Raw genomic sequence first — 51,237 nt, 5'->3', positions numbered from 1 at the left:
TACTTATAGCATTATCAATAGTTGCTTATAATTGCAAAATATTAGGATAGAATATGGGGGATATTAAATGTCCCCTTAATTAAAAATGAACAGGTATTAATTTAATTTAATTCAGAATTGCTGAGGATAAGATAGATTTTATTGTTTAAATTAATAAAGGGAAACGGAGAGATAATAATGAAGAGAAAGAATTTAAAAAGCTTAATTGCAATGGCATTAACTATATCAACAGTAGTTACATTAGCAGGACCAACTATAGCTCATGCTAATGAAATTTCTAAGGCAGAATATACAGCTATATTTGAACAAGATACAAGAGCTGTCTCATCATATGAAGAATTAAGAGAAAAATGGGTAGAACTATTAACAGGAAATTCATTATCAGGATTAAATGATCCAGATGCAATGAAAAATATTAAGTTAATGGATGAAAATGTTAAGCAATCCATTGAAAGTGCTGATATAGATATGGCAACTGACTATGTTTGGTCAGCTTTAGTTGATGGAACTTCAAAATCAGCGACTATCACAGCTCAATTTAAAAGAATAAAAGAAATAGCTGTTGCTTATAAGACAAAGGATTCGAGCTATTATAATAATGCTGAATTACTAAATGTAATATTAAAAGCTACAGAAAAGATGCATAATAAGCATTATAACAAAGATATTGCAAAGATGCCAAATAACTGGTGGGATTGGCAAATAGGAACTCCAAGAGAATTAGTAGATATTATTGTTTTAATTGATAAAGACTTTGGAGATCTAAAAGGAGAATTAATTGAAGCTGTTGATAGATTCATACCAGATGCAACTAAGAGACTTGGACAATCTGCATCATTTAAGGAAACTGGAGCAAATCTTTTAGATAAAGCTTTAATAGTTGCAATAAGAGGGATAGCTGATGGAAATGATGAAAGAGTATCCCATGCAGCAACAGTAGTACAAGAAGTATTTCCATATGTAACTAAAGGAGATGGATTTTATATAGATGGTTCTTTCCTTCAACATGGAGATATAGCTTACACAGGAAGTTATGGAGCAGTACTTTTAAATTCATTATCTAATTTATTATACATAGTTCAAGATACAGAACACAAAATAGATACAGCAGATTATTACAACTTGTTCAGATGGATGAAAGATTCATATGAACCAATAATGGCTATTGGTGGAAATGTAACTGACAACGTTAGGGGTAGAGCTATATCACGTAAATCTCAACAAGGGGATTCAAGAGGTAAGTTTATTATTTCTTCAATGTTAAGAATAGCGTCAATTGCTCCTAATGCAGAGGCAGAAAATTATATAAAGAGCATAACCAAAAGATGGATTAATGAGGGTTCATCATTAACAGAAAATTATTTTATTGGATTATCAGCAGGCGATGTTGCTAATATGAAAAATGTTTTAAATGATGCAACTATAATACAATCACCAGAAAGAAATTACTATAAACAATTCTATTATATGGATAGAGCTGTAAGCAATAGACCAGACTACAACTTTACAGTAAGTATGAGTTCATCTAGAATTGCTAACCATGAAGATATAAATGGAGAAAGTACTAGGGCTTGGTATACAGGACAAGGTATGACTCAAATATATACAAATGATTTACAACAATATAATGAGGATTTTTGGCCAACAGTTGACCCAATGAGATTACCAGGTGTAACAAGCGATGGACAAACTAGAAAGTTTACTGATAAGGGAAATTCTTCAGCTTGGGCTGGTGGAACAACAGTTGATGGAGTAAATGGTGTATCAGGTATGGAAATACTACCTTCATACAGAACTGCTGATGGAACAGCAACAGGAATGTCAGCTAGAAAATCATGGTTTATGTTTGAAAATGAGATAGTAGCTGTAGGTTCAAATATTTCTAGTACAGATAAGGATGTTGAAACTATTATTGATAATAGAAAAATTAAGGATTCAGCAGATAATACATTCTTAGTAGATGGAGCAGAATCTACTAAAAATGTTGGAGATGAAAATATAGTAGAAGCTAATTGGGCTCACTTAGAAGGAAATGTAGATAACAGTGATATTGGGTATATATTCCCTAATAAAACTGAAATTACAACTAAGAGAGAAACTAGAACTCATAAGTGGAGTGAAATAAATACAAAAGCAGAATTTACTGATACTGCTGACAATACTAGAAGCTATTTATCATTAGCTATAGATCATGGAAATGCACCAACAGCAGGAACTTATGAATATGTAATCTTACCAAATGCTACAGCAGAAGAAACAGCTGCTTATAGTGAAAATCAAAAGATAGAAATATTAGCTAATAACGAAAAGTTCCATGCAGTTTATCATAAGGAAGAGAAGATATATGCAATTAATGTATTTGAAGCTACTAAGATCTCTGATAATTTAGAAATTAGTGGACCAGCTTCTATTATGATTAAAGAATTAGAAGATGGTGGGTATAAGGTTTCTGTATCTAACCCAACTAAGCTTGAAGATAAAATAGACTTTATATTCACTGAAGATGGATTAGGAGACTTTAACGTAAGTGGAGAAGGAACAGAAGTTAAAAATATTATTTCTGTAGACACTTCTTCAAGAACTGGTGAAACATACGAATTTACATTATCACCAAAGAAAGTTGCAGTAGAAAGTGTTACTCTAGATAAGACGGAAATAGCCTTAAAAGTGGGGGAAAAGAGTAAGTTAACAGCAACTATTAATCCTGAAAATGCTACTGATAAAAATGTAGTGTGGACTTCAGAAAATGAAAGTATAGTCAAAGTTGATGAAGAAGGAAATATTGAAGCTTTATTAGAAGGAGAAACATTAATTAAAGCTACAGTAGATGGTAAAGAAGCTACTTGTCTAGTGAAAGTAGAAAAAGTATCAAATAATGAAATACCAGATGATAATGACAAAGATGATACAGACAATGGCAAGGACGATGAAAGCAATGACAAAGGCGATATAGATAATGATAATGCAGGAAATGACAAAGATGATGTAGATAATGATAAAGATGGTACAAGCGACAATGAGGACAATGTAAATAGTGATAAGGACAATTCTGGAAATAGTAGTACTGGAAATATAGCAGATGATAAAGAGAGTAGTGGTAAGACACCATATACAGGAGATACATCTTCAGTATTAGCTTTAGGATTAACTATGGTTGTATCAGCAGGCGGAGCATTTGCACTAAAAAAGAAGAAAAATAAATAATAAATTAAATGGCAGACTGTACTATTAAATACAGTCTGCTAAAGCCATTTAAAGATAGAAAAGGAGTTACATATGATAGCATATTTTTTAATAGCATTAGGAGCAACAATACTTGGAGCAATGGCTGGATTAGGTGGTGGAGTTATTATAAAGCCACTTTTAGATTTTTTAGGAGATTATAGTTTATCAACAATAGGCGTTTTATCTTCATTTACAGTCTTTTCTATGGCTGTAGTATCAATAATAAAACAAATTAGATATAAGGTGAAAATAGAAGTAAGAAAAACAGTATTTATTGGTATTGGTTCAATTATTGGAGGAGTCCTTGGAGACAAGGTAATTAATTTAATATTAAAGGTAGTAAGTGAATCTTTAGTAACAATAATACAAAATTCTATATTAGCAATACTTCTAATTTTTATTTATATCTATATGAATAATAAAGAAAAGTATAAAAGCTATAAAGTGAATAATTCTATTGCTTGTATATTAATAGGCCTTTTATTAGGAAGTATTGCTTCATTTTTAAGTATAGGTGGAGGACCTATAAATGTTTGTGTACTAGCATTATTTTTCTCTATGGATACAAAGGAAGCAGCGGTAAATTCAATTATTACAATCTTATTTTCTCAAGGATCAAAGCTAATTACAATAATTACAACACAAGGATTATCAGGATTTGACTTAACTATGTTACCTTATATGATAATAGGAGGAATAGTAGGAGGAATGATAGGATCTAAGCTAAATAAAAAGTTTAATTCAGCAGCTATTTTGAAAGTATTTAATATTGTAGTATTGGCTTTAATTTTATTAAATGTATATAATATAATCAGTATGATAATATGGTAATTATAGATATATAAGATAATTTATGGAGATAAGGGGGGGAGTCTATGAAGAAAGGGTTAATTGCAAACATAGTTAGAAAAGTTCTTATATGTATTTGTATGGCTATATTTCTGATTTCAGCGTATCAATTGTATAAAATATTTACTGAATATAATAAAAATAGTAGTGTGTATGAAGAAATTAAAGATGTAGTACCAACGATTAAGACTGAGAATTATATTACAAAAGAAGAATTTGAAAATCTTAAGTCTCAAAATGGTGATTTTAATTTCTGGATTAGAGTACCTGAGACAGAAATAGATTATCCTGTGGTACAAGGTATAGATAATGATGAGTATCTATATAAAAACTTTAAAGGTGAAAGCAATAAAGGCGGAAGCATATTCCTTGATGCAAGCAATAATATAGAGGAAGATAAAAACTTGGTGGTATATGGTCATAATATGAGAGATGGAAGTATGTTTGGAACCTTAAGAAGGTTAAAAAACCATGAATACTTTGATAAGAATAATAAAATATATATTTATTTAGAAGATAAGACTTTAGAGTATGAAATATTTTCAGTTTATACAGAAGACGCAACTCTTGAATCTTATAAAAATAAATTTAACAATGATGAAGATTATAGTAATTATATAAATGAAGCTTTAAGCAAATCATTTTTTAGTTTTGATGTTAAAGATATAGATAAAGGCAAAATAATAACATTAACAACATGTACTAATGTTACTGAAGAAGAAAGATTAATAGTGCACGGAAAACTGATTGGCAGTTAGTAATTAACAATTAATAATTAATAATTAATAATTAACAATTAAGGATGAAACTCAGCTTTGGCTGAGTTTTTGTATTTAAGTTTTAATTATAAGATTAGATAATATTAGGTAATGGAATTATAGTAATAAATCATTAAGGTTTCTTTTATGGATTATATTTACCTGTATTGGTATAATAATACTTAGATAGATAAAGTGATTCTTATCTTCAGGTGGAGTTTTCTTAAAAAGTAGAGAACCAAAATCTTGTATTTTGTGTGAATCACTTTCACAGAGTACAGGATGCCTACTCCATCTGAAGGTTAGAAAAACTAATCCAGGCGCGTAGCAGTGCTTAGCTCCCACTTATAGAAGGGGGGAGTGTTAGCAATGGTAGCGATCGGATAAAATAAGGAGGAGAAAGTATGAGCAATTTAGAAAAACTTAGAGAAGTAATGAAGTCAGAAAATATAGATTATTATATTATTCCAAGTAGTGATGCCCATCAAAGTGAGTATGTAGCTAATTATTTTAAGGGAAGAGAGTTTGTATCTGGATTTACAGGTTCAGCGGGTACTCTTTTAGTTGGCTTAAAGGAAGCTTATTTATGGACAGATGGAAGATATTTTATTCAAGCAGATAATGAATTAAAGGGTAGTGGAATTTCTCTTATGAAAATGAGAACTCCAGGATATCCAAGTATTGAAGAATGGCTTAAAAAGAATGTTAATTCAGGAGAAGTATTAGGCTTTGATGGAAGTGTTTTCTCTGTAGATCAATATGAAGGATATTTAAGAATAGCTAATGGAAATAATTTTACTATAAATATGAATAAAGATTTATTAAATAGTATTTGGAACACAAGAAGTGAGCTTCCTAAGAATAAAATCTTTATACATGATGTTAAATATGCAGGAAAATCTGCTAAAGAAAAGTTAGAAGAAGTAAGAAATCATATGAAGGAAGTATCAGCTGAAAATTATATACTTTCATCATTAGATGATATAGCTTGGTTATGTAACATAAGAGGGAATGATATTGACTTTAATCCAGTTGCACTTTCATATGTAATAATAAAACTAGATAGTGCAGTCCTTTATATAAATGGAGAAAAAGTAGATGCTGAAACTAAAGCTGCATTAAATAAAGAAGGATTTGAAATAGCGGAATATAGTGATGTGGAAAAGGATGTTAAGCTTATAAAAGGAAAAACTTTAATAGATTCAGGTAAGCTTAATGCTAAGTTATTTATAGCTTTAGATAAAGATGTTGAAGTTATAAAAGAAATGAATATCACTACAAAATTAAAAGCTATAAAAAACAGTACTGAAATAGCTAATTGGGAAGTTTCTCAAGTAAGAGATGGAGTAGCCATGGTTAAATTTATTAAATGGCTAAAGGAAAATATAGGAAAAGAAAAGATTACAGAAACATCTGCTAGTGATAAATTAACTGCAATTAGAGCTATGGGCGAAAATTATAAAGGTGATAGCTTTGGAACTATAGCAGGATACAAAGATCATGCAGCAATGATGCATTATAGTGCTACAAAGGCAAGTGAATATGAATTAAAAGCTGAAGGAATGTTCCTTGTAGATTCAGGTGCACAATACTTAGATGGAACTACTGATATAACAAGAACATTTATATTAGGACCAATTACAGAAGAAGAAAAAACAGATTATACATTAGTATTAAAAGGCCATATAGCATTATCTTCAGCTAAGTTTTTAAGAGGAGTTACAGGTGTTAACCTAGATATATTAGCAAGAAGACCTTTATGGAATTGTGGAATAGATTATAAATGTGGAACAGGTCATGGAGTTGGATTCTTCTTAAATGTTCATGAAGGGCCACAAGGAATTAGAGTTGAAGGTAATTCAACTGTATTAGAACCAGGAATGATATTAACTAATGAGCCAGGAGTATATAAAGAAGGTAAGCACGGAATAAGAACAGAAAATACACTATTGGTAGTTGAAGATGTAAAGTCAGAAGAGTTTGGTGAATTCTATAAATTTAGAACAATATCATATTGTCCTATAGACTTAAATGGTGTAAATGTAGAATTACTTTCTCCTGAAGAAAAGAAATGGCTAAATGATTATCATAAAACTGTTTTTGAAAAATTAAGTCCTTATTTAAATGAAGAAGAAGTAGAATTCTTAAGACATGAAACTAGAAGTATATAAGTAAAGTGAAAATATAAAATCATGGAGCTGTCGCAAAAACAGCTCCATTAATAATTAACTACTAACAATTATGCTTTATTTGAATTTGGTGGCGAAATAAATTTATTAACTAACAGTCCTATAAATATACCAAAAAGAGTTTCAATAGTTCTATTAGTAGCATAGAAAATTGGATCGGTAAAAGCATGAACTGTAGTTACAGCTAGGAATGCTATACAGGAAATATTTATAGCACCAGGTTTTTTAATTAAATTACAAATATATATAACTACAATTATTCCTATAGCGATAGTTATATAAACTAAAAGCTTTCTAATAGGATATATGTCAATTTCATATGTGAAAAATCTACATAGTATTAAGAAGGTTAGTCCGATAATAGCACCAAGTATAGTTCCAAGTCCTCTGTTTATAGCCATATTTATAGAATTAGAAACTGTATCTTGAACGCAAAAAACAGAAGTCATACAAGCAAAAAATGGCTCGTTTGGGAAAAGTAATAAGCATAAAAATACTGCGATGGCAGTCTTAATTGTTCTTAGTCCGATCTTGGGGAAGGTAATTTTCATAGAGTATCTCCTTATCTTTAGTTAGTTTGATTTATCTAATTTTTCTCTTTTGGAGGATGAATATACATATTAATAAGAATCGCTACAACCACTCCAAAGGCAGTTTCTATAGTTCTTCTAATAGAATACATAAGTGGATCATCATAACCATTTGATATAAGGATACCTATTAATACGATTGATGCAATTGAACATGCTGCAGGTTTTTTTATAACATTACATGAATAAATTATTAAAATAACTCCAATGGCAGTGACTAATGGAAGAATAGGTTTTAATGAGAAAAAGTCAATTGTAGTAAGGAAAATTAGTCCTAATATACCACCTAATAATGTTCCAATTAATCTGTTTCTACCTATTTTAAGAGAGTTTTCTACAGTATCTTGCATGCAGATTACAGCTGCTATTGGTGCAAAAAGTGAATTCTGCCAGAATAGAAGACAAATCAAAACAGCAAGTCCTGTTTTGATATTTCTAGAACCCATAGAAGGGAATTCAATATTTTTCACAGTATCAACTCCAATCTTTTTTTATACATTATATCATAGAATTTTAACAAGTTATCTTAAAAGTAGGTTGCTAATATATAATTAAGTGTATAAAATTATTTTACGAAGAAAAGCAATGAAAAAGTGAAAGGATAAGGGGCATATGAATTTTTGGATATATTTATTGATTGCAGAAGCAATACCATTAATACTATTTGTTTTAGGTGGATTATATGAAAGTAATTCAACTAAATATAAAGAGAATAAGATTAGTTATAAAAGTATTTATGCAGATAAAGATAAAACATCTTTTGAATATTGTAATAAAGTAGCAGCTAAGCTTTTTGGAGCAACAGGAACTTTACTATTTATAGTTAATGCTATAAGTTTATTCTTATTTGGAGAAGGAGCTATTACCTTTGTATTATTATTTAGTTTATTTATGGTAGTACTAACAAAGATGATGATAGATAGGCTTATTAAAAAGAAAATGGGAAAATAATTGACAGTAAATTTAATATAGAATATGATTATAATAACAATGATTAAAATGCAATGAAGAGAAGAGTAGTTGGGAATATTTTGTCTTTAGAGAGCTAGGGGAGGTGAAAGCTAGCGTCAAGATACCTGATGAAGATGGCCTTGGAGCATATTTCTTGAGCTTATGCTAGAGAAGTACGGGAGCAACCGTTATATTGCAAGGTGATTATTGTCACCTACTGAGATATTTATTGTGAAATAAATATAAACTAGAGTGGTAACGCGTATATTACGTCTCTATATAGGTCTTAATACCTATATAGAGACTTTTTTAATATATGGGAAAAATAAAATTACATAACCGCTTTTTATAATGAAAACTAATACTAGGGAGGAATAATGATATGTGTAAAAAACCATATTACATCACTACACCAATTTACTATCCATCAACTAAACTTCATATCGGAAATACTTATACAACAGTAGCAGCAGATGCTCTTGCTAGATATAAGAGATTAACAGGATATGATGTAATGTTTCTAACTGGAACAGATGAGCATGGACAAAAAATTCAAAGAATAGCTGAGGAGAAGGGAATAACTCCTAAAGAGCATGTAGATGAAATAGTATCAGGAATTAAAGATTTATGGAAAATGATGAATATTAGCTATGATAAGTTCATTAGAACTACTGATGATTATCATATGAAGGCTGTTCAAGATATATTTAAGAAATTATATGAAAAGGGAGATATATATAAATCTTCTTATGAAGGCTTATACTGTACACCTTGTGAATCTTTCTGGACAGAAACACAATTAGTTAATGGTAACTGTCCTGACTGTGGAAGACCAGTTGAAACTTCAAAGGAAGAAGCTTACTTCTTTAAAATGAGTAATTATGCTGATAAATTAATGGCTCATATAGAAGCTCATCCAGAATTTATTCAACCTGAATCAAGAAAAAATGAAATGGTTAATAACTTCTTAAAGCCAGGATTACAAGATTTATGTGTTTCAAGAACAAGCTTTGACTGGGGAATTCCAGTAACCTTCGATGAAGGACACGTAGTATATGTATGGATTGATGCATTATCAAACTATATTAGTGCTTTAGGATATGGAAGCGATAATGATGAATTATACAAAAAGTACTGGCCAGCAGATGTTCATTTAATAGGTAAGGATATTTTAAGATTCCACACTATTTATTGGCCAATTATGTTAATGGCCTTAGATTTACCATTACCTAAGCAAGTATTTGGACATGGATGGTTACTTGTTGATGGTGGTAAGATGTCTAAGTCTAAAGGTAATGTTGTTGATCCAGTAACATTAGTTGAAAGCTTTGGAGTAGATGCAGTTAGATATTACTTATTAAGAGAAATTCCATTTGGAGCAGATGGATTATTTAATAATAAAATCTTTATAAAGAAGATAAACTCTGATCTTTGTAATGACTTAGGAAACCTATTATCTAGAACTGTTGCTATGATTGAAAAGTACTTTGATGGAGTAATTCCAAACAATAATGTAAAAGAAGCTATTGATGATGAATTAATTAGCTTAGCTTTAGAAACTCCAAAGAAGGTAAATGATGCAATAGATCATTTAAGAATTCCAGAAGCTTTAGAATATATATTTGATTTAGTAGGAAGAGCTAATAAATATATAGATGAAACAACTCCATGGATATTAGCTAAGGATGAAGAAAAGAAAGAAAGACTTGGAACAGTTTTATATAACTTAGTAGAAAGTTTAAGATTTGCTTCAGTTTTACTATCTGCATTCTTACCAGATACAAGCAAGAAGATAAATGAGCAAATAAATACTGAAAACACTACTTTTGAATCATTAAATAGTTTTGATGGAACAGTAGTAGGAACTAAGGTTCAAAAGGGAGAAGCTTTATTCCCAAGAATAGATGTTGATAAAAGATTAGCAGAATTAGAAGCTTTAAGAGAAGCTCAACTAGCAGCTAATAAAAAGGAAGAGAAGAAAGAAATAACTCCAATTAAAGAAGAAATTACAATTGAAGATTTCGAAAAAATAGATTTAAGAGTAGTAAAAGTTTTAGCTTGTGAACCAGTTAAAAAAGCTAAAAAATTACTTAAGTTAAAGATAGATTTAAATGGAGAAGAAAGACAAGTAATTTCAGGAATAGCTCAATACTATAAACCAGAAGAATTAGTTGGTAAATATGTAGTTCTAGTAGCTAACTTAAAACCTGTTACATTAAGAGGAGAACTATCACAAGGAATGATACTTGCAGCATCAACAGATGATGATAGCTTATTAAAAGTAGTAAATCCGGGGGAACTACCAACAGGAAGCGTAGTTAGATAGAAAATAAAAATTAAAGAATGAAGAAATGAAAGAATTAAGGAATTAAAAAATTAAAGAATTGAGGGAATAATTCAGCTATAACTGAATTGTTAAGGATTTATAAGAAAACTCAGCTTTAAGCTGAGTTTTCTTATAATTATTCATTTTTTAATTCTTTCATTCTTCAAATTATTATAAGGGGGTTTTTTATGAACATTATAGTAGGTAATGCATGGCCTTATGCTAATGGACCATTACATTTAGGAAGAATAGCTGTTTGGCTTCCGGGGGATATTATTGCTAGATATCATAGGCTTATGGGAGATGAAGTTATATTTTTATCTGGGACAGACTGTCATGGTACTCCGGTAACTATGAGGGCTAAAGATGAAGGGATAACTCCATTAGAAGCTACAATTAAATATCATGCTGAATTTAAGAAATGCTTTGCTAGTCTTGGATTTTCTTTTGATATTTTTGAGAAGACCCATTCAGAATATCATGAGGAGAAGGTTAAGGAATTCATTTTAGAATTATATAACAAAGGTTATATATATGACAAAGTAATAGAACAAACTTATTGTGAAAATTGTAATGAATTTTTATCAGACAGATATGTAGAGGGAAAATGTCCTCATTGCAAGGAATTAGTTTCTGAGGATCAGTGTGAAAATTGTTCTGAATTAATAGACTATGAAGATCTTTTAGAAAAAAGATGTAAGCTATGTGGTAATGAAACTATTGAAAAAGAAACAAGGCATTTATTTTTCTCACTTTCTAACTTTGAAAATGATGTTAGAAGGCTTTTGATTAGACAAAAGGGTTGGAGAGAAAATGCTCAAAATATTGTAAAAAGATATTTAGATGAGGGACTAAGAGATAAAGCAGTTACTAGAGATTTTAACTGGGGGGTAGATGTTCCCTTAGAAGGCTATGAAGATAAAAAGATATTCGTATGGATTGAGGCTGTTATGGGATATTTGACAGCGAGTATGAAGGCTTTAGAAGGCAAAGATGAAGATTGGAAGGACTATTGGCAAGGAGAAGATTCAAGAGTTTACTTTGTTCATGGAAAAGATAATATACCTTTCCACACAGTGATATTCCCAGCTATATTAGCAGGACTAGGAGTGAAGAATCCTAATTTAAGAGTAATTTCAAGTGAATATTTAAAGCTAGAAGGTAAGAACTTCTCATCAGTTAAGAATTGGGCAATATGGGCAGATTATATTGTAGAAAATTATAATGTAGATGAGTTTAGATATTATTTAACATTAAACTCACCTGAAGTAAAAGATACAGACTTTACTTGGAGAGATTTTATTAATGTTTCTAATAGAGATTTAGTAAATAACTTTTCAAATTTCACAAAAAAAGTATTAACTGAAATTGAAGAAAATTATAAATCAAATGTACCAAAAGGAATAATATCAAAAGAACTTAAAGATGAAATTCTAAATTTATATTTCGATATCGGGGATTATATCGAAGAGGGACACTTTAAAAATGCTCTTATAGATATTATGAATTTTATAAAGAAAGCTAATAGAGAATATGATAATAAAGAAAAGAATACTTATGAAGCCTTGCAAGTTATAGTGAATTTAACTAATCTTTTAGAACCATTTATTCCAATGACTTGTGAAAAATTAAGAGTAGCTTTAAGTTTAGATGAGCCAATTTGGAGTTATATAGAGAAAAAAGAAGGCAAAATTTCTAACATAGATCCTTTATTTGAGAAGTTAGATAGGAAAAGAGCTTCTGATGAAATAAAGAGATTGAAAGATGAGAAAAATTAATTTTAAACAGGAAAAAACCCTAGATTAAGTTACTTTGGGGAAATACTTAATCTAGGGACCATTAGATGGTTTTAGGGGTAAATAATAATGCTTTAACTACTTTACAAATATATAATACCTCAATAATATGACAGTATTGTGACAAAATAATAAATAAAATGTTAATATTATATGGCTTTTTTATATAATTATTTTTTATTATATAAAAATTACATGTTTACAACTATATATAATAGTTGTATATTTATTTTGGTAGTACAATATTATCCAAAAATAACAATAATAAATATAATGAGGGAGATTTTTTCTATGGATAGTTTTTCTGTTTTAACTGGCCTGATTGGTGGATTAGGCTTATTTTTGTATGGAATGAAGTTAATGGGTGATGGTTTAGAGAATGCCGCTGGAGAAGGATTAAAATCAATATTAGAAAAGTTAACTAGTAACAAGTACATAGCTGTATTAGTAGGTGCAGCAGTTACTGCTATAATTCAAAGCTCAAGTGCCACAACTGTAATGGTTGTAAGCTTTGTTAATGCTGGATTAATGTCATTAATACAGGCTGCTGGTGTAATTATGGGAGCTAATATAGGAACTACTATAACAGCACAAATGGTATCTTTTAATTTAGATGCAATTGCTCCAATATTTATCGGAGTAGGAGCTATAGTTTTACTTGTTGCAAAGAAAAAGAAAGTTAGAGATATAGCAAGTATAGCTCTAGGATTTGGAATATTATTTTTAGGTATGGGAACTATGTCTACAGCAATGAAGCCAGTTGCAGAAGCTAGTTGGTTCCAACAGTTTGTATTAGTAGTAGCTAATAATAGTTTATTAGGATTACTTGCAGGTCTTGGTATGACGGCTGTAGTTCAAAGCTCATCAGCTACTACAGGTATATTAGTAGCTTTAGCAACTACTGGAGCTATAGATATGAAACTAGCATTTCCAGTAATATTAGGATGTAATATTGGGACATGTGTAACAGCAATACTAGCTTCATTAGGAGCAAATAGAACTGCTAAAAAAGCGGCTTTAATACACTTACTTTTTAATACTATAGGGGCAATACTTTTCTTCCCATTTATAGGACCATTTATAAGTTTAGTTGAAAAAACAGATGTAAATGTGGCTAGACAAGTAGCTAATGCGCATACTATTTTTAATGTAACTGTAACAGTTGTTTTACTTCCTTTATCTTTATTTTTAGTTAAGATAGTAAATAGAATACTTCCTGGAGATGGGGAAATAGAAAAAGAAGGTGCAATATATCTAGATAAGCAATTATTAGATACACCCGTAATAGCAAATGGACAAGTGTTAAAGGAAACATTAAGAATGGCTGAAAAGGCAAAGAAGAATGTTATTCTATCAATGAAGGCATTTACTGAAAATAGTCAAGAGTCAATTGATAAGGTCTATAAAAATGAAAAAATAATTAATGTTTTAGAAAGAGATATAACAGATTATTTAGTAGAGTTATCTCAGTTAGACCTTCCAGAAGATGATATAAAGTTATTTAGTTCGACTTATCATGTAATAAATGATATAGAAAGAATTGGTGATCATGCAGAAAATATAGCTGATTTAGCTATGGAAAAGATGAATAAGAATATACATCTTGGTGATGAAGCTAAGCAGGAGCTATCCTTAATTTTTGATAAGACAGTAAAATCTATAGAAATAGCTATAGATCATTATAAAAATAAGGGTCAATTAGATAATAAGGAAATTGAAATAGTTGAAGAAGAAATTGATTCACTAGAAAAGAAACTTAGAGAAAGTAATATAAGAAGATTAAATGAAAAAGCTTGTTCAGCGGATTCAAGCGTTATTTTCTTAGATATTGTAAGTAATTTAGAGAGAATAGGTGACCATGCTAATAATATAGCTAATCTAGGAAGTAAGTAACAAGGGGCTGTCGCACAAACAGCCCAAATTAAGAATTGAAAATTAGAAATGAAGAATTATTGATGTAATTCTTATAGAATTACTAGAATTAATTTTTTTTCATTAATTTTTCATTGTACGACAGCACCTCCTATTTATGCTATAATTATTAAATAATTAAATGTCAAGAGGTGATTAGCATAGCTACTATAAGAGATGTAAGCAAACTTGCAGGAGTATCAGTTGCTACAGTATCTAGAGTGATAAATAAAAAGGGATATGTAAGCAAGGAGACAGAGGAAAATATTATTAATGCAATGAAGATGTTAAATTATACTCCTAATGATGTTGCTAGGAGACTTGCTGGAAAAAAATCTAATACTATAGGACTAATTATTCCAGATATATTAAATCCATTCTTTCCAGAGGTAGCTAGGGCTGCAGAGGATGCAGCTAATAAACTTGGCTTTAATTTAATTCTATGTAATGCTGAGAATAATAGAGAGAAGGAAAGGCAATATTATGAAATGCTTATAAATAAGCAAGTTGATGGAATAATAATTGCATCATATACTGCAACACCTTCAGATCTTATAGCGTTAATGGAGAGAGGTATGCCTGTAGTTGCTATAGATAGAGAGTACACTGGATATAATATACCTTCTATTAGATCAGATGATAGAGACGGGGGAAGGCTTGCGGCTAGACATTTAATTGAATGTGGATGTAAGAATATAGCCCATGTTACAGGTCCCATATATATAGAATCCTTAAATGAAAGATTTATTGGATTTGAAGAAGAGCTTAAAGTTAATAATTTATATAAACCAGAATTAGTTAGAATTGATGAGTTTTCTTTAAAAGGTGGATATAATGCAACTAAAAAGTTATTAGAAGAGGGTAGAAATATAGATGGTATTTTTGCAGGGAATGATATATTAGCAATAGGTTGCTATAAGGCTTTAAATAATCTAGGGTATAAACTTTGTGATGATATAAAACTTATAGGTTACGATGGGTTAGAATCAAATATTAATTATTTAGATATATCATCAGTAGCGCAGCCTATGTATAGGTTTGGTGAGTTAGCTGTAGAGTTGCTTGTAAAGAAGATTGTAAATGAAGAAGATATTTCTATGGAGAAAGTGAAATTAGATTTAAAAATAGTAGAGAGAAAGTCCACCATAGGAAAATAGAATTTTGATGAACAATATAAAATGAATAGTTAGGAAGAAAATTTATTCTGAATTACTAAAATAGATTTAAATTGAAGGCGCCTATAAGGGCGTCTTTTTTCTTTATATAAGTTATATTTTAAATTAAGGTATCGATTATATCGATGCCTTGAAAATTTAATTTCATTTATTTATAGAATAAAAATATTCAGAAGTTTATAAAAATTATCTTGAAAACATTTACCGATGTATTGACTTTATAATAATCAGATGTTAAATTAAATATATAACCGGTTACATATTTAATAAGAATATATGGGTAATGTGCTATAAAATATAGAGAATTAGATTGATTTTGATTATAAAAACGGTTTTGATTGGAGGTAGTATGAAAAGGATTGTAGTAGTTGGAAGTTTAAATATGGATTTAGTAATGGAAGTAAAAAGAATTCCTAAAATAGGTGAAACCCTTAAGGGCGAAAGAATGAATTATCTTATAGGAGGTAAGGGATCAAATCAAGCAGTAGCTGCAAGGAGATTAGGCAATGAGGTAGCTATGATAGGATGTGTAGGGAAAGATACCTTCGGAGATAAAATTCTTAAACACCTAAAGGAAGAAGGAATAAATGTTAGTTCAGTAAAAAGTGATGACGCTACTTTTACGGGGATAGCTACAATACTTAAAACTGAAGTAGATAACTCAATAGTTGTAATTCCTGGAGCAAATGATTTCTGTAGTAGAGAACTAATTGATGAAAATATAGAATTAATAAAATCTGCAGATATATTAATAACTCAATTGGAAATACCTATGGAAACTGTAGAATATGCACTTAAGGTAGCAAAAGAAAATGGTGTTAAGACTATTTTAAATCCAGCACCAGCTAGGGAGATAAGCGATGAAGTATTAGAAAATGTTGATTTTATTACACCTAATGAGACTGAATTTGAAATAATATGTAGAAAAAATATAAAAGATAGTGAAACTCTAGAAAAGGAAATGGTAAATTGGCAAAATAAGTATAGAAGTACAAGGCTTATAGTTACTAGAGGTAAAGAAGGTTCTTCATATATAGAAGATAATTTAGTAAAAACTGTTAAAGCTATGAGTGTAAAAGTTACAGATACAACAGGAGCTGGAGATACTTTTAATGGAGCATTGGCACATGGAATAATTAATAATTATTCTATGGGAAATATAGTAAGATTTGCAGGTACTGCAGCTTCTTTAGCAGTAACTAAGCTTGGAGCTCAAACTGGAATGCCAACTTTAGATGAAGTTAATCACGTTTATACAAAGAGTGAAATGGAATAAGAAATAATTAAAAAAATAAGTAATACTATATAGTATATGGATTTACATAAATATTAAAAATAAATAATGTTTATTTAAAATTTTAAGGATAGGAGATTATATAATGAAGTTTTTTCTTGATACAGCAAATATAAATGACATTAAAGAGATATACGACCTAGGAATAATAAGTGGGGTTACAACTAATCCATCATTAATAGCTAAAGAAAAAAGAGACTTAAAGGAAACAATAAAAGAGATTTCTGATATTGTAGATGGACCAATAAGTGGAGAAGTTATTAGCTTGGATTATGAGGGAATGATAAAAGAAGGGAAGGAATTAGCTAGTATTCATAGTAATATTGTAGTTAAGATACCTATGACTAGAGATGGGTTAAAAGCGGTATCATATCTTTCAAAAAATAATATCAAGACTAATGTGACACTAATATTTTCATCTACTCAAGCATTATTAGCTGCAAGAGCAGGAGCAACTTATGTTTCTCCTTTCTTAGGAAGATTAGATGATATTGGATTTAATGGACTAAACCTTATAAAGGAAATAAAAGATATATTTAAAGCTCATGATATAAAGACAGAAATAATAGCTGCATCTATAAGGAACCCTATTCACATTGTAGAATCAGCAAAATTAGGAGCTGATATTGCAACTATACCACCTAATGTAGTAGATAATCTTATTAAACATCCATTAACAGATATAGGAATAGAAAAATTCGTAAAAGATTGGGAAGCTGCAAATAAGTAATAAAATGCGAATATAACCGCAAAGATAAATGGACGGTTCATAAGACAAATGGCTGCAAAAATAAGTTCTAAGGCTCGTAAAAGCTACTAATTTTTCGCCATATGCTTACTTCACCGTCCATTTATCTTTGATAGTAACACATCATTTAAAATGTTTTAAAGGATTATACTAATTTTTGTTGAAATTCAGCTCGTCTGAATTTCTTCCTTTAGTAGGCTTGTATCCACAAATTTAAATTATTCAAGGAGTTTTTAACATATTGTGCGTAAGACGACTTGGAGCATGCGACGGAGTCTGAGCATAATATATTAAAAACTACTACGCAATTTAATACTTCTAACTTAAAAATGTGTTTATAATTTATATTTTTGTACTATAATGGTTAATATAAATAAAAAAAGTTAAGTTTGGAGGTATAAAATTTGGAAAATAAGTATATAATATTTGATACACATGCCCATTACGATGATGATGCATTTGATGAAGATAGAGAAGAACTTTTAAAAGACCTTAAATTAAATGGTGTAGTTGGAATATTGAACTGTGCATCAAGTTACGAAAGTATAGAAAAAACATATAATTTAACTATAGAGAATGATTTTATTTATGGTGCATTAGGGATACACCCTGAAAATGCTTGTGAGTTCAATGAAGATGTGGAGAGAGAAATAGTTGAATTAATCAGCAAGAATAACAAAATAATTGCAGTAGGAGAAATAGGGTTAGATTACTATTGGGAAGAGAATCCCCCTAAAGAAGTGCAAAGAGAAGTATTTAGAAAACAAATGAAACTTGCAGAAGAACTAAAGCTTCCAGTTGTAATCCATGATAGGGATGCACATGCTGATACTTTAGACATAATTAAAGAGTTTCCTAAAGTTAAGGGGATAGTACACTGCTTTTCAGGTAGTTCTGAGTTTGCGAAGGAATGCATAAAACTTGGATATTATATAGGAATAGGTGGAGTAGTAACCTTTAAGAATGCTAAGAAGATAGTAGAAGTAGTTAAGGATATTCCTCTAGATAAGATTCTTGTCGAAACAGATGCGCCTTATATGGCACCAACGCCAAATAGAGGAAAAAGGAATAAATCAGATTATATTCAATATATAATAGAACAAATTGCTATTATAAAAGAATTAGACCCAAAAGAAGTAAATATAGCAGTAAATGATAATTTTAAGAGGTTGATGGAAAAAACTATATAAAGTAAAATTAAACAATGGTACTAGAATATTTTTACAATAAGGCCTTTGATAAGGTTAGAACGTATGATACGAATCTACTTTTATAGAGAACTGTAAGATTAAGAAACTGTAATATCGCTATTATTTATATTTATATTTTGAGTATGCATATAATTGCATTTTATAAGAACAGTTTTAATGTTGCAGGAGGTCAAGTTTGACAAAAGCGCCCGATTAAATTATAATGCAAAAGACGCTCTTGCCAAGGGAGGAAGTAGAAGATGGTAGGAAAATTAAAAGAATACCTGAAAAATAACTTTTCTAACAGTCCAAAGGCAAAAATACTGATGGTAGTAGTATTTGCTACTATTGTTTTATCAGTGACGTTCATAAATATGAAAAAGACAGTAACTATGAAGATAGACGGTAAGGAAGAGACATTCGTCACATATAAAAGGACTGTTAAAGATGTGTTGGATACCAAAGGGATTTCAGTAAACCCAAAGGATAAAGTTCAACCAGCTTTAAGTAGTAATGTATCTGAAGGTGATACAATTTCTATTAAAAGAGCTGTTTCAGTAGAGGTAACTTTAGGCGATAAGATTACGAAAATCGATACTGCTGAAGAGACTATTGGAGACATGCTGAAGGTAGAGAAAGAAGAACTAGAAGAACAAGGAATTGAATTTAATGAAGGAGTAGATGAAGTAACTCCAGCATTAGAGACTGAAATTACTTCAGATTTACAAGTAACATTAGTAGATGTTGAAGTTAAAAGTGAAGTAGCTAATGAAGCTATTGAGTTTGATGTAGTTTTAGAAGAAGATTCAGGTCTTGATCATGGACTTGAAGAAGTAAGGCAAGATGGAGCTGCAGGGGAAAAGGAAGTCGTTTATGAAGTAATTTATAAAAACGGTAAGGAATTTTCTAAGGCTGTGAAAAGCTCTAAAATATTAGCAGAACCAGTAAATAAGGTTGTTGTTCAAGGTACTAGAAGAGTGATTGCTAGTAGAAGTGGACAATTACTAAACTACAAGAGCGTATTATACTGTGAATCAACTGCCTATAGTGGTGGTGGGGTTACAGCAACAGGAACTGTACCTGTAAGAGATCCAAATGGTATAAGTACTGTAGCAGTTGATCCAAGAGTTATTCCATTAGGAACATTATTATATGTTGAAGGTTATGGAAAAGCTGTAGCAGCAGATACTGGTGGTGCAATAAAAGGTAATATCATTGATGTATATGTTAATTCACAAGAAGAAGCATATAGTAGCTGGGGAAGAAAATATAACGTTCCTGTATATATTTTGGCTTATCCAGGAGAATGGTAAAATAAGAGGATGCTGTTAAAGCATCCTTTTGTTTTTTGAATTAACATTGTGTTTTTGAACTAACTTAAGGGGTATTAGAATTAATTTAATTTATTGGAGTAAATTATATGGCGTTATTGAAATACTAATTTCCCAAGATGATTGATATTTCAACTATATATGTTTTGTGAAATAATATAGTTTTAGTAGCTATGCTATTTATAGTAAAAAATAGTTTTGAAAGTAAATTATATAATTAATTTATTTTTTGAGTAATTATTACAACATTATAATTTGACATAATAACTAGATAGGGATAAATTAATACTAGAAATATTTCAGAAAGGAAGTTATATTTTGATAAAAGAAGTTATTGTAGTTGAAGGTAGAGATGACATAACTGCTGTAAAACAAGCTGTAGATGCAGAGGTAATTGCAGTAGGTGGATTTGGAATAAATGCAAAAGTAATAGATAGAATAAGGGATGCTCAAAGGAGAAAAGGAGTAATAGTATTAACTGATCCTGACTTTGCAGGTGAAAAAATTAGAAGTATAATTTCTAAAAGAGTTAAAGGAATAAAGCATGCATATATAGCTCAAGAAGATGGAATTAAGGGCGATGATATAGGTGTGGAAAATGCTACTCCAGAAGTTATTATAGAAGCTTTAAATAGAGCAAAGGTTTCTGAAGAGGTTATAGAAGAAATCTATAAATCAGAAGATATGTTTTATTTTAAGTTAACAGGTGACATTAATTCTAAGAGCAGAAGATTAATGTTAGGAAAAGAATTAGGTATAGGATACGGAAATGCTAATCAAATGCTTACAAGACTAAATAAGTACTCAATTAGTAAAGAAGAATTTATAACAGCTATAGAAAAAATAGAAAGAAAACTAGGAGTTGAAAAATAGTGGAGATTAAAACAGCCGAATTAGTAAAAAAATATAATTTTAAATTTTCTAAGGGACTTGGACAAAATTTCTTAGTAGATGACTCTGTACCAAGAGATATAGTTGCCGGGGCAGAAGTAGATGGGAATGATTTAGTAATAGAAATTGGACCAGGAGTAGGAACACTTACGGCTCAATTATTAAATAAGGCAAAAAGAGTTGTTGCAATAGAATTAGATAGTGACTTAATACCTATATTGCAAGAAGAAATAGGAGATAATCCTAAGTTTTCTTTAATACATAATGATGCTTTAAAAGTTAACTTTAATGAAATAATAGGGGATGAAAAAAGTGTGAAGCTAGTAGCAAACTTACCTTATTATGTTACAACTCCAATTATAGTTAAGCTTTTAAAGGAAAAATATAATTTTAAATCTTTAACTATAATGATACAAAAAGAAGTTGCAGAAAGAATGGATGCAGAGCCTTCTAGCAAGGATTATGGAGCTCTATCTTTACTAGTTCAATATTATTGTGATACAAAGATAATAAGAAAGGCACCACCTCAATGTTTTATGCCAAGACCAAAGGTGGATTCAATAGTTGTTAAGTTAGATAAGCTTGATAAACCAAGAGTATCAGTAGATAATGAAAAACTATTTTTTGATGTAATAAGAAGCTCTTTCAATATGAGAAGAAAAACTTTATGGAATGGAGTAAAGAGTATCGGTCTTCCAAAGGAGAAGTTAGAGTTAGCCTTTGAAGAAGCAAATATAGACCCAAAAAGAAGAGGGGAAACCTTAACTATAGAAGAGTTTGCTTTACTTTCAGATAAGATAAATAAATATTTATAATATATAAGCTCGTGAGAAATATGGTGTAATATACAATAATCTCACGAGCTTAATTTTTAACATATTTGCACATGGATAGCATATAATGTAATGAATTAATGTAAGATGGAGGATCTATAGGTTTGTCACAATTAAATAAGCTTTATAGAAATTTTATTATTTTACAAGAAGATGAAAGAGGATATTCTAGTTCCAATGATAAAACATTATCTGGATATTCTAAAATAGAGGCTAAGGGTGAAACTTGTAAGATTTCCTTTTATGCTCAAAATTTAAGACATGATGAGGATGAGGATTATTACATTTTAGCTATTTGCAATAAAAAAGATGCTAAAAAGATAGTGAATTTAGGAAAACTTTCAGTATCAGAAGGCGGAAAGGCAGAAGTAACAAAGGAATATTCCATTGATAATATTGGAGGTCTTGGCATTGGCTACGACAAGATAAGTGGAGCAGCTATTGCTAAGATGAAAAATGAAATTCCAATAGTTATTATGTGTGGCTTTATTAATGGAGAACAGCCAAGTGATAGCTGGAAGAACTACAAGATCGTAAAAGCAGCCCATGATAAAGGAAAACATAAACATGATGATAAGAAAAAGGATGATAAGAAGAAAGATGACAAAAAGAAATGTGATAAACATAGAGAAGATGAAACTAGAGAAGATGAAGATAGGGATGTAATAATTCAAGAGGTTAATGAAATATTTAAAGAAGAGGAATTAGAACCTATTGAAGATTATGATGAAGAAATAAGGGAAGAAATTGAATTAGTTCAAGAAGATGAAAATAGAAGTGATGCAGATTATGAAGAGGTAATTGAAGAAAGATTAACTGGAGAAGAGGTTATAAAAGAGAACATCATAAAGGAAGAAGTTATACAAGAAGAGATTAGTCAAAATGAAGTACTTCAAGAAGCGGAAATAAGAAAAAATCCATTTGAAAATAATAATGGTGATAAAAATCCATTTGATAAGAATGATTTAAATATTGATGAAAACTTAAGCAGAGGATATATAAAAAATAAATTTGATGAATATGAAGAAACTATTGAAGATAAAGAAGAATTTAAAGTTAGAGGTAGCGTAGGAGAGTACTTCGAAGGATTAGCTAATGGGTTTGAATGTTGCAGAAGTAAATATGATGAAATTAAGTATTGTAAGTGGTATAAGGTTCCTGTAAGTGATTTGCATGAAATGTGTAATATGTCAAATTACAACAGATATGCAGTAGCCTACTATCCAATGCTAAATTATTATCCATATATAAGGCAACACAGATATTTCATGTTAGGATATAAATGTGATAAAGAAGGAAATCTTAGATATATTGTTTATGGTATTCCAGGTAAGAGGAATATAGATGATCAACCTTATGAAGGAAAGACAGGATTTGTAACTTGGGTTAGTGATGAGTCAAGGGATGGTAGTGGATGTTGGTTAATGTTCTATGACTTTAAAAATTCAACTGTTGTTGTACCTATGGAATAGGTAGATAATAGGATGTACTTATAAATCCTGATGAGTATGTTAAAAAGTAAAAGATTATATACCATCACCCTACTTCTGACCCTTATGTTAATTATAACATTTATGAGGGGATTCTTTATAAACAATATTAATAAGGTTGCAATTTCAAATAATAATATTGAAGGCTTTACTAAGTATAGTCTAAGGGAAGGGAGATATTCTGTTTCTTTACCTAAAGGATGGGAGGTAAGGGAAGATTCTAAGGATGAGGATTTCATTATTAGTTTTAATAATGAAACTGTCATTTATGGAGATATATCTATTGTAGATGGGGAGTTAGAGAAGTTTGCTGAAAGTATAGACCAAAATAAAAAGAGTACTAAAACCGAAAATAATATTTATATCTGGAAAGTAATAACCTTAGAGGAAGATGGAAATATAGATAAGTATTATCTTAGGAATTACTCAGAGGGAAGGGTTCTTATAATAAAATATTCTTATAAAAAGAACAAAGTAAAAAATAGCATAAAAGTTGTTTTCGATATGATTTCAGTTAGTTTTAAATGATAGACTAATAAGATTTGCTATTATAGCTTTAAAGTATTATAATTTATTTAATTAGGAGAAGTAATTACTTCTCCTAATTAGTTTAAATTGTAGGGATAACCTTTTTTAGAGGGGAAGGATATTATTGAAAAAGACTGCCAAAGGATTAATATTAACATTATTAATTATATTGTCATTTAGCTTTACTTCTTGTGGGATAGTTGACAGTATAAAATCAAAATTCAACAATGATAATTCATATTTTGATTATTTAGAGAGTGATAAAATAGATCAAATAAGTATTCAAAGTATGAGGGATAAATCCTTTAAGTTTCTAGTAACTGACGACAAATCAATAACTAATATGTATGATTTATTATCAAAGGCTAAGACTAGTGAGCAGAAGTCAGAGTTACAACCAGATTATATATTTGAGATAAAAATGGGGGAAGAGGTAAAGACTTTTTATTATGTTGTAGGAGCTTATGAAGGAAACTTTTATGATGATACTCAAAGCTTCACTGTTTCAAAAAGACTTGATGAAGGGATTTTACAAAACTTATCTATAATAAGAAAACCTAGAGATTTTGAATACATATATTACAATCCAATTTTAGATGTTATAAAGAAATTGGATGGAACTTTAGATTATTCAAATATTAAAGTAGGAATAGATATTAACAGTGATATTGAATGTCTGAAATATGTCTTTTCAACAGATATAGAGTCGTTCCTAACTAAGGCTAGAAAGACAGCACCTAATGTAGAATTAGTAAATAACAATGAAGAAAATTTTGACGTAATATTAAGGATTAAAAATAGAGGGCATAGTTCAACTGTATATAAGAGTAATATTACTGTTGAAGATAAGATAAATAACAAAGAATATTATTATTATATAGTTGGAGAAAATGAATACAAAGAATGGAACATTAATGTTTATTATTCAAAGGATGTTCCTAAAGATGTAGAGAAGAATTGGTAGGAGGTGTTATTGTGTCAAGTTTTTCAACTAACAATAATGAAGAAAAGACAAAAAAAATTTTAAATTTTGAACAAAAGCCAGCTAAATTAAGGCCGAAATATGGAACAATTAAAAATGTTATCGGAGTAATAAGTGGTAAAGGTGGAGTAGGAAAGTCTACAGTTACTGGAATACTAGCAAGTACTTTAAGGAAAAAAGGATATAAAGTTGGAGTTTTAGATGCAGATATAACAGGTCCATCTATGCCAAGATTTTTTGGTATAAATAATAAGAGGGCTGAAATAGAGCCAATTGATGAAAACAACTTTAAATATAGTCCAGTTGAATCAAAGGCTGGAGTTAAAGTTTTATCAATGAATCTTTTAATACCTAAGGAAGATGATCCAGTAGTTTGGAGAGGGCCTATTGTAAGTAGTGTTTTAACACAATTATTTACAGATACTTTATGGGGTGAATTAGATTACTTATTAATTGATATGCCACCTGGAACTTCAGATATTACTTTAACAGTAATGCAAAGCTTCCCTATTACTGAGCTTATTATTGTATCAACACCACAAGATATGGTATCTATGATAGTTAAAAAAGTAATTTCTATGGCAAATAAGATGCCTTTACAAATTAGAGGTGTAATAGAAAATATGTCATATATTACTTGTCCAGGATGTGATACAAAAATAAAAGTTTTCAGTAAAAAGTCAGCAGAAGAACATGCTGAATATTTAGGAGTGCCATTACTTGGTGAATTGCCTATAAATGTTGATTTAACTGAAGCTTTAGAAGATGGTAAGGCTGAAGAATATGTAATGGATAATGAATTATATTCATTAATTTTTGAAGGATTATATTAAAATTACACATAATAGAATTGCATTAAGGGAATAGTATATTTGTAACTAATTAGAAGGGGAGGAAAGCCCATGGAAGCTCATGTAGATAAAGATACTTGTATTGGTTGTGGATTATGTCCATCAATATGTGATGCAGTATTTGAAATGGATGATGATGGAAAGGCTGTTGCTAAAAACCCTGAAGTTCCTAGCGAGCATGAAGATGAAGCTAAGGATGCAGAAGCAAGCTGTCCTGTAAGTGCAATTGTTGTAAAATAAAAAGATGCTGAAAAGCATCTTTTTATTTTACCTAAAAGTAGTCAATTAATTTATCTTGAAGTATTTTAGGGCTATTACTACTACAACTAATATTATTAGTATCAATATTAACTGTTGCTCCTAAATTTTGATAGTTTGGAATACTATTTATAGGTACTTTAACTATACTATCATCTTCTAAAACAACATAAGCTTCAAAGAAGTCATAATCTATTACTTTTCCTTTCATAATAACACCACCTAAATTAGTTGATATTATTATGCTCAAAATAAATGAATTTAATTCATATAGATTAGTTTTTATATAAATCAGTATAAATTATTTTGAAAACTCTTAGAGCTTCTTCTATTTTAGGACGCAAAAGATGTCTTCTAGCTTCATATTCAACTAAACCTTTATCAGTTAGAGAATAAATTTTTTGAAATTTTTTCTTTGGATTGTCCCATTCACCGATAATATATTCATCTTTTTCTAATTTTTTTAATAATGGATAGATTCCACCAGTACTAGGAACCCAAAGTCCACTAGTTCTCTCTCCTATTTTGGTAGAGATATCATTTCCATTAGAAGGACTTATACTAAGTATATGAAGCACATAGATTGGTAATAAGCCTTTAGTAAAAACTTGACCTACTGACTCTTTTTCTTTTTGAATTTTTTTGAGTTCTGCAAGTTTTTGTTTATATTCTTCTTGTAGTCTTTTTTCTTCTTCTTTGATATCTTCTATACTACTTAAATGAAGATTGAAGTTATCCATATTAACAAACCTTTTGAATTGCTAAACCAAGTAAACCAGGACCGCCATGAACTCCAAGGGCTGGACTGATTTGTGATATATCAAGGCTAAGGATATTATTTAATCCCTTAAGAGACTCTAAAACGCTTTTTGCTTCCTCTAAGGCCCCACCATGAAGAACCCAAACATTACATTTATTTTCTTTAAGCTCATCCTTTAAAAAGCTAATTAATTTTGAAATTGACTGCTTTCTACCTCTAGCTTTGCATACTGTATAATAAATACCTTCTTCATCTACAGTTACAATAGGTTTTAAATTTAACATGTCACCTATAGTGCCAGCAACTCTTCCTATTCTTCCGCCTTTTTTTAAGTATTCTAGAGTATTAACAGTGAAATATCCAATAATATTTTTTCTTATAGTTGGCAGCTCTGATACTATCTCTTCAAAGCTTTTACCTTCTTTTATTAAATTAGCTACTTCTAATGCAACTATTCCTTCAGGCATAGCTAATATTTTTGTATCAAATACGTGAGATGTTAAGTTAGGATGCTCTTCTAAAGCAAGTCTAATAGAATTAAATGTTCCAGAAAGACCACTAGAAATAGTAACGGCAATAACATGAGTATAGCCTTCATTTTCTAAATCTATTAATATTTTTTCTAAGTCCTCTGCACTTGGAAGAGATGTTTTTGGAACTTCTTTTTCTAAGTTACCATATATCTCATCAGCAGAAATATCTATTTTATCTTTATATTCCCCATGAGAATAAGAAATTCTCAAAGGAAGTAACCTAATATTTTTTTCTTTTATTACCTCTAAAGATAAATCACAAGCGCTATCAACTATCAATGCGATTTTTTGCATACGAAACCTCCTACAATACTTAAAGTTTATAACTTAATTATATCATAACTGCAAACTATATCAATATTGATATAGTTTTAATCTTATCAATATTGATAAGATTAATTTTTTAAGTAAGATATTTTTAAATAATAGAAGAAAATCAAAATAATACATAAAGTTTCTCATATATTACACAAAAAATCTACAATATCTAATATTTATAAAGAAAATTTAATAAATATGTAAAAATAAGAGGTTTTTTACAACTATTATTTTTATTTCAACAATGCAAGTTTTAATATTTTTATTGCAGAAAATTGTAATAAATTAATGGAAATAATTATTTTACAAGATAAAACTGAATTAAATTTATTTAAACTTGCAATTTTTTAAAAAATCAATGCTGTTTTGCTTGTTAGAATTAACTGTATATGGTAAAATTAATTAATAATTATCGAAAATGTTAATTTTTGCTTGGGGTTATATTCAAAAAAGTAATAAATTTTAAAGTAAGGGGGAAGGTTATGTCCATTAAAAATTTAAAAACAGGAAAAGAGATATTTGTAGTAGACACTACATTAAGAGATGGAGAGCAAACGGCAGGAGTTGTATTTGCTAATGAAGAGAAAATTGCAATTGCTAGTATGTTAAGTGACCTTGGAGTAGATCAGTTAGAAGTAGGAATTCCTACTATGGGTGGGGACGAAAAGGAAGCCATAAAGAGTATAGTTAAGAGAAACTTAAAGTCGAGTATTATGGCTTGGAATAGAGCAGTTATAAAAGACATAGAGCAATCAATAGACTGTGGAGTTGATGCAGTAGCTATTTCAATTTCTGTATCAGATATTCATATTAAGCATAAACTTAAGACTTCTAGAGAATGGGTTCTTGAAAATATGGTTAAATCTGTAGAATTTGCAAAGAAAAATGGCTTATATGTATCAGTTAATGGTGAAGATGCCTCTAGAGCAGATAGAGATTTCTTAATTGAGTTTATTGAAGCAGCAAAACAAGCTGGTGCAGATAGATTTAGATATTGTGATACTGTAGGTGTTATGGAACCATTTAAGATAAATGAAGACATTAAATATATATATGAGAAAACAAAATTTGATATTGAAATGCATACTCATAATGACTTTGGTATGGCAACTGCAAATGCGATAGCAGGTATCGTTGGTGGAGCTTCTCATGTAGGAGTTACAGTTAATGGATTAGGTGAAAGGGCTGGTAATGCAGCACTTGAAGAAGTGCTAATGGCATTAATGTTTGTTTACAACTATGGAGGAAGTGTTGACACCAAGATGTTTAGAGAGGTTTCTGAATATGTATCAAGGGCTTCAGGTAGAGTATTACCTGCTTGGAAAGCTATAGTTGGAGATAATATGTTTGCTCATGAGTCAGGTATTCATGCAGATGGAGCAATTAAAAATCCTAAGAATTATGAGGCCTTTGACCCAGGTATAGTTGGGCTTGAAAGACAAATAGTTATAGGAAAGCATTCAGGTAAAGCAGGTATAATCAATAAATTTAAAGAGTATGCAATTGAACTTGATGATGTTTCAGCTCAAGCTGTTCTTGAAATGGTAAGATCAACTTCAGTAAGACTTAAGAGAAGTCTTTTTGATAAGGAATTAGTACAAATATATAAAGAATACTCAAGATTAAAAGAAGAAAAAGTAAATTAGCAAAGGGGGCAATACGTAAATGGGGGACAATTTAGTATATAAAATATTAAAAAGCCATTTAGTTGAAGGAACTATAGAAACTGGAAAGGAAATTGGAATAAAGATAGATAGAACTCTTACCCAAGATTCTACTGGTACTATGGCTTACTTACAATTAGAGGCTATGGGAATAGATAAAGTTAGAACTAAAAAGTCAGTAGCTTTTATTGACCATAATATGCTTCAACAAGGTTTTGAAAATGCAGATGACCATAAGTTTATTCAAACAGTAGCATCAAAGTATGGTGTATATTTCTCAAAGCCTGGAAATGGAATATGCCATCAAGTGTTTTTAGAAAGATTTTCTGTTCCAGGGGATACTCTTACAGGTTCTGATAGTCATACACCTACAGCAGGTGGAGTTGGTATGCTTGCCATGGGAGCAGGTGGTTTAGATGTTGCTTTAGCAATGGGGGGTGGTGCATATTATATCACTACACCTAAAGTTTGTAAGATAAATTTAGTTGGTAAGTTACAACACATGGTAGCTGCTAAGGATATTATTTTAGAAGTCCTTAGAAGACTAACTGTTAAGGGTGGAGTATCAAGAGTTTTTGAATATGCTGGTGAAGGTGTTAAAAACTTATCTGTACCACAAAGAGCAACTATAACTAATATGGGTGCTGAATTAGGGGCAACTACTTCAATATTCCCAAGTGATGAGAATACCTTAGAATATTTTAAGGCTCAAGGAAGAGAAGAAGATTGGATAGAATTTAAAGCTGATGAAGATGCAACTTATGATGAAGAAATTACTATTAATTTAGATGAGCTTAAGCCATTAGCTGCGAAGCCACATAGTCCTGATAATGTAGAAGAAATTAAAAGTATTGGAAAAGTTAAAGTTGATCAAGTTGCAATAGGTAGCTGTACTAATTCTTCATATGAAGATTTAATGAGGGTTGCGAAAATATTAAAGGGTAATAAGGTTCATAATGATGTAAGTTTAGTTATAGCTCCAGGATCAAGACAAGTTATGGAGATGATAGCTAGAAATGGTGCTTTAGGAGATATAATTAGTGCTGGTGCAAGAATACTAGAAAATTCTTGTGGACCTTGTATAGGAATGGGTCAAGCTCCAGGAACTAATGGAGTATCTTTAAGAACATTTAATAGAAATTTTTATGGAAGAAGTGGAACTTTATCTGCGAAAGTTTATTTAGTAAGTCCAGAAACAGCAGCAGTTTCAGCAATAAGTGGATACTTAACAGATCCAAGAGAATGCGATGTAGATATTACAGTTGATATGCCAGAAGAATTCTTAATAGATGATTCTATGATAGTTGCACCAGCTGAAGATGGATCTAAAGTTGAAGTTGTTAGAGGACCTAACATTAAGCCGTTCCCGGTTAATAAGGAATTAGGTGAAGATGTTGAAGGTAAGGTATTAATTAAGGTTGAAGATAATATTACTACAGACCATATTATGCCATCAAATTCAAAGCTACTACCATATAGATCTAATATACCTTATTTAGCTGAGTACTGTTTTAATACAGTAGATGAAGAATTCCCTAAGAGGGCCAAGGAAAATAATGGTGGAATAATTATTGCTGGAAACAACTATGGACAAGGTTCTAGTAGAGAACATGCTGCTTTAGCACCATTATACTTAGGAGTAAGAGCAGTAATTGCTAAATCCTTTGCTAGAATTCATAAAGCTAATCTAATAAACAATGGAATTATTCCAATGGAATTTGAAGCAGAAGTTGATTATGATAAGGCTCAGTTATTAGATCAACTTGAAATAGTAGATATTCAATCAGCTTTAGTTAATGGAAAAGCTACAGTTAAGAATGTAACTCAAGGAACTTTCTTTAATGCCTATATTAATTTAAGTGAAAAAGAAATAGAAGTAGTTAAAGCTGGTGGAAGATTAAATTATGTTAAGATAAGAGGGTAAATTTTATAAAAACAGCATGTAAGATAATATGGATTTGCATGCTGTTTTTGATTTCATTAATTAGTATATATTGAAACTCTAAATATTAAGACAAATAACAATGATATTTATTAATAACGCTTATAAAGTATATAACTTTAAAGGATTCAAATACAATAGGAAGAAGTCAACAAATCTGAGGAATCAGTGTAGAAAGCTTATGTGCGAGCAGTTTATGACTTTCTTTGCTCAGGTGCATATAATCATATGGATACATATGTATACCTTCAATAGAAGCTGCATCTAAAAAATGACATCCATTTCTTTTAGCTACTTCTTTATAGAAAGAAGCAAGCATCTTTGATTTTTGGGCGCATCCTCGTCCCATTTCTCCTGAAACATCAGTATTTTCATACTCTTTTTCAATTGGAGGCGGTGCAATCAATAGAATATTAGGTTTATTACGCCATGCTTCAGTTGAGGATATTGCTTTCTGAGTGAGACGTTCCAATCCTTTTGCAATGTTTTGCGGAGTTGCTGAGAAACGTTCCTTAACATCGTTAGTTCCAAGCATAATTATGAGTAGATCAACTGGTTCATGTGTCATCAAGCATGGAAATAGATATGATATACCGTCAAGTCCTTCAAATAGTGGATCTTTAAAAACAGTTGTTCTACCACTCATTCCTTCCTCTTTGACTGAATAATTATTTCCTAGATATTCAGAGAGAAGGCAAGTCCATCGTTCATCCTCTGTGAAACGCCCCCTGTTGGAAGAATTATATCCATGAGTGTTAGAATCACCGAAGCAAAGAATTGTTTTTTTGTTATCAATCATGTTTTCAGCCTCCTTAAGTATATTTTACTCAAATGACAACTTAATAATAACATTAATTCAATTAAATTACAATTTAAATAAAAATTATTTTTTTTGGGAAAATATATTGAAAAAATTTTTCATGTATAGTATAGTTGATTTAGAAAATGTTTACAAAACATTTTCTGTAATAAAAGTTAAAAATTAAGGTGAGAGATGAAAGGGTTATGAAAGGTGCATTTTAAGTATGACTATAAAAATTTAATTTTATTATTAGGAGGAGGACGAAAATGAAAAGGAAAATATTATCAGTTTTGCTTGCTGGGGTAATGGCGATGTCACTTGTAGCATGTAGTAAAAAAGGTGGTGATACACCAAATGAAAGTGGCAGTGGAAAAACAGAAATAACATGGTGGGCATTCCCAACATTTACTCAAGAAAATTCAAGTGATGCAGTAGGAACTTGGGAGCAAAAAATAATCGATGCATTTGAGGCAGAAAATCCAGATATAAGTGTAAAATTAGAAACAATAGACTTTACTTCAGGACCTGAAAAAATTACAACTGCAATTGAAGCAGGTACAATGGCAGATGTTCTTTTTGATGCACCAGGACGTATAATTAATTATGGTAAATCTGGAAAATTGGCAAATTTAAATGATATGTTTACAGAGGAGTTTGTAAAAGATGTAAACAATGATGCATTGTTACAGGCTTCTAAAGATGGAGATACTGCTTATATGTATCCGATAAGTACTGGTCCATTTTACATGGCATTTAACAAAGCAATGTTAGAAGATGCAGGAGTTCTTGATTTAGTAAAAGAAGGTTGGTCAACAGATGACTTTGTAAAGGTTTTAGGATCCTTAAAAGGTAAGGGGTATAATCCAGGTTCCTTATTCAGTAATGGTCAAGGTGGTGACCAAGGTACACGTGCTTTCTTTACAAACCTAAATAGCACTAGCATAACAAACGATACACTTACAAAATATACTACTAATGATGATGCTTCTGTTAAATCAATGGAATTAATTAAAGGCTTAATTAAAGATGGATTATTAATGAATGGTTCTCAATATGATGGATCGGCTGATATTCAAAACTTTGCAAATGGACAAACATCATTTACACTTTTATGGTCATCAGCTCAGCCAGGTACACAAGCAAAATTATTAGAAGCAAGTGGAGTTGAGTATCTTGAAGTGCCATTTCCATCAGATGATGGTGAAGCAGAATTAGAATATTTAGTAAATGGATTCTGTGTATTTGATAAGGGTGATGAAGATAAAATAGCTGCATCTAAAAAGTTTATACAATTTATTTGTGATGACGAAGAATGGGGTCCAAAGAACGTTATAAGAACAGGTGCATTCCCAGTTCGTACATCTTTTGGTGAGTTATATGAGGATGAAAGAATGAAAGAAATTGGTTCTTGGACAAAGTATTATTCTACTTACTACAATACAATTGATGGATTTGCTGAAATGAGAACTTTATGGTTCCCAATGCTTCAATCAGTATCTAATGGAGAAGTAGAAGCAAAAGCAGCTTTAGACAGCTTTACTAATAAGGCAAATGAAACAATAAAAGCTAAATAGGATTAATTAATTTCTTCTTGCACATTAAAATAATGTGCAAGAAGAATATTTTTCGGATATTATTTCTTAAGATAAGTGATTGGGGGAAAAATATGAAAACTTCGAACAAATTACAGATGAGAGAGACAATTGTGTCATACACTTTTCTGGCTCCAGTATTAATATTTTTTGTAATATTTGTTCTGACTCCTATGATTATGGGATTCGTTACAAGCTTCTTTAATTACACAATGACTGATTTTTCATTTATTGGAATAGATAATTATATACGTATGTTTAATGATGAGGTATTTATTAAATCATTAATAAATACATTGATTATTGTAATAGGATCAGTTCCTATTGTCGTTATATTTTCCTTATTTGTAGCTTCACAAACATATGAAAAAAGTGCATTTACTCGTTCATTTTTCCGTTGTGTATTTTTCTTACCTGTTGTTACAGGAAGTGTAGCTGTTACAGTTGTATGGAAATGGATTTATGATCCATTATCAGGTATATTGAATTATATGTTAAAAACAGGGAGCATTATTGATCAGAATATTAGCTGGTTAGGAGACAAAAGATATGCACTAATTGCAATTATAGTTATTTTACTTACGACATCAGTTGGTCAACCAATTATACTTTATATTGCATCATTGGGTAATATAGATAAGTCTCTTGTAGAGGCAGCCCGTGTAGATGGTGCTAATGAATTTCAAGTGTTCTGGAAAATAAAATGGCCAAGTTTATTACCTACAACACTTTATATAGTAGTTATCACAACAATTAACTCATTCCAATGTTTCGCATTGATTCAACTATTAACATCGGGTGGCCCAAACTATTCCACCAGTACGATTATGTACTATCTATATGAGAAAGCATTTAAACTTTCTGAATATGGATATGCAAATACAATGGGAGTATTCCTAGCTGTATTAATTGGTCTCATAAGCTTTGCACAATTCAAAATTCTAGGTAATGATGTAGAATATTAGGAAGGAGAGAATATAATGAAGAAAAAAGCGACACCTTTTGGGGTGATTACAATAACACTTTTGAGTATCTTAACTATTATTTTTGTCTTTCCTTTCTATTGGATTATGACAGGTGCGTTTAAGACTCAGCCTGATACAATTAGAATTCCACCACAATGGTGGCCAACAGCTCCCACATTGGAGAATTTTAAACAATTACTTATTCAAAATCCAGCAGGAAAATGGTTATTTAACAGCATTTTCATTGCAGCAGTTACAATGCTTTTAGTATGTATAACATCTTCACTTGCAGGATATGTTCTGGCTAAGAAGAGATTTTATGGACAGAAGTTTCTATTTTCTGTATTTATTGCAGCAATGGCATTGCCAAAGCAAGTTGTATTAGTTCCCTTGGTGAGAATTGTTAATTTCTTAGGAATACATGACACATTAGCAGCTGTAATTCTTCCGTTGGTTGGGTGGCCTTTTGGAGTATTCTTAATGAAACAATTTAGTGAGAATATTCCTGGCGAATTATTAGAGTCAGCAAAGATTGATGGTTGTGGAGAGTTTAGAACATTTATAAACATTGCATTTCCAATTATAAAACCTGGGTTTGCTGCATTAGCAATATTCACATTTATCAATACTTGGAATGATTACTTTATGCAGTTAGTAATGCTTTCATCAAGAGATAAACTTACAGTTTCACTGGGTGTGGCAACTATGCAAGCTGAGATGGCGACAAACTACGGATTGATCATGGCGGGGGCAGCGCTATCAGCAGTTCCAATCGTTGCTGTATTTTTAATCTTCCAAAAATCATTTACACAAGGTATTACAATGGGTGCTGTAAAAGGTTAATGTATAGAGATGGAACTATTGAAACACATAGACTTTTGATTATCAGGCGTGTGAATGATAGTTCCATTTTGTATATTGTCTTGAAATAAAAAAGGAGAGATTCATATGGTATATGATAGCATAAAAAACATTGGGAAATATAGAGGACAATCACTATGGTTAGACAGGGCAATTGATTTCCTGGAAACAGCTGATTTGAACTCACTTCCAATTGGACGTACAGAAATAGCAGGAGATAAAGTGTTTTTTAATGTAATGGAGGCAGAAGCTAAAGAAGAAGATGAAGTAAATTTTGAAATACATAAAAAATATATGGATATACAGATTGACATAGAAGGAACAGAAAATATTGCAGTTGGCCTTGACATAGAAGAGGTGATCGAGGCATATAGAGAGGAAATAGATTTTGGAATAGTTGATTGCAGTGAGTATGTAATGTGCAAGATGGGAAAAGGAAGATTTATTATTTGTATGCCAGAAGAAGCGCATAAGCCTGGAATTGTTACAGAAGAAAATCGATATTTAAAAAAATGTGTATTCAAAGTAGCTAGGAGTTAGTGTTCAAAGATCAAGTTATTAGAAAAGAGGTAAATTACAATAAATTAATAAGGATAATTTTATAAAGTTGTATCTATAGTAATTAAAAGAGAGATAGGAGATCAATATGACAGGAAATAGAGGATATCTAATAAGTACAATATTTAATTTGGACAATGGAATTATGCGTTTTTTTTCAAGGGTAATTGATCTAGTAATATTAAATCTTTTATTTATTATATGCTGTATTCCCATTGTGACAATAGGAGCATCGTTGACTGCTATGTATTCAATAACATTAAAAATGGTAAGAAATGAAGAATCACATATTATACGAGAGTTCTTAAAGTCATTTAAGCAAAATTTTAGGCAAGGAACTATATTGGGAGCAATAGCAATTATAATAGGATTTTTTATTACAATTGACTTGAGAATAATAGCAATGGGATATGATAACTTGAAGATAGTAGAGATACTATGTTATGCAGCAGCATTTTGGAGTTATATTATATTTTTATATGCATTTCCGATTTCGGCAAGATTTATATACACAACAAAAGAAGTGTTTAAAAATTCATTTATGATTAGTAGCGTGAATTTTCAGTGGACATTATTACTAATTTTGCTTAATGTTCCATTTGTAGCTATGCTATTTTATTCAGGAGTATCTATGCTTCTGCTCTTTACAATATTGCTTATATGTGGATTTTCTGGATTAGCATTGATTCAGTCCTTTATCTTTCGAAAAATATTTGGAAAGTATGAAATTCCCAGATAGGCTTAAGAAATAAATTTTAAATAATGTGTTATAGAAAGGAAAATATATGAATAAGAGAGTTAATGGTTTAAAAGGAAAATTAATAGTATCATGCCAAGCACTACAGCATGAACCACTTCATTCCTCATTTATTATGGGAAAGATGGCACTAGCTGCGAAAGAAGGAGGGGCAGCTGGAATTCGAGCAAATACAAAAGAAGATATTGCTGAAATACAGTCACAAGTGGATATTCCTATTATTGGAATTGTGAAACGTGATTACGATGGCTCTAAAGTCTATATCACACCAACTATGAGAGAGATTGATGAGTTGATGGAAGTGAAACCAGATATTATAGCACTTGATGCTACTTGTGAGTTAAGGCCAGAAGGAAAGACTTTAGATGAGTTTTTTAAAGAAGTAAAGGGAAAATACCCAGAGCAACTTTTCATGGCAGATTGTTCTACTGTTGAAGAGGCACTCCATGCAGATGATATAGGGTTTGATTTTATTGGTACAACAATGGTTGGATATACAGAACATAGTAAAAATCTTAAAATAGAAAATAATGATTTTGAGATTATTAGAGAAATTCTTGCAAAAGTAAAACATCCAGTTATAGCAGAAGGTAATATAAATACACCAGAAAAGGTTAAACGTGTAATTGAATTAGGATGCTATAGTGTTGTGGTTGGTTCTATTATTACAAGACCTCAGCTAATTACAAAAAAGTTTGTAGATGAGCTAAATTATAATAAATAAAATAGCCTGTACAGGGAAGAGGGAGAAGAATATGAGAGATTTGAATAAGTATAAGGGTGTGATTCCTGCATTTTATGCATGTTATGATGAAAATGGTGAAATAAGTCCAGATAGAGTGCGTGCATTGACTCAATTCCATATTGAAAAGGGAGTCAAAGGAGTTTATGTAAATGGATCCTCTGGAGAATGTATTTATCAAAGTGTGGAGGATAGAAAGGTTGTTCTTGAAAATGTAATGGCAGTTGGAAAAGGAAAACTTACAGTTATTGCTCATGTTGCATGCAATAATACAAGAGATAGTATAGAACTTGCAAAACATGCAGAAAGTTTGGGAGTAGATGCAATTGCAGCAATACCTCCAATATATTTCAAACTTCCTGAATATGCAATTGCAGCTTATTGGAATTCAATAAGTAATGCTGCTCCAAATACAGATTTTATAATATATAATATTCCACAACTTGCAGGGGTAGCTTTAACACAGAATCTTTATGCTGAGATGCGTAAGAATCCTAGAGTGATTGGTGTAAAGAACTCATCTATGCCAGTACAAGATATTCAATTGTTCTGTGTAGATGGTGGAGATGACTATATTGTATTTAATGGTCCAGATGAACAGTTCCTAAGTGGACGTGTGATTGGTGCAGAAGGAGGCATTGGAGGCACATATGGTGTTATGCCAGAACTGTTCTTAAAACTTAATGATCTTATAATTGAAAATAGAATAGAAGAAGCTAGAAGGCTTCAGTTCGATATTAACGAAATTATATATAAAATGTGTTCCTGCCATGGAAATATGTATGGAGTAATCAAAGAAATTCTCAGAATAAATGAGAATTTAGATATAGGAGGTGTAAGAGAACCTTTAGTAGCATTAGTGGAGGAAGATATTCCTGTTGTACAGGAAGCTGCGCTTATGATTAAAACAGCAATCAAAGCATATTGCTAAAAAATAAGGTCTCAGAAGAGGTGAAAATGTGAAAAGTTATGTGAGTATTGATATTGGAGGAACCGCAATAAAATACGGAATCATTGATGAGTATGGTAGAATACTGACAAAAGATAAGATTGATACAGAAGCACATAAAGGTGGGCCTGAGATTTTAAATAAAGTATTTAGAATAGTTGAAAATTATTTAGAGGTATATAAACCAGTAGGAATTTGTATTTCAACAGCTGGAATGGTTGATACTGAAAAAGGTGAAATTTTTTACTCAGCTCCTTTGATTCCTAGATATGCAGGAACGAAATTCAAAGAAGAGTTAGAAAGAAGGTTTTCTATCCCTTGTGAAGTAGAAAATGATGTGAACTGTGCAGGATTAGCAGAGAGTGTTTCAGGTGCAGCCATTGGTAGCAAGGTGGCACTATGCCTTACGATTGGAACTGGAATTGGAGGATGCATTCTGATTGATGGGAATGTGTTCCATGGGTTTAGTAATAGTGCATGTGAGATAGGATATATGCATATGTTTGATAGTGATTTTCAGACATTAGGGGCAAGCAGCATTCTTACTAAAAAGGTTGCTGAGATAAAACAGAATTCAGAAGTGATATGGGATGGCTATCATATTTTTGAAGAAGCTAAAAAAGGTGATGATATATGCATAACGGCTATTGATGAGATGGTTGAAGTTCTTGGAATGGGAATTGCTAATATCTGTTATGTAATCAATCCAGAAGTAGTGGTATTAGGTGGTGGGGTTATGGCTCAGGATATTTATCTAAAACCCAAAATTGAGAAGGCTTTAAAAAAATATCTTGTGCCTAGCATTGCTGAAAAAACGAGGTTAGAGTTTGCAAAACATAAGAATGATGCAGGTATGATGGGAGCATTCTATAATTTTAAAAGCAAACACTGATATTAATTTATTTATAGGCGAATATTCCCACGATATAGAAACAGTAATTAGTTTTGTTTTTACACAAAACTAATTACTGTTTTTATATGAGCAGATAACTATTTGGTATATAATTGATATATAGGTTTAATAAGGAGGATTTATGAGGAAAAAGGGAATACTTATTATTTTAATTGTAACTTTTATAATATCTATTGCTGGATTATTTTATATTCCAAAGTTAGAAGTTTTATTAAATGCCTCTAATAAAGAGGAATTAACTGAAGATGAAGTTATTAAGAAACCTACTGAGGAGAAAAAGGATAATATAAAAACTATAGAAATAGCAGCTGTTGGAGATATTTTAATACATAAAGAAATATTAGAAACACAATATGATGCTGAAAGTAATACTTATGATTTTAAAAACACTTTGCAGTATGTTAAGGATTATCTAATTAATGCTGATTTAGCTATAGGAAACTTAGAAGGAACTTTAGCAGGTATAGAAAATTACGGATTTTCAGGATATCCAAGCTTTAATGCTCCAGATGAATTAGCAGATGCTATAAAATGGGCAGGAATAGATGTTCTTAATAATATGAATAATCACTCTTTAGATAGAGATATTAGAGGGTATCATAGAACCAGGGAAACTTTAAATGATAAAGGGTTTGACATAATTGGAACTAGATCAAGCACTGAGGATAATAGATATATTATTAAAGATGTTAAGGGTATAAAGATTGGAATTATATCTTATAGCTATACTATGACTGCTGAAGGTGGGGTTAGGGGGCTAAATGGAACTCCAATATCTAGTGAAATATATCCTTTAATGAATACTTTTAGAGAAGATTCTTTAGATGATGACTTAAATAATATGAAGGAACAAATAGATATGATGAAAGCTGATGGTGCAGAAGTAGTAATATTTTATATGCATTGGGGAGAGGAATATGAACTAGAGCCTAATAGAACTCAAGAGAAAATGGCAAAGTTCCTAGCAAATAATAATGTAGATATAGTTTTTGCAACCCATCCACATTCATTGCAACCAATAGACATTATAAAATCAGATGATGGATTACATGAAACTTCAGTTATCTATTCTATGGGGAATTTTTTATCTAGTCAAAGAACTGAAAGAATACAAAATCCATATACAGAGGATGGAGTTATAGTTTTTGTGAACATTAGTAAGAATGAAGATACTAATGAAATTAAGGTTGAATATACAAAGTATTTACCAACATGGGTTAATTGGTATGAAAAAGAAGGTAAGCTATTCTATGAAGTAGTACCTGCTACAGTAAATGATGCTCCATACTTAACAGAAGAGGGGAAAAGTAGAGTTGTGGAATCTTTTGAAAGAAGTAAGGGGATAATTGAATCTTATAGCGATAAAATAAAGGTGATAAATAATTAAGAATGAATAATGAAAAATTAAGAAGAAAACGCCTAAAGAGTTTTTAATAAAAGAGAGTTTTAAAATTAGGAATATTATTACCTTAGATTAATAAACTTGCAATAACTTATTTTAAATATTATAATTATCAAAAAAAGAATATTATAGTATTCGTATATGCTTGAAAATATGGTTCAAGTGTTTCTACTAGGAAACCGTAAATATCCTAACTACGAAAAGAAATGATAATTGGAACTTTTTAGTCTTTATTACTAAAAGTACAAGTAGGACAAGTTTTTTGAATACTATAAACTTAAGTTTAAAGGAGAAAAAGTACATGCAATTATTAAAAGATATGATAATTAACAAAGGAAAAGTAAGAGAAGGAAATATCTTGAAGGTAGATTCTTTTTTAAATCATCAAATGGATATTAAGCTTTTCAATGAAATGGGAAAAGAGTTTAAAAGAAGATTTGAAGGGCAAAAAATAGATAAGATACTTACAATAGAAGCTTCAGGAATAGGTATAGCAGCTATAGTATCACAATACTTTGACTATGTACCAGTAGTTTTTGCTAAGAAAACAGAAAGCTTAAACTTAGATAAGGAAGTTTATGAATCAGAAGTTCACTCTTTTACTAAAAAGAAAACTTATAAGGTTAGAGTAGGAAAGCAATTCTTAAATGAAGGTGAAAATATATTAATTATAGATGACTTCTTAGCTAAAGGCTGCGCAACTAAAGGATTAATAGATATATTAAATCAATCTAAAGCAAACTTAGTTGGAGTTGGAATAGTAATAGAAAAAGGCTTCCAAGAAGGAAGAAGTGTACTAGAAGAAATGAATGCTAGAGTTGAATCTTTAGCTATTATTGAAAAGTTTGAAGATGGAAAAGTAGTACTTAAATAATTAAAGAATTAAAAAATGAAATGATGAAGAAATGTAGTAGGAATTTAGCTTTTAGCTAAATTCCTTTTTTGATATACGGCTAATTGGAGTTAAAGAAGGTCTTAAGTTCAGCTGGAACTTGGATAACTTCTTCGACCTTGTATTCATCATTAACTGGAGTGGAAGTAAGTTTGATTAAAAGCATTTCTCCATTTTCAAAAGTAATAATATCATATAGATTATGATTACTTCCGGCAGTTACAATATCTTTAAATTTATTAAATTCCTCTTTAGATATTGAATTATCTAGATCTTCACTTAATAGCCCTTTGAACTCTTCGTAATTATCAGCATCAATATAATTTTTAATTAGTATAGAAGTATTGGTTGGTGAGTCAGGTTTTAGGACATTATCTTCATTACATGATATTAAAAATAAGCTGTTAATTATAAGAGTAAATATAAATAAGTATTTTCTCATAAAATTATGCCTCCATGAATGTATAAGATTATAATAACATTATGTGGTAATTGATAGATATAAAAAGAGGATATAGTACTTAAATTTAGTATATATCCTATTAATACAGTTTTAAAATTTTATTGATTTAACAATTGGATTATCTTGTAGAATAGATATTAGGTTTAATTTATCAAAGTCTTCCTCTACTTTTATTTCAATTTCTAAACTAATTAAAGAAGAGGAGCTTTTAGAAGTAGTTCCTTTAATTTTTATAATAGATATATTTTGAGCAGTAATAATTTTTTTTATTTCATTAATAGATAAGGGATTTCCATCAATTATTAATGATAAAATTTCTGTTTTAGAATAACATAATACCCATTTAATATTTCTGTGTAGAAAAATTTGACCTATTATAACAATAATAGTTGCACTTAATCCAATAAAATATAATCCAGAACCTATAGCTAAACCTATTCCAGCAGTGGCCCAAATTCCAGCAGCAGTGGTTAGGCCTACGATGCTTTTTTCTTTAATAAAAATTAATCCTGCTCCAATAAATCCAACACCTGATATGACTTGCGAAGCTATACGAGTTGGATCAATAGATATATTAATTAGCCCAACTAGATCTTGAAACCCATATTTAGATATTATCATCACTAGAGCAGAACCCACTGCAACAATGAAATGTGTTTTAATACCAGCATCCTTCAGTTTAATTTCACGTTCATAACCTATAGCTAACCCACATAAAGCAGCTATTAATAGTCTTAATAAATACTCCAATTGTAATGTAAAGAATTCTGACAAGTTAGCTCACCTCATATTACAATTTCGTTCTAATTTATAATATGTTATTATGAGGTGATTTTGTAACAACTAAATTTATCTATCTATTTAAGTAATAGTCCATAACATTTCTAACTTTAGGGACAGTTACATGACTGCCGCCTCTGCCTTTAACATCTTCAATAATCATTGCCATAGAAATCTTAGATGAATCAGGATCTACAGATGCATACCATCCATTTTCTGTTCCAGTAGTATCATCTTGAGATTTTTTAATTTCAGCTGAACCAGATTTTCCAGCAACTCTATGACCTGGAACTGCACCATCTGCAATAGTTGCACCAGAATCATTAACTAAGGCAGTAAATGCTTCAACTAAAGTTGGCAAGTTATCTTTTGATATTAAACCTTCCTTCCAAACCTTAGCTTCAGAATTTTCACTTGTAACTAACCTTGGTTGCATTATATTACCTTCATTAGCTAAAGTAGTGTAAAATAGTGCTACGTGAAGAGGTGTAACCATTACTTCACCTTGTCCATATCCTGTATCTGCTAATAATATATCTTTACTTAACTCACCATCATTTGAAATTTGTGAGGATTCCATTGGATATTCAAAAGATAGTTCCTCTGAAATTCCAAAATCCTTAAGTCCTTTAATAAATTTTTCACTTCCAAGATCTAATGCAACTTGAGCATAATAAATATTATCAGAGAAGTTAGCTGCATCTTTTAAATTTATAGGCCTACCTGGATCTATAACTCTTGTGATTTTATAATCACCCCAAGAACTATCTGGTTGCCACTTTAAACCATGTATATCTATATTTGCATTAGGATCTATAACTCCATTTTCAACTCCAATAATAGAAGTTAATAATTTCATAGTTGAACCTGGTGCATAAACTTTGTTAAATCTATTTAGCTCATCAGCATGATCGTTTTCTTCCCACTTTGCTTTTTGAGTTTTTGAAATGTAAGTAGTAAATATATTTGAATCATAAGAAGGAGCACTTACCATAGCAATTACTTCGCCTGTTTTAGGGTTTACAGCCGTAGCAGCACCTTTTTCGCCTGACATTTCGCTATATACTTTTTGTTGTAATGCGGAATCTATTGATAAAGTAATATTTTCTCCATCTTTGACTTCCTTGCTTGCAATAGTTATTTTATCATAGTCACGTTCTATATATATTTCAGCAGCATCTTCACCTTTTAGAGTATCTTCATATACTTGCTCTAATCCTGCTTTACCTATAAGGCTTGTATCATTATATCCCTTATCTTTATTTTCTTCTAATTCTTCAGCTGTTATGTTTCCTACATATCCAATTAATCTACCAAAGGCTTCTCCTCCAAGATAAACTCTTCCTATCTTTGAGTTAATTATAATGCCTTCTTCTTCTCTATTACGAAGAGAATTTAGTTTTGGATCATTTGGTAATATATCAACTAGAGGAATAAAGTGTTCGGGATTAGTGTTAGCTTCTAGCTTAGTAGTAATATTTTCTTCACTAATATCCAAGGCCTTTGCGATTTCAGATATTTTTTCTTGAAAATTAGCTTTATTAAAGTTAGCAGGGTAAATTCCTACTGTATTTATAGTTCCATCAGTAGCTAATAATTGCCCATCTTTATCAAGAATATCACCTCTTTTAGCTGGTGTTATTGAAACTCTAAGCTTATCATCTTTAAGCATGTTCGGAAAAATAAGTCCTTCATCCCAATTCAACTTATAAGAACCATCTTCTTTAACTAGAGATACTTTATAATCATCTAAAGATAAGTTTCCAGTTATGGTATCCATAGTTAATTTAAAAGGAATAGTAACACCATTATCATCTTTTACCTTATCTCCATTAATTTCAAAAGATAAGTTTTTAGCCTCAATGGCTGAAAAAATATTAGTATATCTCGAAATAAAGTCTTCTTCTGAAATATATTCTTTAGACTCACTAGTTAGCATTTCATACATAGCAGTATAGTCTGATTCAGCCCATTTTTCTGTAAAGTTATTAAATGACTTTTCAGCTTTACTTATACCTGAGCATCCATAAGATATCAGCATAAAGGTAAAAACCAAGGCAGATACTATAACTGATTTTAAATGTTTTTTATATTTCATAAATAATTAACCCCCTAAATATACATTTAATGTATAAATTATAACATTAAAAATTGTAATTTACATAATTTTAGTAAAATAAAAAATAATGTATATAAGTTGCGATAAATTTTTTATACCTTATTAAGCTGGTTCATATTTAAAATATTTCAGTTAGGTAGTTACACAATCAATTCATATAATAATTAAAGCGTCTATGCTTACAATTAATGCACTTTATTTTCAAAACTATTTTTCACTTTAAATAACATAAGTAATCAAAATGTAGATTATTTATTGAAACATAGATTACTATGAAAGAATTATAAATTAATTAAGAAAAGGTCAAAACAAAAAAGCGCCGAAGCGCTTTATAAATAAATGGGGGATGGGACCTGCGTAAACAGGTTTTGTATCTACATTTATATTATTTACAAAAATAAAATTTCTATACAATAAAAATGAAAAATATTTTTTGTATAGAATATTTTTCATTATTAATTGATTAGAGGTAGATATAAACTATTTTATGCAATTAAATTTGATAATTATAACTCTATATCCATTGAATAGAAATTTTAATAGTGGTATTATAAATAAAAAGAAAACTTTAGGAAAGGTGGTATAAGAATGATAAGTTACAAGAGTTTAACTTGTTCTACAGCTGATGCTTTAGTTATATATTTATTAGAAAATAACTTAAAAGTATCAAATGAGGACTTAAATAAAAATATAAGTTTTGCAGAAGACAAAGGATTATTCAAAGGTAAGAGTGGAGAATCTTATTCATTTACTAGAACAGTTAATGATACTATTCAAACAGTATTATTAGTTGGATTAGGTAAGGAAGAAGATATAAATTTAGATAAGGTAAGAGAAGCAACAGGGAAGGCTATTAAAAAACTTAAAGAATTAGGAATTACAAATATATTCTTAAGAGTACCTCATACTGAAGCTATTAAGCTTGAAGAGTTAATTAAGGCTATGGCAACTTCAGCAGAGCTTGCAAATTATACATTTAATAAGTATAAGACTGATGCTAAAGAAGAAAAAGAATTAAATGTTTCAATTTCTAGATGTGGAGTTAAGGAAGCAACAAAGGAAATTGAAGATGCAATTAATGAAGGTGTTGAAGTAGCAAAGGGTATAATAATTGCAAGAAATTTAGTTAATGAACCTTCAAACGTTATTTATCCAGAAACATTAGCAGAGGCTGCAGTAAATGCTGGTAAAGAAAGTGGATTTGAAGTAGAAGTTCATGGAGTTGAAAAAATAAAAGCTTTAAAAATGGAAGCTTTCTATAATGTAGCTAAGGGATCTGTAAAGGAACCTAAGCTTATAGTTATGAGATATTTTGGAGACGAGGATAATAAGGAGAATGTTCTTGGATTAGTAGGTAAGGGATTAACTTATGATTCAGGTGGATATTCAATTAAGCCAACTACTGGTATGGTTGATATGAAATCAGATATGGGTGGTGCAGCTTCAGTTATTGGTGCATTATCTGTAATAGCTAAGAGAGGACTTAAGTTAAATGTAATTGCAGTTATAGCAGCATGTGAAAACTTAATTTCTGGAGATGCTTACAAGCCAGGAGAAGTAATAGGAAGTATGGCAGGAAAGACAATAGAAGTAGTTAATACAGATGCTGAAGGAAGATTAACTTTAGTAGATGCTGTTCATTATATAATTACTGAAGAAAAAGTTAATGAAGTTATAGATTTAGCTACATTAACAGGAGCAGCATTAGTTGCTTTAGGAGAAACTACTACAGCAGTAGTTACAAATAATGAAGGATTCTTTAATGAATTAAAATCTGCTTCAGAATATACTGGGGACAATATGTGGCAATTACCTACTTTTGATGATTATAAGGAATTAATTAAATCTGATATTGCAGACTTAAAAAACAGTGGTGGAAGATTTGCTGGAACAATAACTGCAGGGTTATTTATAGAAGCATTCGTTCAAGATAAGCCATGGTTACATTTAGATATTGCTGGAACAGCTTGGACTTCAAAGAATAGTAACCTAGGGGTTAAGGGTGGAACAGGAGCTCCAGTTCATACATTATATGAACTAGCTAAGAGAAGAAGCAAATAAAATTTAGAATGAATAATTTATAATGTATAATGAAGGTAAAAACTACTGGAAGTAGTTTTGAAAAATAAAGGTGCTGTCGCACAATGAAAAATTAAGAAATAGTAATTTTTCATTTCTTAATTTGAGCTGTTTGTGCGACAACCCATTTATATTATACAATTTTATTTTAAGGGGTGTTTAATGCAGCCCTTTTTTTAATATCTTTTTCGGCATCGAAGTAAGGACGCCGTTTATATTACCCTTATTCTTGAAAGATTTTATATACTTTATCTCCTCGAATATATTCTAATGAACCTATTGTATTATTTTCTAATTTGAGATATCCAAGCTCACCATCTTCAAGCTTAATTCCATGAGTAATATAATAAGAAGAGTTATCTTCTATCTTAAGAAGCTCTAGTTTAATAGCTGATTTATTTTCCATATCTTTATATTTTGATTTAATAAGGGTATTTTCATCAATATTAAAAGTATACATTATTTCTTTTGATAAAGTATTTAATTGAACTATTTGACCATTGGAGTCAACTGTAACATCGCAATAATTATCTCCTTGAGTATAGTGCATACCAATTGATTCTAAGTCTAAACTCGATATAATTTTTTCAGATTTAATATCATATATAAATAGACCAAAGTATCCATGAAATATAACCCTATCATTAGAAGCGTAATCTAGGAAAATCATATCTGAATAAATGCTTTCATCTAAAGATATTGATGGTTTAATAATTTCTACGGTTTTATTTGTTTGATTAAATATATATAAACCAAGTAGTAGAGAAAAGAAAATTAATGAAATAATTATCTTGCCTGATGAGTTCTTCATGTAAAACCCTCCTTATATAATAATATATTTAAATTGATATTTTCTATAATTTAATTATACTAACTAAGCTTACAATATAGATAGTAAGAATCTAATTTTCTCAATTTAATAGATAGAAATTTAGATTTATCTAAAAAGAGAATATTTTTTATTGTGGATAATGAAAAGACTACCATGATTAATTTGAAAAAAATATAATTGTATGATAATATCAAACTACGATATCGGATTATGATATTAGTGGGAGGGTGAATTTATGGGAATATTAAATATAAGAAATCTTACTTTTAAAGATAAAGATAATACAATAGTTGACAATGTATCTTTAATTATAGAAAGGGGAGAATGCATTTCTATAGTTGGAGAGTCTGGAAGTGGTAAAAGTACACTTCTTAGATTATGTGCAGATTTAATTTCTCCATCAGCTGGAAGTATAGAATATAATAATAAAAATTATTTAGAATATAATCCTGTAGATCTTAGGAGAAGCATTAGTTATTGCACTCAAACACCATATCTTTTTGGGAATGATGTTTACGAAAATTTATGTTTTCCCTTTAAAATAAGAAATAAAGAAATTGATAATAATAGGATATATAAGCTTTTAATTGATTTTTCTTTAGATAAATCATATTTAGATAAGGATATAAATTTATTATCAGGTGGTGAAAAGCAGAGAATAGCATTAATTAGAAACTTAATTTTTACTCCTGAAATATTATTATTAGATGAGGTAACTTCAGCTTTAGATAGTAATAACACAATGATTGTTGAGAATTACATTAAGTTTTTAAATAAAGAAGGCGTAACAGTGATTTGGGTTACTCACGATGAAGAGCAAAGTAAGAGGATTTTCAATAGAAAGATCTATATTAAAAATGGGAAGATTGAAGATATGGAGGTAATTGAAAGATGAGTACAGAAGCTTTAGTTATATCATCAATGTTAGTTGCTATTCCAGTTTTCATATCATATAAAGATAAGTTAGATTTAAGTAGAGATATAATTTTTAGTGTTATTAGAGCTGTAATCCAACTTATTATAGTAGGATATTTGTTAGATTTTATTTTTGGACTTGAGAAACCAATATATACAATACTACTAATTATAATAATGATATTTAATGCTTCGCTAAATACTAGGAAAAAAGAATTGTGTATAGAAAGACAATTATTGATTTCATTTATTTCAATCTTAGTTGGTACAAGCATAACTATTACTGTATTAGTGTTATCTAATGCTATTAAATTTACTCCAAGTGAAATCATACCTGTAGCTGGGATGGTAGTAAGTAACTCTATGGTTGCTTTATCATTATCTTATAAAAATTTAAATTCAAGCTACAAAAATAATGGGGCTTTAGTAGAAGTTAAACTAGCATTAGGCGCAGATATAAAGGAAGCCTCTAGGGATATAATAAGGGAAAGTATAAAGATATCTATAATGCCTAGCATAGATTCAGCAAAAACTTTAGGTATTGTATCTCTTCCGGGAATGATGACAGGTTTAATTTTAGGGGGAGTTTCTCCACTAGTAGCAGTAAAGTTTCAAATAATGGTTACTTTTATGATATTATCATCTACTTCACTTTCAGTTATGATAGCAACATACTTAAGCTATAAAAAGTTCTTTAATGATAGAAAACAATTGAAATATTAAATGATGTTTAAAAATGATTTATATGTATTTATAAAAGAGATATAATATTAATAATTGTAACTTAAATAAATAAGGGGATGAAATTTTGAAGGATCAAATAGTAAGGAAAATATTTAGTGGACTTATATATATTCATATTTTACATCATGGTAGTGAAGATAAGTTTTATGGAAGTTGGATGATAGAGGAGCTAAAGGAGCATGGCTATAATGTTAGTCCTGGTACTATATATCCAATATTAAAGACTATGGTTGATGAAGGTTTACTTATAAGAGAAGATAAGATAGTTGGTGGTAAAATAAGAAAATACTATGAGGCTACAGAAGAGGGGAAGAATCTTTTAATTGATCTTAAAAAGAATTTGAAAGTTTTAATGGAAGAAATTCTTTAGATATATAAGAATGGATGTTGTAATTGTTAGTTTATACAACATCCATTTTGTTAATCAATATTTTTAATTTGCCAATCTATAGGTGTTTTATTAATAGATTTTAGAAATTCATTTGTTTTAGAAAATGGCTTGCTTCCAAAGAAACCTCTAAAGGCTGCCAGTGGACTTGGATGTGGGGATGTTATTATAAAATGATTTTTATTAGTTATAAGCTTCTTTTTAGCTATTGATGGATTTCCCCACAAAATAAATACTATGGGATCTTTTCTCTCATTTAATAAAGATATTATTTTATCGGTGAATATCTCCCAACCCATATTTCTATGAGAGTTAGCTTCATGAGCTCTTACAGTTAAAATAGTATTCAATAATAGCACACCTTGTTTTGCCCAGTCTTCTAAATATCCATTGTTAGGTATATAGCAACCTAAATCGGAGTTCAACTCTTTATATATATTTAGTAATGAAGGTGGAATTTTTATGCCTTTATTCACTGAAAATGCTAAACCGTGGGATTGATTAGGACCATGATATGGATCTTGCCCTAATATAACGACTTTAACATCTTTATATGGAGTAAGCCTTAAGGCATTAAATATATTATTCATATTTGGATAAATCGTCTTTGTTTCATATTCTGAAATTAAAAAACTTCTAAGGTTTTGATAATATTCTTTTTCAAATTCTTCTGCCAATAAGTCTTTCCAGTCATTATCTAATACTTTTTTCAAGAAAATCACCTCGTTATATCATTAAAATTAACATTATTATTTTATTATTTACTAAAATACATAGAATAATAATAATATAAATAATATAAATTAGCAAAAACGTAGCCTAGAATATCAATATAAGCAATTTCAAATAATAAGGAGGAATATTTAGTATTAATAAGATAATCATGAATAGAATATAAATTTCGAGAAATAATAGAAAAAGAAAGGTGATATTATGTAAATCGTTCCTTACGAAACAAGTTTGAAGCCAACAGAAATTAATGAAAAAAATATGTTGACAAGAAAAACTTTAGGTGATAAGATAAGGAAGTCGCTTAGGGGCGACAGAGAAAATGGTCTTTGAAAATTGAACAGAATAAAGTTAAGTAAAATAAACCAGCAA

The 51,237-nt window shown here is 30.0% G+C and carries 47 protein-coding genes, 1 riboswitch and 1 other annotated feature; of the genes, 36 read left to right on the top strand and 11 right to left on the bottom strand.

Annotation, left to right across the window (positions count from 1 at the left end):
* The first annotated feature begins 177 nt into the window (after positions 1-177).
* The 4 genes from E5347_RS15745 (at position 178) to E5347_RS15730 (ending at position 7,003) form a co-directional block, all read left to right on the top strand.
* Positions 178-3,204, top strand: coding sequence for a polysaccharide lyase family 8 super-sandwich domain-containing protein (locus tag E5347_RS15745; RefSeq protein WP_136008180.1), 3,027 nt, complete (start codon positions 178-180; stop codon positions 3,202-3,204).
* A 72-nt stretch (positions 3,205-3,276) separates the two neighbouring features.
* Entirely contained in the window at positions 3,277-4,056 is a 780-nt protein-coding gene (locus tag E5347_RS15740; RefSeq protein ID WP_136008179.1) for a sulfite exporter TauE/SafE family protein, read from the top strand.
* 44 nt (positions 4,057-4,100) lie between these two features.
* Positions 4,101-4,832 (top strand): class B sortase, encoded by a 732-nt coding sequence (gene srtB, locus E5347_RS15735; RefSeq protein ID WP_136008178.1) that lies wholly within the window; start codon positions 4,101-4,103, stop codon positions 4,830-4,832.
* A gap of 404 nt (positions 4,833-5,236) precedes the next feature.
* The gene (locus E5347_RS15730; protein ID WP_136008177.1) at positions 5,237-7,003 is read left to right on the top strand and encodes an aminopeptidase P family protein; all 1,767 of its coding nucleotides are present in this window, start codon (positions 5,237-5,239) and stop codon (positions 7,001-7,003) included.
* Positions 7,004-7,071: 68 nt separating this feature from the next.
* On the opposite strand, the gene E5347_RS15725 is transcribed toward E5347_RS15730, so the two are convergent.
* Positions 7,072-7,572, bottom strand: coding sequence for an FUSC family protein (locus tag E5347_RS15725; RefSeq protein ID WP_136008176.1), 501 nt, complete (start codon positions 7,570-7,572; stop codon positions 7,072-7,074).
* Positions 7,573-7,607: 35 nt separating this feature from the next.
* A complete protein-coding gene (locus E5347_RS15720; protein WP_136008175.1) occupies positions 7,608-8,081 on the bottom strand; it encodes an FUSC family protein in 474 nt (157 codons plus the stop codon).
* 142 nt (positions 8,082-8,223) lie between these two features.
* Between E5347_RS15720 and E5347_RS15715 the strand changes: the two genes are divergently transcribed.
* The 16 genes from E5347_RS15715 (at position 8,224) to E5347_RS15640 (ending at position 26,148) form a co-directional block, all read left to right on the top strand.
* Positions 8,224-8,562, top strand: coding sequence for a hypothetical protein (locus E5347_RS15715; RefSeq protein ID WP_136008174.1), 339 nt, complete (start codon positions 8,224-8,226; stop codon positions 8,560-8,562).
* Positions 8,563-8,606: 44 nt separating this feature from the next.
* Positions 8,607-8,842 (top strand) — a binding site (T-box leader).
* Between the two features lie 102 nt (positions 8,843-8,944).
* The gene (metG, locus tag E5347_RS15710; protein WP_136008173.1) at positions 8,945-10,888 is read left to right on the top strand and encodes a methionine--tRNA ligase; all 1,944 of its coding nucleotides are present in this window, start codon (positions 8,945-8,947) and stop codon (positions 10,886-10,888) included.
* A gap of 188 nt (positions 10,889-11,076) precedes the next feature.
* Positions 11,077-12,666 carry a methionine--tRNA ligase gene (metG, locus tag E5347_RS15705; RefSeq protein ID WP_136008172.1) on the top strand — a complete coding sequence of 530 codons (1,590 nt, stop codon included), beginning with the start codon at positions 11,077-11,079 and terminating at the stop codon, positions 12,664-12,666.
* Positions 12,667-12,975: 309 nt separating this feature from the next.
* Positions 12,976-14,577 carry a Na/Pi cotransporter family protein gene (locus tag E5347_RS15700; protein WP_136008171.1) on the top strand — a complete coding sequence of 534 codons (1,602 nt, stop codon included), beginning with the start codon at positions 12,976-12,978 and terminating at the stop codon, positions 14,575-14,577.
* Positions 14,578-14,747: 170 nt separating this feature from the next.
* Entirely contained in the window at positions 14,748-15,752 is a 1,005-nt protein-coding gene (locus tag E5347_RS15695; protein WP_136008170.1) for a LacI family DNA-binding transcriptional regulator, read from the top strand.
* A gap of 367 nt (positions 15,753-16,119) precedes the next feature.
* On the top strand, positions 16,120-17,046 hold the full coding sequence (gene rbsK / locus E5347_RS15690; protein ID WP_136008169.1) for a ribokinase: 927 nt from the start codon (positions 16,120-16,122) through the stop codon (positions 17,044-17,046).
* Positions 17,047-17,149: 103 nt separating this feature from the next.
* Entirely contained in the window at positions 17,150-17,794 is a 645-nt protein-coding gene (gene fsa / locus E5347_RS15685; protein WP_136008168.1) for a fructose-6-phosphate aldolase, read from the top strand.
* Between the two features lie 422 nt (positions 17,795-18,216).
* A complete protein-coding gene (locus E5347_RS15680; protein ID WP_136008167.1) occupies positions 18,217-19,002 on the top strand; it encodes a TatD family hydrolase in 786 nt (261 codons plus the stop codon).
* Between the two features lie 260 nt (positions 19,003-19,262).
* Positions 19,263-20,315 carry a 3D domain-containing protein gene (locus E5347_RS15675; RefSeq protein WP_136008166.1) on the top strand — a complete coding sequence of 351 codons (1,053 nt, stop codon included), beginning with the start codon at positions 19,263-19,265 and terminating at the stop codon, positions 20,313-20,315.
* A 336-nt stretch (positions 20,316-20,651) separates the two neighbouring features.
* Complete coding sequence (rnmV, locus tag E5347_RS15670) at positions 20,652-21,206, top strand: ribonuclease M5 (RefSeq protein WP_136008165.1); 555 nt, start codon at positions 20,652-20,654, stop codon at positions 21,204-21,206.
* Positions 21,203-22,039, top strand: a complete 837-nt coding sequence (gene rsmA / locus E5347_RS15665) for a 16S rRNA (adenine(1518)-N(6)/adenine(1519)-N(6))-dimethyltransferase RsmA (protein WP_136008164.1) — start codon at positions 21,203-21,205, stop codon at positions 22,037-22,039. Before rnmV ends, rsmA begins: the two co-directional genes overlap by 4 nt.
* Before the next feature lie 122 nt (positions 22,040-22,161).
* Positions 22,162-23,529, top strand: a complete 1,368-nt coding sequence (locus E5347_RS15660) for a hypothetical protein (RefSeq protein ID WP_136008163.1) — start codon at positions 22,162-22,164, stop codon at positions 23,527-23,529.
* 84 nt (positions 23,530-23,613) lie between these two features.
* Entirely contained in the window at positions 23,614-24,075 is a 462-nt protein-coding gene (locus tag E5347_RS15655) for a hypothetical protein (protein WP_243109803.1), read from the top strand.
* Positions 24,076-24,199: 124 nt separating this feature from the next.
* The gene (locus E5347_RS15650) at positions 24,200-25,039 is read left to right on the top strand and encodes a hypothetical protein (RefSeq protein ID WP_136008161.1); all 840 of its coding nucleotides are present in this window, start codon (positions 24,200-24,202) and stop codon (positions 25,037-25,039) included.
* A gap of 56 nt (positions 25,040-25,095) precedes the next feature.
* Positions 25,096-25,890 carry an Mrp/NBP35 family ATP-binding protein gene (locus E5347_RS15645; protein WP_243109804.1) on the top strand — a complete coding sequence of 265 codons (795 nt, stop codon included), beginning with the start codon at positions 25,096-25,098 and terminating at the stop codon, positions 25,888-25,890.
* A gap of 69 nt (positions 25,891-25,959) precedes the next feature.
* Positions 25,960-26,148 (top strand): ferredoxin, encoded by a 189-nt coding sequence (locus tag E5347_RS15640; protein WP_136008159.1) that lies wholly within the window; start codon positions 25,960-25,962, stop codon positions 26,146-26,148.
* Between the two features lie 31 nt (positions 26,149-26,179).
* On the opposite strand, the gene E5347_RS15635 is transcribed toward E5347_RS15640, so the two are convergent.
* From E5347_RS15635 to E5347_RS15625, 3 genes are all read right to left on the bottom strand, one after another.
* Positions 26,180-26,377: a hypothetical protein gene (locus tag E5347_RS15635; RefSeq protein ID WP_136008158.1), complete on the bottom strand. Its 198-nt coding sequence runs from the start codon at positions 26,375-26,377 to the stop codon at positions 26,180-26,182.
* A 64-nt stretch (positions 26,378-26,441) separates the two neighbouring features.
* Positions 26,442-26,906 (bottom strand): PadR family transcriptional regulator, encoded by a 465-nt coding sequence (locus E5347_RS15630; protein ID WP_136008157.1) that lies wholly within the window; start codon positions 26,904-26,906, stop codon positions 26,442-26,444.
* 1 nt (position 26,907) lies between these two features.
* Complete coding sequence (locus E5347_RS15625) at positions 26,908-27,753, bottom strand: DegV family protein (protein WP_136008156.1); 846 nt, start codon at positions 27,751-27,753, stop codon at positions 26,908-26,910.
* 506 nt (positions 27,754-28,259) lie between these two features.
* On the opposite strand from E5347_RS15625, the gene nifV reads away from it, so the two are divergent.
* Together nifV and E5347_RS15615 are read left to right on the top strand one after the other, a co-directional pair.
* Positions 28,260-29,423, top strand: a complete 1,164-nt coding sequence (gene nifV, locus E5347_RS15620) for a homocitrate synthase (protein ID WP_136008155.1) — start codon at positions 28,260-28,262, stop codon at positions 29,421-29,423.
* A 19-nt stretch (positions 29,424-29,442) separates the two neighbouring features.
* Positions 29,443-31,365: an aconitate hydratase gene (locus tag E5347_RS15615; protein ID WP_136008154.1), complete on the top strand. Its 1,923-nt coding sequence runs from the start codon at positions 29,443-29,445 to the stop codon at positions 31,363-31,365.
* A gap of 166 nt (positions 31,366-31,531) precedes the next feature.
* On the opposite strand, the gene E5347_RS15610 is transcribed toward E5347_RS15615, so the two are convergent.
* Positions 31,532-32,182, bottom strand: coding sequence for an SGNH/GDSL hydrolase family protein (locus E5347_RS15610; RefSeq protein WP_207670501.1), 651 nt, complete (start codon positions 32,180-32,182; stop codon positions 31,532-31,534).
* A 269-nt stretch (positions 32,183-32,451) separates the two neighbouring features.
* On the opposite strand from E5347_RS15610, the gene E5347_RS15605 reads away from it, so the two are divergent.
* The 10 genes from E5347_RS15605 (at position 32,452) to E5347_RS15560 (ending at position 41,798) form a co-directional block, all read left to right on the top strand.
* A complete protein-coding gene (locus E5347_RS15605) occupies positions 32,452-33,759 on the top strand; it encodes an ABC transporter substrate-binding protein (RefSeq protein WP_136008153.1) in 1,308 nt (435 codons plus the stop codon).
* Between the two features lie 92 nt (positions 33,760-33,851).
* Complete coding sequence (locus E5347_RS15600; RefSeq protein ID WP_136008152.1) at positions 33,852-34,742, top strand: carbohydrate ABC transporter permease; 891 nt, start codon at positions 33,852-33,854, stop codon at positions 34,740-34,742.
* Between the two features lie 15 nt (positions 34,743-34,757).
* On the top strand, positions 34,758-35,585 hold the full coding sequence (locus tag E5347_RS15595) for a carbohydrate ABC transporter permease (RefSeq protein ID WP_136008151.1): 828 nt from the start codon (positions 34,758-34,760) through the stop codon (positions 35,583-35,585).
* A gap of 105 nt (positions 35,586-35,690) precedes the next feature.
* Positions 35,691-36,143, top strand: a complete 453-nt coding sequence (locus tag E5347_RS15590) for a YhcH/YjgK/YiaL family protein (RefSeq protein ID WP_136008150.1) — start codon at positions 35,691-35,693, stop codon at positions 36,141-36,143.
* 106 nt (positions 36,144-36,249) lie between these two features.
* Positions 36,250-36,900 carry a YesL family protein gene (locus E5347_RS15585; RefSeq protein WP_136008149.1) on the top strand — a complete coding sequence of 217 codons (651 nt, stop codon included), beginning with the start codon at positions 36,250-36,252 and terminating at the stop codon, positions 36,898-36,900.
* 46 nt (positions 36,901-36,946) lie between these two features.
* Positions 36,947-37,642, top strand: coding sequence for an N-acetylmannosamine-6-phosphate 2-epimerase (locus tag E5347_RS15580; protein WP_136008148.1), 696 nt, complete (start codon positions 36,947-36,949; stop codon positions 37,640-37,642).
* 31 nt (positions 37,643-37,673) lie between these two features.
* Positions 37,674-38,591, top strand: a complete 918-nt coding sequence (locus E5347_RS15575; protein ID WP_136008147.1) for a dihydrodipicolinate synthase family protein — start codon at positions 37,674-37,676, stop codon at positions 38,589-38,591.
* A gap of 28 nt (positions 38,592-38,619) precedes the next feature.
* Positions 38,620-39,501, top strand: coding sequence for an ROK family protein (locus tag E5347_RS15570; RefSeq protein WP_136008146.1), 882 nt, complete (start codon positions 38,620-38,622; stop codon positions 39,499-39,501).
* 142 nt (positions 39,502-39,643) lie between these two features.
* The gene (locus E5347_RS15565) at positions 39,644-40,909 is read left to right on the top strand and encodes a CapA family protein (RefSeq protein WP_136008145.1); all 1,266 of its coding nucleotides are present in this window, start codon (positions 39,644-39,646) and stop codon (positions 40,907-40,909) included.
* Between the two features lie 130 nt (positions 40,910-41,039).
* A riboswitch (purine riboswitch) is annotated at positions 41,040-41,141 on the top strand.
* An 84-nt stretch (positions 41,142-41,225) separates the two neighbouring features.
* Positions 41,226-41,798: a xanthine phosphoribosyltransferase gene (locus tag E5347_RS15560; RefSeq protein ID WP_136008144.1), complete on the top strand. Its 573-nt coding sequence runs from the start codon at positions 41,226-41,228 to the stop codon at positions 41,796-41,798.
* A 79-nt stretch (positions 41,799-41,877) separates the two neighbouring features.
* Here the strand turns inward: E5347_RS15560 and E5347_RS15555 are convergent, their stop codons facing one another.
* The 3 genes from E5347_RS15555 to E5347_RS15545 all read right to left on the bottom strand — a co-directional run bounded on the left by E5347_RS15555 (position 41,878) and on the right by E5347_RS15545 (position 45,157).
* Positions 41,878-42,258 (bottom strand): hypothetical protein, encoded by a 381-nt coding sequence (locus tag E5347_RS15555; protein ID WP_136008143.1) that lies wholly within the window; start codon positions 42,256-42,258, stop codon positions 41,878-41,880.
* Positions 42,259-42,369: 111 nt separating this feature from the next.
* Entirely contained in the window at positions 42,370-43,053 is a 684-nt protein-coding gene (locus E5347_RS15550; RefSeq protein WP_136008142.1) for an MgtC/SapB family protein, read from the bottom strand.
* A gap of 79 nt (positions 43,054-43,132) precedes the next feature.
* A complete protein-coding gene (locus tag E5347_RS15545; RefSeq protein WP_136008141.1) occupies positions 43,133-45,157 on the bottom strand; it encodes a penicillin-binding transpeptidase domain-containing protein in 2,025 nt (674 codons plus the stop codon).
* A gap of 609 nt (positions 45,158-45,766) precedes the next feature.
* Here E5347_RS15545 and E5347_RS15540 point away from each other — a divergent pair.
* Complete coding sequence (locus E5347_RS15540) at positions 45,767-47,239, top strand: leucyl aminopeptidase (protein ID WP_136008140.1); 1,473 nt, start codon at positions 45,767-45,769, stop codon at positions 47,237-47,239.
* Positions 47,240-47,480: 241 nt separating this feature from the next.
* On the opposite strand, the gene E5347_RS15535 is transcribed toward E5347_RS15540, so the two are convergent.
* Positions 47,481-48,068 carry a hypothetical protein gene (locus tag E5347_RS15535; RefSeq protein ID WP_136008139.1) on the bottom strand — a complete coding sequence of 196 codons (588 nt, stop codon included), beginning with the start codon at positions 48,066-48,068 and terminating at the stop codon, positions 47,481-47,483.
* 256 nt (positions 48,069-48,324) lie between these two features.
* Between E5347_RS15535 and E5347_RS15530 the strand changes: the two genes are divergently transcribed.
* The 3 genes from E5347_RS15530 (at position 48,325) to E5347_RS15520 (ending at position 50,118) form a co-directional block, all read left to right on the top strand.
* Positions 48,325-48,984, top strand: coding sequence for an ABC transporter ATP-binding protein (locus tag E5347_RS15530; protein WP_136008138.1), 660 nt, complete (start codon positions 48,325-48,327; stop codon positions 48,982-48,984).
* Positions 48,981-49,727 carry an ABC transporter permease gene (locus E5347_RS15525; protein ID WP_136008137.1) on the top strand — a complete coding sequence of 249 codons (747 nt, stop codon included), beginning with the start codon at positions 48,981-48,983 and terminating at the stop codon, positions 49,725-49,727. The genes E5347_RS15530 and E5347_RS15525 overlap by 4 nt, the downstream gene beginning before the upstream one ends.
* Positions 49,728-49,812: 85 nt before the next feature.
* Positions 49,813-50,118: a PadR family transcriptional regulator gene (locus tag E5347_RS15520; protein WP_136008136.1), complete on the top strand. Its 306-nt coding sequence runs from the start codon at positions 49,813-49,815 to the stop codon at positions 50,116-50,118.
* Between the two features lie 50 nt (positions 50,119-50,168).
* Here E5347_RS15520 and E5347_RS15515 read toward each other — a convergent pair whose 3' ends face one another.
* Positions 50,169-50,849 (bottom strand): uracil-DNA glycosylase, encoded by a 681-nt coding sequence (locus E5347_RS15515; RefSeq protein WP_136008135.1) that lies wholly within the window; start codon positions 50,847-50,849, stop codon positions 50,169-50,171.
* Positions 50,850-51,237 lie beyond the last annotated feature (388 nt).

This window comes from Clostridium sartagoforme (genome assembly GCF_004794105.1).
Lineage (GTDB): Bacteria > Bacillota > Clostridia > Clostridiales > Clostridiaceae > Clostridium > Clostridium sartagoforme_B.
Note: the sequence above shows the minus strand (reverse complement) of the source record. Positions and strands in the feature narration are given on the sequence as shown.

Excerpts from the sequence above, each read along its gene's own strand:
- E5347_RS15745 (WP_136008180.1), top strand. The coding sequence starts at position 178 with ATGAAGAGAAAGAATTTAAAAAGCTTAATTGCAATGGCATTAACTATA.
- E5347_RS15740 (WP_136008179.1), top strand. The coding sequence starts at position 3,277 with ATGATAGCATATTTTTTAATAGCATTAGGAGCAACAATACTTGGAGCA.
- srtB (WP_136008178.1), top strand. The coding sequence starts at position 4,101 with ATGAAGAAAGGGTTAATTGCAAACATAGTTAGAAAAGTTCTTATATGT.
- E5347_RS15730 (WP_136008177.1), top strand. The coding sequence starts at position 5,237 with ATGAGCAATTTAGAAAAACTTAGAGAAGTAATGAAGTCAGAAAATATA.
- E5347_RS15725 (WP_136008176.1), bottom strand. The coding sequence starts at position 7,572 with ATGAAAATTACCTTCCCCAAGATCGGACTAAGAACAATTAAGACTGCC.
- E5347_RS15715 (WP_136008174.1), top strand. The coding sequence starts at position 8,224 with ATGAATTTTTGGATATATTTATTGATTGCAGAAGCAATACCATTAATA.
- metG (WP_136008173.1), top strand. The coding sequence starts at position 8,945 with ATGTGTAAAAAACCATATTACATCACTACACCAATTTACTATCCATCA.
- metG (WP_136008172.1), top strand. The coding sequence starts at position 11,077 with ATGAACATTATAGTAGGTAATGCATGGCCTTATGCTAATGGACCATTA.
- E5347_RS15700 (WP_136008171.1), top strand. The coding sequence starts at position 12,976 with ATGGATAGTTTTTCTGTTTTAACTGGCCTGATTGGTGGATTAGGCTTA.
- rbsK (WP_136008169.1), top strand. The coding sequence starts at position 16,120 with ATGAAAAGGATTGTAGTAGTTGGAAGTTTAAATATGGATTTAGTAATG.
- fsa (WP_136008168.1), top strand. The coding sequence starts at position 17,150 with ATGAAGTTTTTTCTTGATACAGCAAATATAAATGACATTAAAGAGATA.
- E5347_RS15675 (WP_136008166.1), top strand. The coding sequence starts at position 19,263 with ATGGTAGGAAAATTAAAAGAATACCTGAAAAATAACTTTTCTAACAGT.
- E5347_RS15655 (WP_243109803.1), top strand. The coding sequence starts at position 23,614 with ATGTTAATTATAACATTTATGAGGGGATTCTTTATAAACAATATTAAT.
- E5347_RS15640 (WP_136008159.1), top strand. The coding sequence starts at position 25,960 with ATGGAAGCTCATGTAGATAAAGATACTTGTATTGGTTGTGGATTATGT.
- E5347_RS15635 (WP_136008158.1), bottom strand. The coding sequence starts at position 26,377 with ATGAAAGGAAAAGTAATAGATTATGACTTCTTTGAAGCTTATGTTGTT.
- E5347_RS15630 (WP_136008157.1), bottom strand. The coding sequence starts at position 26,906 with ATGGATAACTTCAATCTTCATTTAAGTAGTATAGAAGATATCAAAGAA.
- E5347_RS15625 (WP_136008156.1), bottom strand. The coding sequence starts at position 27,753 with ATGCAAAAAATCGCATTGATAGTTGATAGCGCTTGTGATTTATCTTTA.
- nifV (WP_136008155.1), top strand. The coding sequence starts at position 28,260 with ATGTCCATTAAAAATTTAAAAACAGGAAAAGAGATATTTGTAGTAGAC.
- E5347_RS15615 (WP_136008154.1), top strand. The coding sequence starts at position 29,443 with ATGGGGGACAATTTAGTATATAAAATATTAAAAAGCCATTTAGTTGAA.
- E5347_RS15610 (WP_207670501.1), bottom strand. The coding sequence starts at position 32,182 with ATGATTGATAACAAAAAAACAATTCTTTGCTTCGGTGATTCTAACACT.
- E5347_RS15605 (WP_136008153.1), top strand. The coding sequence starts at position 32,452 with ATGAAAAGGAAAATATTATCAGTTTTGCTTGCTGGGGTAATGGCGATG.
- E5347_RS15600 (WP_136008152.1), top strand. The coding sequence starts at position 33,852 with ATGAAAACTTCGAACAAATTACAGATGAGAGAGACAATTGTGTCATAC.
- E5347_RS15595 (WP_136008151.1), top strand. The coding sequence starts at position 34,758 with ATGAAGAAAAAAGCGACACCTTTTGGGGTGATTACAATAACACTTTTG.
- E5347_RS15590 (WP_136008150.1), top strand. The coding sequence starts at position 35,691 with ATGGTATATGATAGCATAAAAAACATTGGGAAATATAGAGGACAATCA.
- E5347_RS15585 (WP_136008149.1), top strand. The coding sequence starts at position 36,250 with ATGACAGGAAATAGAGGATATCTAATAAGTACAATATTTAATTTGGAC.
- E5347_RS15580 (WP_136008148.1), top strand. The coding sequence starts at position 36,947 with ATGAATAAGAGAGTTAATGGTTTAAAAGGAAAATTAATAGTATCATGC.
- E5347_RS15575 (WP_136008147.1), top strand. The coding sequence starts at position 37,674 with ATGAGAGATTTGAATAAGTATAAGGGTGTGATTCCTGCATTTTATGCA.
- E5347_RS15565 (WP_136008145.1), top strand. The coding sequence starts at position 39,644 with ATGAGGAAAAAGGGAATACTTATTATTTTAATTGTAACTTTTATAATA.
- E5347_RS15560 (WP_136008144.1), top strand. The coding sequence starts at position 41,226 with ATGCAATTATTAAAAGATATGATAATTAACAAAGGAAAAGTAAGAGAA.
- E5347_RS15555 (WP_136008143.1), bottom strand. The coding sequence starts at position 42,258 with ATGAGAAAATACTTATTTATATTTACTCTTATAATTAACAGCTTATTT.
- E5347_RS15545 (WP_136008141.1), bottom strand. The coding sequence starts at position 45,157 with ATGAAATATAAAAAACATTTAAAATCAGTTATAGTATCTGCCTTGGTT.
- E5347_RS15540 (WP_136008140.1), top strand. The coding sequence starts at position 45,767 with ATGATAAGTTACAAGAGTTTAACTTGTTCTACAGCTGATGCTTTAGTT.
- E5347_RS15535 (WP_136008139.1), bottom strand. The coding sequence starts at position 48,068 with ATGAAGAACTCATCAGGCAAGATAATTATTTCATTAATTTTCTTTTCT.
- E5347_RS15530 (WP_136008138.1), top strand. The coding sequence starts at position 48,325 with ATGGGAATATTAAATATAAGAAATCTTACTTTTAAAGATAAAGATAAT.
- E5347_RS15525 (WP_136008137.1), top strand. The coding sequence starts at position 48,981 with ATGAGTACAGAAGCTTTAGTTATATCATCAATGTTAGTTGCTATTCCA.